Origin of the sequence: Enterobacter asburiae (assembly GCF_008080435.1) — a bacterium.
Taxonomy (GTDB): domain Bacteria; phylum Pseudomonadota; class Gammaproteobacteria; order Enterobacterales; family Enterobacteriaceae; genus Enterobacter; species Enterobacter asburiae_C.
Map to the genome: position 1 here is coordinate 1 of NZ_VRKN01000012.1, position 57,671 is coordinate 57,671.

Below are 57,671 nucleotides of genomic sequence, written 5' to 3' on the forward strand. Positions count from 1 at the left end.
AGCCGTATGTTCCCCCTCACCCCAGCCCTCTCCCTCAAGGGAGAGGGGGTTGTCCGTGCAGGCATTATTTTGTGGGGAACCCTCAGCCCACAGGGAGAGGGAACAAACACCAAAAACGGCAACGTGCGTTGCCGTTTTGTTTTTACTTACTCAAATCCACCTGATAAATCGCGAACCCGATATCATCCATCGCGACCTGTTTCATCGGATACTGCGCCTTGTCCTTAATGAACGCGGCAGCTTTATCGGACGGTGAGGTTTCAAAGCGGATATCCAGTTTCGTATCGCTATGAATCGGCGCGAGACGCCAGTTGTTATCCACTGCCGGATGAATTTCGCCCGCCTTCTTCGATTCCGCACTGATCCACGCCGCCAGCACCGAGCGGTTCTCGTCCGGTGAAGAAAAAGCGATGTGGCTATCGCCCGTCCCGGCAAACTTACCGCCGTAGGCGCGGTAGTTATTGGTCACCACCAGGAAGGTGGCATTCGGGTCGATCGCCTTGCCGTTGAAGGTCAGGTTTTTGATGCGCTCCGCCTGCGGGTTAATCGCCTGACACTCGCCGTCATATTTCGCCGGCTGGGTGACGTCAATCTGGTAGTTCACGCCGTCGATTACGTCGAAGTTATAGGTGCGGAAGCCGTCCCAGTTAATCAGCGACTGCGGCTTACTGCTGTGCGGGTCAATCTGGTTAAACTGTCCGGCAGAGCACTCCAGCCACTCTTTCACCTCCTGGCCCGTCGCTTTTACCACCACCAGCGTGTTCGGGTAGAGGTAGAGATCGGCGGCGTTACGGAAGGTCAACTGGCCCTTTTCGACTTCAACATAGCTTGCCGGATCATTCTTACGCCCGCCTACCTTGAATGGCGCAGCGGCTGACAGGACCGGCAGTTTTGCCAGATCCGGATCGCCCTGCACAAAGTGTTCGGCATAGGCTTTCTGCGCCATGTTGACGACCTGAACTGTCGGGTCGTCCTGAACCAGCGCCAGGAAGCTGTACATGTTGTCGGCGGATTTGCCGATCGGCTTGCTGACGAATTCGCGCGTGGCGTCGTGATCGTGCTTCAGCACGTCGACCAGTTTTTTATCTTCAGCCGCCAGCGATTTTTTAGCCGCAGCGTCGTAAATCGGCCGCGCTTCGGCTTTTGACTGCGTCACCTTCCAGCTGCCGCTGTCGTTATTCAGTACCAGATCCACCACGCCAAGATGGTCGCCCCACATGCCCGGCATCACCGACGGCACGCCGTTGAGCGTTCCTTTCTCAATGTCCGCCCCTTTGATGCTGGCGAAATCTTTGCCCGGGAAGACCGCGTGGGCGTGGCCGAACAGGATCGCGTCGACGCCCGGGACTTCACTCAGATAGTAAACGGAGTTTTCTGCCATGGCCTGGTACGGATCGGCGGAGAGACCCGAGTGGGCAACAACGACCACCAGATCGGCGCCTTTTTCGCGCATTTCCGGCACGTATTTGCGCGCGGTTTCGGTGATGTCGTTAACGGTCACTTTACCGTCGAGGTTGGCTTTATCCCACGTCATGATCTGCGGCGGGACAAAACCGATATAGCCAATTTTCAGCGTCTGTTTTTTTCCGTCCTTGTCGACGACGTTTGTCTCTTTAATCAGGTAAGGGGTAAAGAGCGGCTTTTGGGTCTTAACGTCGATGATATTGGCGTTAACGTACGGGAATTTCGCACCGGCCAGCGCGTCATGCAGGTATTTCAGCCCGTAGTTGAATTCGTGGTTGCCGAGATTGCCGACGGTATAGTCCAGGGTGTTCATCGCCTTATACACCGGATGGATCTCGCCTTTCTTCAGTCCCCTGGTCGCCATGTAATCCCCAAGCGGACTACCCTGAATGAGATCGCCATTGTCGACCAGCACGCTGTTTTTCACTTCGCCACGCGCCGCATTGATCAAACTTGCCGTGCGTACCAGTCCGAATTTTTCCGTAGGGGTATCTTTGTAGTAATCGAAGTCCATCATGTTGCTGTGCAGATCGGTCGTTTCCAGAATACGCAGATCTACCGTCGCCGCCTGCACGCTCGCTGCAATCAGCGTCGCCAGAAGCGTTGCACTAAACTTAATCATCAGAGGAGTCCTTTTTTCGATGCAGACCACAAAAGAGTATGTATCTATAGCGTGTTGCTTACAGAAATGTGAATCCTGACAGAAAAAAGTCACCTGAAACCGGAATTGCTTCACAGATAGCGGAATTGTTCACATTACGATATAACTAAAACAAAGAGTTAACCTCACTGCGTTAACAAAGAGGTGGAAAATGCTAGATAAAATTTGTCAGCTCGCACGGGATGCGGGAGATGCCATCATGCAGGTATATGACGGTAGTAAACCTATGGACGTTGTCAGCAAAGCCGACGACTCTCCGGTCACGGCGGCAGATATTGCGGCGCATAAGGTGATCCTGAAAGGGTTACAGGCCTTAACGCCGGACATCCCTGTTCTGTCAGAAGAAGCACCGCAAAGCTGGGACGAGCGCCAGCACTGGCAGCGCTACTGGCTGGTCGATCCGCTGGACGGGACAAAAGAGTTCATCAAGCGCAACGGTGAATTCACCGTCAATATCGCCCTGATTGAGAAGGGAAAAGCGGTGCTGGGCGTGGTTTACGCGCCGGTAATGAAGGTGATGTACAGCGCCGCGGAAGGGAAGGCGTGGAAGGAAGAGTGTGGCGTGCGCAAGCAGATCCAGGTGCGCGATGCGCGTCCACCGCTGGTGGTGATTAGCCGCTCGCACAGCGATAGTGAACTGCAGGAGTACCTGCAACAGTTGGGTGAACACCAGACCACCTCGATTGGCTCATCGCTGAAATTCTGCCTGGTGGCGGAAGGCCATGCGCAGCTGTACCCTCGCTTTGGGCCAACCAACGTCTGGGATACCGCCGCCGGGCATGCCGTTGCCGCGGCCGCCGGGGCGCATGTTCATGACTGGCAGGGCAAGCCGCTGGACTACACCCCGCGCGAATCCTTCCTCAACCCCGGTTTCCGCGTCACTATTTATTGAGCCAGCAGCTTATGCAGCAGGTCGACAACCTGCTGCACCTCTTCCTGGGTCAACGCGCCGTCTTTCGCCCACTGTACGCGACCCTCTTTATCCAGCACGATAATCGCGGAGCTCTCTTCCTCCAGCTGCCAGGCCTTACGGGTTACGCCGTTGCTGTCGACGATAAACTGCGACCACGGATAGAGCTGTTTATTGCTCTCAAGGCTTGAGCGCACAAACATCCCGGAGCCCGGAATGGCGTCATCGGTATTCACGATTGTGGTGGTCTGGTAGCGGTCGTGAGGGAATTTTGCGGCCTTGATCGCTTCCACCAGGTTGGCATTTTTCTCTTTTGCGGATGTACGACCGGCAATATGTTGTACAACTCTCACTTTGCCCGCGAGCTGCGCGCTATTCCAGGGTTTGTAGCTAAACTTATCATTGTCGAGAATCAATTCTCCCCGGTCAGCAATGCCGACTGGCGGTACACGTTGTCCTTTTTCAATGTTGTGAGCGGAAGCCCACAGGGGCAGCAGCAGGCAGGCTGCTGCAAGGATATTACGTAGGGTCATGGCGTTTCCTTATTGTTTGCAGGTGATCCGACCACTTGGTCTTGCGCTTTTAATCATAAGTGCGATCAATGTGGTTTTCCCGCAATCCCGATGCCAGTTTGCGGGTGAACGCACATATCCATGAAAAAACGACGGCTTATACTGCTCTCAGTCACACTTTGCAAAGATTATTCTGAATAATTGTAATCAAACGGTAAATAAACTTATGCACACTGGGTAACACCGTAGTTCTGGTCTATAGTCATTGGGCATTAAAATTTGCGCTCAGGACAGTCGGGCCGATTGTGGCGCCGCAAGAGCGTATGATTCGCAGGAGATACAAGAATGAAAATTTTCCAACGCTACAACCCGCTTCAGGTGGCGAAGTACGTGAAGATCCTGTTCCGTGGACGGTTGTATATCAAGGATGTTGGCGCTTTTGAGTTTGATAAGGGCAAGATCCTTATCCCAAAAGTGAAGGACAAACAGCACCTGTCTGTGATGTCCGAAGTCAACCGTCAGGTTATGCGTCTGCAAACTGAGATGGCTTAACTAACGTGCTATGCAGTAGTTAAAAAAACGGCTCCCAATGGGAGCCGTTGATGTATGTGGGGCAGGCACTTTACGCTGATACCTTCTCTTCCGCGTCCGGCAGCTTTGGTACCAGTACGGTCGGTTTGTTGTCGATGCGCGTCACCAGCAGCTGGTCGATGCGGTAGTTATCAATATCCACCACCTCAAACTTGTAGCCGGAGAACTTCACCGAGTCGGTACGTTTCGGGATTTTACGCAGCATAAACATCATAAAGCCGCCGATGGTCTCGTAGTTACCGGACTGCGGGAACTCGTCGATATCCAGCACGCGCATCACGTCTTCAATCGGTGTGCCGCCATCAATCAGCCATGAATTATCGTCACGCTGAACAATCTGCTCTTCCAGCCCTTGGCCAACCAGGTCGCCCATCAGCGTGGTCATCACGTCGTTCAGGGTGATAATACCCACAACCAGCGCGTATTCGTTCATGATAACCGCGAAGTCTTCCCCGGCGGTTTTGAAACTTTCCAGCGCTTCTGAGAGCGTCAGGGTGTCCGGCACAATCAGGGTATTGCGGATCTGCACGCCGCTGTTGAGCGCCAGGCTCTGGTTTGCCAGCACGCGGTTCAGCAGGTCTTTGGAGTCGACGTAACCGATGATGTGGTCGATATCTTCATTACAGACCAGGAACTTGGAGTGCGGATGCTGCGCCACTTTGTTCTTCAGGCTCTGCTCTTCTTCATGCAAATCGAACCAGATAATGTTCTCACGGCCCGTCATGGAAGACGGCACGGTACGGGATTCCAGTTCAAATACGTTCTCAATCAGCTCGTGTTCCTGCTTGCGCAGCACCCCAGCCAGCGCGCCGGCTTCCACGACCGCATAAATGTCGTCAGACGTGATGTCGTCTTTACGCACCATAGGCAGCTTAAAGATGCGGAAAATCACGTTCGCCAGGCCGTTGAAGAACCACACCAGCGGACGAAACACGTACAGACAGAAGCGCATCGGGTTGATGATACGCAAAGCCACAGCTTCTGGCGCAATCATACCGATGCGTTTCGGGGTCAGGTCTGCAAAGAGGATGAACAGGCCAGTGACCAGCGAGAAGGAGAGGATAAAGCTCAGCTGTTCGGCCAGCTCAACGGACATGTACTTAACAAAGAGGCTATAAAACGCCGGGGAAAATGCCGCATCACCCACGATACCGCCGAGAATGGCGACCGCGTTGAGGCCAATCTGCACCACGGTGAAGAACATGCCGGGGTTTTCCTGCATTTTCAGGATGCGGGTGGCATTGATGTTGCCTTCATCGGCAAGCAGCTTCAGTTTGATTTTACGGGACGCGGCCAGCGAGATCTCAGATATCGAGAAAAATGCACTGACGGCAATCAGACAAAGTATTACTAAAATACTGTTTAACATAGTTTATCCGGCTTCAGCCAGATCCTCGGAAGGGAAGTTGATACCATTTGTGTGAAAACACATTGAACGTCAGCTCGTAGCGTTGAGCCGATTATTTCAGCGGGTAGTATAGCGTAAAGAGATGTAAATCTGCCAGAGGTCACATTTTGGCATAAAACAGACCGGACAGCGTGGCGCTGTCCGGTATAGGGCGCTATTCCGCGGCGGATAAACGGGCGTTCCCCTCCGCGCGTCGTGAGGCGCTTCCTCCCCACACCTGGTCATACTCATAACCCGTTAACTGCTTAATCACCACGCGGGTCCTGGCGTCGCAGTCGCGGTAATCACCGCCCAGCTTACGGCGTGCAATTTCCTTCAGGAGCAGCCTGTGCGTCTCGCGGGTGAGCTTGAACCTGTAGGTGGTAAAGAAGCTGACCGCCAGCAGGGCTGCGGTCGCGAAGATCATCAGGCCGATAATCGCCCCCAGCGCGCTTTCAGGCTGCGCGCCGCTGCCCTTCACAAAACCGGACTCCTGCAGCACCAGGCCAATAATCATGATGGCAATCGCCACGGTGCTCTTACGGGTCAGGACCATCACACCGGCAAAAATGCCTTCGCGGCGCTGCTGCGTCACCATCTCATCGATATCCGGAATGAAGCTGTAAATGTTCCACGGAATATAATAGAGGCCGGCGCGGGCAGCACCCAACAGGACAAAGACCGCCGAGAACAGCAGCGTCGGCACCTGCGTTTTGGTCAGGTAGACCGTAAACAGGAACGCCAGCACCAGGATGATACAGCCGTACGCGAGTCGCAGGGCGGCAGACGGCGTCATGTTCAGACGGTTCAATAGCAGCATAAATCCATAGGTACCCGGTACTGAGGCAAAGGCTGCAATACTCAGCCAGCCGGAAACCGCTGAGGCATCCTGGCTCAGGCAATACACGACATAATAGGTAAAGACCGACCCGAAGACGTCCATCGCCGTGAACGAAAAGATATAAATAATAATATGCAGGCGGAACGCGCGAATGCGGAATGAAGAAAAGAGATCCAGTACCAGATATTTCAGGTGATTGAGTATCCCGCTGCTGCGCTGGTTGTCCACTTTAAAATCGGACTCTTGCTGCACATCTTTTGCTTCCCAGGTGGTGTACCAGGTAATAAATACCGCAATGCAGAACACGCAGGAAAATATCAGCCCGGTGAGGGTATAGGTAAACGGATTATCTTTCCCCGTGAACTGCATAATCACGCCGGGAACGGAAACCGCAAGAAAACCACCCAGTTGAGAGCAGATCATGCGCACGCCGGAGAGGCGGCTGCGCTCTTCATACCGGTTTGTCATTTCCGCCGCCAGGGTTTCCCAGGGCACCAGCACCATTGCCGACAGCAGCTCAATAGAGAGATAGGTTCCCAGGTAATACCAGTATCCCATGTCCGTCAGCCACAGCAGGGCATACAAAAACATGAGCGGCGAACTGAGTAATAAAAAGAAGCGGCGACGGCCAAATTTACGCCCGAGCCAGGTATCCCCGAAATTATCGGTGATATAGCCCATAATCGGGCTTAATAACGCATCAATCACGCGGGCAATGGCGAATATAGAGCCCGCTTCAATAACCGAGAGCCCGCAATAGGTGGTGTAAAAAAAGAGCAGCCAGGTGCCGATAATGGTGAATGCACCTCCGCCAAACAGATCGGTCACGCCGTAGCCAAGCGCCACGCCGTAACCCACTCTACGTTCAGTAGGTTTGACCATAATAATATCCAGTGTAGGGTAATGATTAACCTGTTTTTCAGGTCGTATTTTTATTCAAATCTGGACAACACATTACGTTCTACTTATTGAGTTCTATCCATTGTCTTAACTGAGATGAGCGATAAATAGCCTCCACAAGGGTGAGTGATTTTCCGGCTTCGCGGATGTCGGTGTAACTCGCATTTCCGGGATGAGAAATGGCATGATAAAAACGGCGGATCGCCTGCTCATGCCCCAGCCCCCAGTAACTTTTGACCAGACCGTCAGGGGAGTTATCGCTCGCCAGCCTGAGGCGCTCGCCGGGTGTGATGCGCCAGAGCACGTTGTCACTGAGCAGCAGCGAGCCCCGCTCGCAGTGGATTTCAAGCCAGAGGGGGGAATCCGTGGTATTGCAGTTGCTGGCATAAAACAGGCCGCGCGCGCCGTTGGTAAAATGCAGCGTCGCCATCGCGCTGTCTTCTCCCTCGGTCACGTCCGCCAGCTCACCGCGGTCAACCACGCCTTTCACCCGCGTCACGCCGCCGGCGAACCACTGCATCAGGTCGAGGGTATGAATGGCCTGGTTGATCAGCAGGCTGCCGCCTTCCGTTGCCAGCCGCCCGCGCCACGGGCTTTCGGTGTAGTACGCGCCCGAGCGTGACCACGTCAGCACCGCTTTGATGCTGAGCATTTTCCCCAGCTCGCCATCGTCCAGCGCCTGGAGAATGCCCAGGCTGGTGGGGTTGAGCCGGTTCTGATAGCACACGCCGAGCAGCCCCGGCGCCTGCTCAGCGGCGCGGGTGATTTCAACGAGCTCGCTGCTGTTCATCCCCACCGGTTTTTCGCAGAAAACATGCTTCCCGGCGGCCAGCGCCGCCAGGATCATGGTTTTATGCTCGAAATGCGGGGTGCAGATATGGACCACGTCGATGGCCTCATCCAGCAGCATTTCCCGGTAATCCTGATAAAAGCGACACTGATAGCCCATCGCCAGCTTCAGTCCTTTGCCACTGTCGATGTCTACCAGCGCGCGCAGCGCGACGTTGGGCATCTGGCGCAACGCGTTCACGTGGCAGCCGTGAATTGCGCCGGCACCGATAACCGCTGTGTTCAGGATCGTCATTGTCGCCTCCCGTTATTCCGTCGCGTTGGCCAGCATCTGTGCCTTCACGCAGAGCTCCGCCGCCTTGAAGGCGTGCGCCTGCGTCATGGCGTTTTCGGTACGATGCAGACAGTCGAGGATCAGTTCGCCAAAGAACGGGAACCCGACCTTTCCGGCGACCGGATAACGGAATTCCCCCTCTTTATTAACGAGATACACCACGTCCTGCTCGCCGCGGGTGAGATCGACATATTTGCGGATCTCGATATAGCCTTCGGTGCCGAGCAGCGTCAGGCGGCCATCGCCCCAGGTTGAGAGTCCGTCCGGGGTGAACCAGTCGCAGCGAAAATAGCCGCTGGCGCCGTTTTCGCCCCTGATTGTCGCGTCGCCGAAATCTTCAAATGCCGGATGCTGCGGATGGTTGAAATTGCGTGCCTGGCTGGCGACCACGGCGGCGTTACTGTTGCCCGTGTAAAACAGAAATTGCTCAATCTGGTGGCTGCCGATATCACACAGAATGCCGCCGAAGTAGCGACGATCGTAGAACCAGTCCGGGCGGCCCGTTCCTTCCCGGTGCGGGCCGGTTCCCAGGGTTTGCACCACGCGACCAATCGCCCCCTGCTGCACCAGCTGTCCGGCAAAAACCGCGCTCTCTACGTGGAGGCGTTCGCTGTAATACACCGCGTATTTCCGGCCGGTTTTTTCCACCATCGCTTTGGCATCGGCCAGCTGTTCAAGGGTGGTGAGCGGTGCTTTATCTGTGAAGTAGTCCTTGCCTGCGGCCATGGCTTTCAGCCCCAGCGCGCAGCGCTCGGACGGGATGGCCGCACCCGCAACCAGACGCACTTCGTCGTCGTTGAGTATCACCTCCAGCGACTCCGCCACTTTTGCCTGCGGGTACTGCTGGATAAACTTATCCACTTTGGCCGGATCGGGGTCGTACACCCATTTCAGCGTGGCCCCGGCTTCAATCAGACCGTTACTCATGCCGTAGATATGGCCGTGGTCGAGTGCGGCGGCAGCAAAGACAAATTCACCCTCCCGAACAACCGGCTGCGGTTTACCCACCGGGGCGTAGTTCATTCCATCATGCTTGTTCATGGTGTCACTCCTTAATCCAGATCTTTGCCAAGGGGAATCGCGCCCACTTCGCTGAAGTTGGCGACGCTTGCGGATTTTTCATAAAAACGGGGCGCGAGGGCGTTCGTCCCGCCGGTACGGTAAAACGGGTCATCGCGCTGAATCGGCAGCGAGACCACGCTGCGGGTAATGGCGGATTTATAGATCGCGGTGATCAGCTCCAGCGAGCGTTTGCCCTGCAGGCCATCCACTAACGGCGCCGTGCCGTGCTCGATGGCATAAAGCAGATCGTTAATCTGCCCGGTGTGCAGCGTCCATTCAAGCTTCGGCGTCTCCTGAAAAACGGCGTTGAGCTGCGCTTCTCGCTCCCGGTCGTTGGTTTCCTGCGGGAAGCCGTTATCGGCGCTGACGCTGGCAAAGGCCTGCCACGGCGCGGAGATGCGCGCTTTATCGCCCTGAATGATAATTTTCTGATCTTCGCCGTGGTGCACGACCGAGGCGGTAAGCTGCGTGAGCGCGCCGCTGGGGTATTTGAAGATCGCGGCGCTGAGGTCTTCGACTTCAGCGTTGTCGTGCGCCACGTTGGTCATCATCGCCACCACCTCGGACGGGAAGCCGAGCATCCACTGAATGGCGTCGATGTGGTGAACCGCGTGGTTGAGGGTGCAGCCGCCTCCCTCTTTTTCCCAGGTGCCGCGCCACCACAGGTCGTAGTAGCAGTGTCCGCGCCACCAGAACGAATCCACCTGCGCGTGACAGATCTTGCCCGCGAGCCCCGAGTCCAGCGTCGCTTTTAAACGCCAGAAGGCATCGGTAAAGCGGTTCTGCGCAATGATGGCGAGCGTTTTGCCGCTGGCCTTTTGCGCGGCGATCATCGCGTCGCACTCTTCCAGCGAGGCGGCCATCGGTTTTTCGCACAGTACGTGGCACCCCGCATTCAGGGCATCAATGCTGATCTCTGCGTGGACGTAGGGCGGCGTGCAGACGTCGACGATGTCGATATCCGGCTCTGACGCCAGCATCTGCTGGTGGCTGTCATACACGCGGGCGTCCGTCAGACCGTAGCGCGTTTTTTTCTCGTGGGCTTTTTCCGGGTAGATATCCACCAGCGCGACGATCCGGCAGCGTTGGCCGAACTGCAAATAGCCCTGAATATGGTTATGCGAGATATTCCCTGTTCCCACAATAGCGACATTTAACATCAATTCTTCTCCGGAGTTACCAGGTGCCGGAGGCATCCAGCGTGACGCTGGCTGTCTCTTTAGCCACTGAGGTGCTGATGCGCTGTTGAAGCAGGCGCAGATACTGTTTCTCGTTGATCGGGAGTTCGACCCAGTCGTCGGTCCAGGTGGAGAGGTGCATGGCGTTGGAGAGCGTCAACCCGTGGATCCCTTCCAGACCCGGCGCAATGAGCGGCTCACCGCGCAGGATGGCGGCACAGAAGTTGGCGGTAATGACGTGGTGTTCGCTGCATTCCGGGGCGACCGGAAGCGTGACCTCCCAGCATTCGGGTTCCCCAAAACCGTTTTGCCAGCGGGCGTTGAAGGCGGTTTCAGATTCACGCAGCCGCCAGTAGCGTAGCTTGCCCTCTTCGACGACCACCTTGCCGCGATCGCCGACGATTTCCAGCCGGTTGGTGCCCGGCGTTTCCGCCACGGTGGTGATAAACACGCCCGTCGCGCCGTTGGCATACTCGGCGTAGGCGGTGACCTCGTCTTCCACTTCGATTTCGCGATGTTTACCGAACTGGCAGAACGCGCGCAGGCGGACCGGCATGCCCACCAGCCACTGCCAGAGATCGAGCTGATGCGGGTCCTGGTTGAGCAATACGCCGCCGCCTTCTCCTTTCCAGGTGGCGCGCCAGCCGCCGGAGTTGTAGTAGCTTTGCGAGCGATACCAGTTGGTGATGATCCAGTTGGAGCGGCGGATCTCACCCAGCTCGCCGCTGTCGATAAGATCTTTCACCTTCTGGTAGAGCGGATTCGGGCGCTGGTTGTACATGATGCCGAACACCACATCGCACGCCTGGGCGCAGGCGTTCATCTCCTGCACCTGCGCCGTATACACGCCCGCCGGTTTTTCACACAGGGTATGGATGCCGTTGCGCATCGCCAGCATCGACAGGCGCGGATGCTCGTAGTGCGGCGTGGCGACAATCACCGCGTCGATAAGCCCACTCTGGAGCATCTCCTGCGCGTCGCTGAATAAGGGGAGGGTGCCGACCAGCTGGCGGATAGCGGGGTGCTTTTCCGGTGCATTATCGCAAACCGCCGCCAGGCAGGCGTCACTGACCGTACCCGCCAGTAAATAACGCGCATGGACCGTACCGATATTCCCTATTCCAATAATGCCAAAACGTACCTTCTCCATGTCACACCTTAATTTCAGTTGAAATGAGTGATGACCGGAAAATAGGAAAGGGGAGGCGCAGCGACAATGTGTTTTTGTGAGAATACTCGCAAGGTGATTAAGTAATCTCCAGGCTTTCTGAAATTTGGTTTTAAAATCAACGGACTGTTTCTGCAAATATTTGCAAAAACTGAATGAGAGCGAGGTCACACTATGCCCGGCAGGTTGAAAATGGAGGAAATTGCGGCCCTGACGGGCTATTCCGTCAGCACGGTTTCGCGGGTATTAAGCGGCAAGTCTTACACCAGCGATAAAGCCAGGGAGGCGATCGTTCGCACCGCGCGTGAATTAGGTGTGCTGGAGTCAATGGCGAGCGGAAGACTATTAATTAACGGTATCGCTGTTTTTGCACCGGAAAGAACCTTTCAGGGGCGCGGAGATATTTTTTATCTGGAAGTGACGAAAGGGATCGCTGAAGCCTGCTCGCGGCACAACGTGTGGGTCAGCTGCTGTGGTTTAGAAGAACAGCACGCCGATGTGAAAGTCTTTATGGAGAAGGCCAGTCATAAGAATATCAACGCGATAATTATTATTGGGACCGATGATTCCACCATATTTAAGCTGGCGAGCACGCTGAATAAGCCCTGCGTTTTGATTAATTCCGTTGATCGGGATCGGGTGCTGGATGCGGTATCACCCGATCACCGGGCGATTGGTTTCACCGCCATGCAGTACCTTTTTGAGCAGGGGCATCGCCGTGTGCTCACGCTCACCTGCCTGCGGCGGGATACGCTGTATGCACGTCTGGACGGCATCAAAGAGGCGTATCGCCATTTTCACGTGGCCTTTGATCCCCAGCACGATTTGCTCGTGACGGAGTGGTTTACCGCTGAAGAGGCCGAGCAGGCGCTGGATGCGTGGCTGTTGAGTCATGACCGATCGCAGTGGCCGGAGGTGATTTTCCCGAACAGTACCCGCATGACGGAAGGCGTGGTCAGGGCGTTAACGCGCCACGGGCTGCGCATTCCGGAAGACATTTCGTTGATTACGACCGATTTTGCATGGAATTTAGCGCACCGTCTGGAAAAACCGGTCACGGGCGTCACGGTGCCCTGCCGCGAGCTGGGGATTGAGGCCGTTCATCTGCTGCAAACGCGGCTCAACCGACCGCAGGCACCGGTCTTTAATCTGCTGTTGCAGGGCAAAGTGATGGATTACGGTTCGGTCAGCAATGCCACGCGCCACGCGGCTCGCGTGGCGCTGGATCGGTAATCAGGCCAGCTGTGGCGGCAGGCAGACGCCGATGCCCCCGATACCGCAATAGCCGTACGGGTTTTTATGCAGATACTGCTGGTGATCGTCCTCGGCATAGTAGAACGGTTTCGCCGTCGCGATTTCCGTGGTCACCTCGCGCGTATCGCCCGCTTCACGCATGGCCTGCTGGAAACGCTCAAGGCTGGCGCGCGCGGCGGCATCCTGCTCAGGCGTGAGCGGATAAATGGCCGAGCGGTACTGGGTGCCATGGTCGTTGCCCTGACGCATGCCCTGCGCCGGGTCGTGGTTTTCCCAGAAGACCTGCAGAAGCTGCTCGTAGCTAATCACTTCAGGGTCATAGACCACGCGTACCGCTTCCGCATGCCCGGTTTCGCCGGAGCAGACTTCGCGATAGGTAGGATTTGGCGTGTAACCTCCCGTGTAGCCAGCCGCCGTGCTGTAAACGCCGGGCAGCTGCCAGAAGAGGCGCTCAACGCCCCAGAAACAGCCCATGGCGAACAGGGCGATTTCCATTCCCTCCGGCACGTTGGTCATGGAATGGTTATTGACGGCGTGTAAGGTCGCCACAGGCATAGGGGTGTTGCGTCCCGGTAATGCATCGGTTTGTGAAACCAGATGCTTTTTGTCGAATAAACTCACGATGGGGCCTCCCGGGGTGCGATGTTTCAGTTAAGGTTGTCACGAAGCGTTTAATTGAACACAATAAATGCGCTGAATGAGTCTAGATTTAATCATAAGAAATATTTGGGTGTTACACCCATTTTCAACCCGCGATTTGGGTTTTTGGCCAACAGGCCGTGTTTTGCCGCGGAGCGGCACTTCATTTGCTTCCAGGGTGGAAACAGGGATATTCAGGAGAAAACGTGACAAAAATCCGCCAGTTATGTTTGGTCAGTGTGTTGCTGACAAGCGGGATTGCCAGCGCGGCGAATGTCCGTTTGCAGGTTGAGGGGTTATCCGGGGCGCTGGAAAAAAACGTGCGTGCGCAGCTGTCGACCATCCAGAGTGATGAGGTGACGCCGGACCGGCGTTTTCGCGCGCGCGTCGATGACGCCATCCGTGAAGGGCTGAAAGCGCTGGGGTATTACGAACCCACCATTGATTTCGATCTCCGCCCGCCGCCAAAGAAGGGGCGCCAGGTCCTTATTGCCCGCGTTTCGCCGGGTGAGCCGGTACTGATTGGCGGCACGAACGTCATCCTGCGCGGCGGAGCGCGTACCGACCGGGATTACCTGGACCTGCTCAGCACGCGGCCGAAAATCGGTACCGTGCTTAACCACGGTGACTACGACCATTTCAAAAAAGAGCTGACGAGCGTTTCCCTGCGTAAGGGCTACTTCGACAGCCAGTTCAATAAAAGCCAGCTGGGCATTGCGCTGGATCGACGTCAGGCCTTCTGGGATATCGACTACGACAGCGGGGAACGCTATCGCTTTGGCGATGTGACGTTTGAAGGTTCACAAATTCGTGAAGAGTACCTGCAAAACCTCGTGCCGTTCAAAAAAGGGGATTACTACCAGTCGAGGGACCTGGCGGAACTGAACCGTCGCCTCTCCGCCACCGGCTGGTTTAACTCCGTGGTTGTCGCACCGGAATTTGATAAGTCTCGCAAAACCAAGGTGTTGCCGCTGCATGGCGTTGTCTCGCCGCGCACCGAGAACACCATTGAGACCGGTGTTGGCTACTCGACGGATGTCGGACCACGCGTGAAAACCTCGTGGAAAAAACCGTGGATGAACTCGTACGGTCACAGCCTGACCACCAGCCTGAGCCTCTCTGCACCCGAGCAGCAGCTGGATTTCAGCTACAAAATGCCGCTGCTGAAAAATCCGCTTGAGCAATATTACCTTCTGCAGGGCGGTTTTAAGCGCACCGATTTGAACGACACCAGGCAGGACTCTACGACGCTTGCGGTCTCCCGCTTTTGGGATCTCTCCAGCGGATGGCAGCGCGCCATTAACCTGCGCTGGAGCCTGGACCACTTTACCCAGGCCAACGTCACCAATACCACCATGCTGCTTTATCCGGGCGTGATGATCAGCCGTACCCGCTCGCGTGGAGGCCTGATGCCGACCTGGGGCGACTCACAGCGCTACTCCATCGATTATTCCAACTCCGCCTGGGGCTCCGACGTGGACTTCTCCGTCATGCAGGCGCAAAACGTCTGGATCCGCACGCTGTATGACAAACACCGCTTTGTGATGCGCGGCAATCTCGGCTGGATTGAAACGGGAGACTTCGAGCGCGTTCCGCCGGATCTGCGCTTCTTCGCCGGGGGCGACCGCAGCATTCGTGGGTATAAGTACAAATCGATCTCACCTGAGAACGAAAAGGGCCAGCTAACCGGTGCGTCAAAACTGGCGACGGGATCGCTGGAGTATCAGTACAACGTCAGCGGAAAGTGGTGGGGCGCCATGTTTGTTGACGGCGGTGAAGCGGTGAACGATATCCGCCATAGCGACTTTAAAACCGGCGCGGGCGTGGGCGTACGCTGGCAGTCACCCGTCGGGCCCATCAAGCTCGATTTCGCCGTGCCTGTCGGCGACAAAGAAGAACACGGATTACAGTTTTACATCGGTCTGGGGCCTGAATTATGAGTTTATGGAAGAAAATAAGCCTCGGGGTGCTGATTTTTATCGTGCTGCTGCTCGGTACGGTGGCGTTTCTGGTGGGAACGACGACCGGGCTGCATCTACTGTTTAACGCTGCGAACCGCTGGGTGCCCGGGCTGGAGATTGGCCAGGTAACGGGCGGCTGGCGCGATCTGCGTCTGAAAAACATCCGCTACGAGCAGCCGGGCGTGGCGGTGAACGCCGGGGAGTTCCATCTGGCGGTGAAGCTGGGCTGTCTGCGTGACAGCAAGCTCTGCGTCAACGATCTGTCGCTTAAAGACGTCAACGTGGCGATAGATTCGAAAAAAATGCCGAAGTCTGCACCGGTCGAGGAGGAAGACAGCGGCCCGCTGAATCTCTCCACGCCGTACCCGATCGCGCTCTATCGGGTGGCGCTGGATAACGTCAATATCAAAATCGACGACACCACCGTGTCCGTGATGGATTTCACCTCCGGCCTGCGCTGGCAGGAGAAAAACCTCACCCTGACGCCGACGTCCCTGCAGGGCTTACTGATCGCGCTGCCGAAAGTGGCCGACGTGGCGCAGGAAGAGATCGTCGAGCCGAAGATCCAGAACCCGCAGCCGGAAGAAAAGCCGCTGGGCGAAACGCTGAAAGATCTCTTCTCGAAGCCTGTCCTGCCGGAAATGACCGACGTTCATCTGCCGCTGAATCTCAACATTGAGGAGTTTAAAGGCGAGCAGCTGCGCCTGACCGGCGATACCGATCTGACGGTCTACACCATGCTGCTGAAAGTCAGCAGCATTGACGGCAACATGAAGCTCGACGCGCTGGATATCGACACCAACCAGGGCTCGGTGAATGCGTCGGGGAATGCGCTGCTGCGCGACAACTGGCCGGTGGATATTACGCTGAACAGTGCCCTCAACATCGATCCGCTCAAGGGCGAAAAGGTGAAGGTCAAAGTGGGCGGCGCGCTGCGCGATAAGCTGGATGTCGGGGTGAATCTCTCCGGTCCGGTGGACTTGGTTCTGCGCGCGCAAACCCAGCTGGCAGAAGCCGGTTTACCGCTTAACCTCGAAATTGTCAGCAAGCAGCTTTACTGGCCATTCACCGGCGAAAAGCAGTTCCAGGCCGATGACATGAAGCTGAAGCTGAGCGGCAAGATGACCGATTACACGCTGTCGTTCCGCACCGCGGTGAAGGGGCAGGGCGTGCCGCCCGCGAACATCACGCTGGATGCGAAGGGCAACGAACAGCAGGTTAACCTCGACAAGCTGACCGTCGCGGCGCTGGAAGGCAAAACCGAGCTGACCGCACTGCTCGACTGGCAGCAGGCGATCAGCTGGCGCGGCGAGCTGAAGCTCACGGGTATTAACACCGCTAAAGAGGTGCCGGACTGGCCGTCGAAACTGGATGGTCTGATTAAAACGCGCGGCAGTTTGTACGGCGGTACGTGGCAGATGGACGTGCCGGAAATTAAGCTCACCGGGAACGTGAAGCAGAACAAGGTTAACGTTGAAGGCTCGGTGAAAGGTAACAGCTATCTGCAGTGGATTATCCCGGGGCTGCACGTGGCGCTGGGCCGCAACACGGCGGATATCAAAGGCGAGCTGGGGGTGAAAGATCTCAACCTTGACGCCACCATCGACGCGCCGAATCTGGATAACGCCCTGCCGGGTCTGGGCGGCACCGCGAAAGGTCTCGTGAAAGTGCGCGGCACCGTGGATGCGCCGCAGCTGCTGGCGGACATTACCGCCAATAACCTGCGCTGGCAGGAGCTGAGCGTTGCCCGCGTCCGCGTGGAAGGGGATGTGAAATCCACCGATCAGATCGGGGGTAATCTGAACCTGCGCGTGGAGCGCATTTCTCAGCCGGATGTGAACATTAACCTGGTCACCCTGGACGCCAAAGGGAACGAAAAGCAGCACGATCTCCAGCTGCGCGTGCAGGGCGAGCCGGTCTCCGGCCAGCTGCACCTGACCGGCAGCTTTGACCGCAAAGAAGCGCGCTGGAAAGGGACGCTGGATAACACGCGTTTCAACACCCCGGTCGGGCCGCTGGTGCTGTCGCGTTCCATCGCGCTGGACTACCGCAACGCCGAGCAGAAGATCAGCATTGGGCCACACTGCTGGACCAACCCGAATGCGGAACTGTGCGTGCCGCAGACCATTGATGCGGGCGCGGAAGGACGCGCGCAGATCAACCTCAACCGCTTTGATCTGGCGATGCTGAAGCCGTTTATGCCGGACACGACCCAGGCCAGCGGCGTCTTCAGCGGGAAAGCCGATGTGGCCTGGGACACCACCAAAGAGGGGCTGCCTCAGGGCAGCGTCACGCTGTCCGGGCGTAACGTGAAGGTGACGCAGGAGGTCAACGACGCGCCGCTTCCGGTGGCGTTTGATACCCTGAACCTGAGTGCCGATCTGCATAACAATCGCGCACAGCTGGGGTGGACAATCCGCCTGACCAACAACGGCCAGCTGGACGGGCAGGTCCAGATTACCGATCCGCAGGGACAGCGTAATCTGGGCGGCAACGTCAACATCCGTAACTTCAACCTGGCGATGGTGAACCCGATTTTCGCACGCGGGGAAAAAGCCGAGGGTATGCTGAACGCTAACCTGCGCCTGGCCGGCAACGCGCAAAGTCCGCAGCTGTTCGGTCAGTTGCGGCTCAGCGGCGTGGATATCGACGGAAACTTCATGCCGTTTGACATGCAGCCCAGCCAGATCGCAATGAATTTCAACGGCATGAGCTCGACGCTGAGCGGCTCGGTATTAACGCAGCAAGGGCAAATCAACCTGAGCGGCGACGCGGACTGGAGCCAGCTCGACAACTGGCGCGCCCGTATTGCCGCGAAGGGCAGTAAGGTACGCATCACCGTACCGCCGATGGTGCGCCTGGACGTCTCGCCTGATGTGGTCTTTGAAGCCACGCCAAGCCTCTTCACGCTTGACGGACGCGTCGACGTACCGTGGGCGCGCATCGTGGTTCACGACGTGCCGGAAAGTGCGGTCGGCGTCTCAAGTGATGAAGTTATGCTCAATGAAAATCTGAAACCTGTCGAACAGAAGAGCGCTGGCATACCGATTAATAGTAACCTTATCGTGCACGTGGGGAATAACGTGCGGTTGGATGCGTTTGGGCTGAAGGCGAGGCTCACGGGTGACCTGAAAGTGGCGCAGGATAAACAAGGGCTTGGCCTGAACGGGCAGATCAATATTCCTGAAGGGCGTTTCCACGCCTATGGTCAGGATCTGATTGTCCGCAAAGGCGAGCTGCTGTTCTCCGGTCCACCGGATCAGCCCCTGTTGAACATCGAAGCGATTCGTAACCCGGAAGCGACGGAAAACGACGTCATTGCTGGCGTTCGCGTCACCGGTTCTGCTGACGAACCGAAGGCGGAGATCTTCTCTGACCCGGCAATGTCGCAGCAGGAAGCCCTCTCTTATCTGCTGCGTGGACAAGGTCTGGACAGCGGACAAAGCGACAGTGCGGCGATGACCTCGATGTTAGTGGGTCTGGGGGTTGCACAAAGTGGGCAGGTTGTGGGTAAAATCGGCGAGACGTTCGGCGTAAGCAATCTGGCGCTGGACACCCAGGGCGTGGGTGACTCCTCGCAGGTGGTGGTCAGCGGCTATGTACTGCCGGGTCTGCAGGTAAAATATGGTGTGGGGATCTTTGACTCACTGGCAACACTCACGCTACGCTATCGCCTGATGCCTAAGCTATATCTGGAAGCAGTGTCCGGCGTAGACCAGGCACTTGATCTGCTCTATCAGTTTGAGTTTTAGCAATGCGAATATTTGTCTACGGCAGTTTAAGAACCAGGCAAGGCAACAGTCACTGGATGACCAATGCCCTGCTGCTGGGGAATTACAATATCGAGAACTACCAGTTGTACAGCCTGGGCCACTATCCAGGCGCGGTTCCGGGCGAAGGAACAGTACAGGGTGAAGTGTATCGTATTGATAACGCAACGCTTGCCGAACTTGATGCCTTGCGCACCAGGGGCGGTGAGTACGCGCGCCAGTTGATCCAGACGCCGTACGGAAGTGCGTGGATGTATGTCTACCAGCGTCCGGTCGAAGGGTTAACGCGAATTGTAAGCGGTAACTGGTTAGACAGAGACCAGTACTGAAAAACGACAACGCCACCGTGAGGTGGCGTTGTTTTTTTATGGGCTAAATGGTTTCCTGACGCAGCTTGAATATCTGCACCGATTCCAGAAGCTGTTCTGCCTGGCGATGCATGGCTTGCGCTGCTGCGGAAGACTCCTGTGACAAGGTCGCGTTTTGCTGTGTTGCTGTATCCATGTGTGTCACGGCCACATTGACCTGGTCGATACCCGTGCTTTGTTCATTGCTGGCATGTGAAATCGCCTCAATCAATTCAGTCACCTTACTCACGCTGTGCAGAATATCCGCCATCGCTGCGCCGGCTTGCTGCACCTGCCCGTTCCCTTCATCAATTCGGTTAACAGAGCGGTCGATCAGAACGCGGATATCTTTGGCGGCGGCGGCTGAACGTTGCGCTAGGGCGCGCACTTCTGCTGCAACGACGGCAAAACCGCGGCCTTCAGTTCCCGCGCGCGCCGCTTCAACTGCAGCGTTAAGCGCCAGGATATTGGTCTGGAAGGCAATACTGTCGATCATGCTAATGATAGAGTTGATCTCGCTGGAGAAATTATGAATTTCACTCATGGTGTGCATCGCACGTTCAACGGCCTCTTCGCCCTGGCGGGCTACCTGACGGGCATTACGGGCAAGATCGCTGGCAGTGCGTGAATGTTCTGCATTGCTTTTCACGACCGACGTAAGCTCCTCCATGGATGCTGCGGTTTGTTCCAGTGCACTTGCCTGTGCTTCGTTGCGAGAAGAAAGCTCATGACTACCGCTGGCAATCTGCGCTGACGCGGTGGCGATGGTTTCAGTACCCTTACGTACCCCAGATACAATGCGCGTGAGGTTTTCATTCATCTCCTGCAGAGCGCGCATTAGCTCAGCCGTTTCATCTCTCCCGGCCACGGCAAAGCGGGACTGCAAATCACCGGCGGCTACGGTACGCGCTATTGTGACGGCTTGTGCCAGCGGAAGAGTAATGCTGCGAATCAGCCACCAGGTAACAAGCATTCCGGCCGCCAGCGTGAGCGCCATTGCCAGCACCAGCATCCATTTCGTCTTCTGGTACTGTTCCTGGTTGCGGGCGATGGTCTGCTCATGGATCGCCTGGGCATGTTGCAGCGTGCGAGCCACGACGTTGTCGATCATTTTTGTCGGCTCGCGGTCAATCCCTGTGACCTGCTTATCCACACGCTGGGCGCTGGTTGTATCTCCAACCTGGTAAGTTGCCAGTGCCGCCAGGTACTTCTGTTCGAGGCCGGCGTGAATGTCGCGTGTGGCCAGCACCTGCTGATTATCCATGCCAATTTTGGGCAGGAGCTCACTTAGACGGGTCAGCAGTGCCTGCGTGTTCTGACTTTCAGCGATAAATGCCTTTTTGTATTTATCGAACGCTTCTTGTCCCTGAGCGCCACGAATCAGGGTGTTCTTCCACTCCTGGACCTGGATTTTAAATTGTACCTGGGCATTGCGTGCGGTATCGATGCTACTGGTGATGGTCTGTTCCATGGCCATAATCTGTTCATTCTGCGCCTGACTGTCGCTATTGATCAGCAGGCCACGCAGGCCAATAAAAAGCGTTGCAAGCAACAGAAGCGACGCCAGAAGGCCCAGTCGCTGTCCAATGGTGAGTGTGTTGAGTTTCATGATTTCCTGTTATGTGAAAAAGCGATTGCGCTCATATCACGGGAGGTATCGACCTGCGGCAGACAGACTTTAAGGGGGAAAGAGGGGATAAGGCAGGTAAAAAGCGATATCTAATTAATATTGTGAGACAAAATCTCTTTATGACGTTTTTGTGACGATGCTGGGACAAAAAAAGCCCCGACTCGCGGGGCCTTCATAACAGCAGTAAGAATTACTTCTTAGCAGCGCGTTCGAAAGAAGCGATGATTTCTGCTTTCGCCGCTTCTGCGTTGTCCCAGCCGTCAACTTTAACCCACTTGCCTTTTTCGAGGTCTTTGTAGTGCTCGAAGAAGTGAGTGATCTGCGCTTTCAGCAGCTCTGGCAGGTCGTTCACATCTTTGATGTGATCGTATTCTTTGCTCAGCTTGGTGTGCGGTACCGCAACCAGCTTCGCATCTTCACCGGATTCGTCGGTCATTTTCAGCACGCCAACTGGACGGCAGCGAATGACGGAGCCTGGCTCCAGTGGGTATGGCGTTGGAACCAGCACGTCAACCGGGTCACCGTCCAGAGACAGGGTGTGGTTGATGTAACCGTAGTTGCACGGATAGAACATCGCGGTAGACATAAAACGGTCTACGAACAGGGCGCCGCTCTCTTTGTCCACTTCGTATTTGATCGGATCTGCGTTAGCCGGGATTTCGATAACTACGTAGATGTCTTCTGGCAGTTCTTTACCCGCTGGGACGTTGAGTAAGCTCATGTCGGTGTCCTTTAAAATGGATGGTAAACAAGTGGCAGGTATTATAGCCAACTCGCGCTGAATGTCTCCGCCTGTTTTCGCTTTCTCTCCCCGCTTTCACCACTTTTCAGACCGATTCCATGACAGGAAAATCCATAAACTCAGCCGCATTTTTCATGGCGAAATGAAAGCGATTACAAACTTGTGATTAACGTTTTATTCACTTTTCTGAAGTGTGATGTAACGCAATTCGTTACATATTTCATGGGCTATAGTCATTCCGCAGAACATCTTTTAACCAACAATAACTCACCCTACGAGGACGTTCATATGTGGAAGCGCTTACTCCTGGTCACAGCAGTTTCGGCAGCCATGTCGTCTATGGCGATGGCCGCTCCCTTAACCGTAGGTTTTTCGCAAGTCGGCTCTGAATCTGGCTGGCGAGCGGCAGAAACCAACGTGGCGAAAAGCGAGGCTCAGAAACGCGGTATTACCCTGAAAATCGCCGATGGTCAGCAAAAACAAGAGAATCAGATCAAAGCCGTGCGCTCGTTTATCGCCCAGGGCGTGGATGCCATCTTTATTGCACCCGTTGTGGCGACCGGCTGGGAACCCGTCCTGAAGGAAGCGAAAGACGCTGAGATCCCGGTCTTCCTGCTCGACCGTTCCATCGACGTCAAAGACAAATCCCTCTATATGACCACCGTGACCGCCAACAACGTGCTTGAAGGGCAATTGATTGGCGACTGGCTGGTGAAACAGGTCGACGGCAAGCCGTGTAACGTCGTTGAGCTGCAGGGCACCGTCGGTGCGAGCGTGGCCATCGACCGTAAAAAAGGCTTTGCTGAAGCCATCGCTAAAGCGCCAAACATCAAGATTATCCGCTCTCAGTCCGGCGACTTTACGCGTAGTAAAGGTAAAGAGGTTATGGAGAGCTTCATTAAGGCTGAAAACAACGGCAAGAACATCTGCATGGTTTACGCCCACAACGATGACATGGTGATCGGTGCAATTCAGGCGATTAAAGAAGCGGGTCTGAAGCCGGGCAAAGATATCCTCACCGGCTCTATCGACGGCGTGCCGGACATCTACAAAGCGATGATCGACGGCGAAGCCAACGCCAGCGTAGAGCTGACGCCAAACATGGCGGGTCCGGCCTTCGACGCGCTGGAGAAATTCAAGAAAGACGGCACGATGCCTGAGAAGGTGACGGTCACCAGGTCCACGCTTTACCTGCCTGACACGGCGAAAGAAGAGTTAGAGAAGAAGAAAAATATGGGCTACTGATCCAGTGAACTTGCCGGGTGGCGCTGCGCTTACCCGGCCTACGGGAACGTGCCGGGGACGTAAATATGAACACTGAACAACACCAGGAAATCCTCCGCACAGAGGGCTTGAGTAAATTCTTCCCCGGCGTAAAGGCGCTGGATAGCGTTGATTTCAGCCTGCGGCGCGGTGAGATTATGGCACTGCTGGGCGAGAACGGCGCGGGAAAATCGACGCTGATTAAATCCCTGACCGGTGTTTATCACGCCGATCGCGGCACCATCTGGCTGGAAGGCAACGCCATTTCGCCAAAAAATACCGCCCATGCCCAACAGCTGGGGATCGGGACGGTGTACCAGGAAGTGAACCTGCTGCCGAATATGTCGGTCGCGGATAACCTGTTTATTGGCCGTGAACCACGCCGTTTTGGTCTGCTGCGCCGCAAAGAGATGGAAGCGCGGGCGACAAGGCTGATGGAATCTTACGGCTTCTCCCTCGACGTCCGCGAGCCGCTGAACCGCTTTTCCGTGGCGATGCAGCAGATCGTCGCCATTTGTCGCGCGATCGATCTCTCGGCGAAAGTCTTGATCCTCGACGAACCCACCGCCAGCCTCGATACCCAGGAAGTCGAGATGCTTTTTACCCTGATGCGCCAGTTGCGCGATCAGGGCGTCAGCCTGATCTTCGTCACGCACTTCCTCGATCAGGTGTATGAGGTGAGCGATCGCATTACGGTGCTGCGCAACGGCAGCTTTGTCGGCTGCCGCGAAACCCGCGAGCTGCCGCAGATCGAGCTGGTGAAAATGATGCTGGGCCGCGAGCTGGAAACCAACGCCCTTCAGCGTGCAGGGCGCACGCTGCTGAGCGAGAAGCCGGTCGCCGCCTTCAGCGATTACGGCAAAAAAGGGGTGATCTCGCCGTTTAACCTGGAAGTCCGCCCGGGCGAAATTGTTGGGCTGGCGGGCCTGTTAGGCTCCGGCCGGACCGAAACCGCCGAGGTGATCTTCGGGATCAAGCCTGCGGACAGCGGCAGTGCGCTGATCAAGGGCAAACCGCAAACCCTGCGATCGCCGCATCAGGCCTCCTGTCTGGGCGTCGGCTTCTGCCCGGAAGACCGGAAAACGGACGGTATTATCGCCGCGGCCTCGGTGCGGGAAAATATCATTCTGGCGCTGCAGGCGCAGCGCGGCTGGTTAAGGCCTATTCCACGAAAAGAGCAAAACGCCATAGCCGAGCGCTTTATCCGCCAGCTCGGCATCCGCACGCCGAGCGCGGAACAGCCTATTGAGTTTCTTTCCGGTGGTAACCAGCAGAAAGTGCTGCTGTCACGCTGGCTGCTGACCAAACCCCAGTTCCTGATCCTCGACGAACCGACCCGCGGCATTGATGTAGGTGCGCACGCTGAAATTATTCGTCTGATCGAAACGCTGTGCGCGGACGGTCTGGCGCTGCTGGTTATTTCGTCTGAGCTGGAAGAGCTGGTGGGCTATGCCGATCGCGTCATCATCATGCGCGATCGCAAACAGGTGGCTGAGATCCCGCTGGATAAGCTGTCCGTTCCGGCGATCATGAATGCCATCGCGGCATAAGGAGTGAATCGTGATGCCCCGTTCGCTTTCGCAAACCGGTGAGTCAAAGCGCCGCTTCAGCTGGCCAACCGGCACGCCGCAAATCGCGGCGCTGCTGGTGGTGCTGGTGGTGGATAGCCTGGTCGCGCCGCATTTCTTCCAGATTATCGTGCAGGATGGCCGCCTGTTTGGCAGCCCGATTGATATTTTAAACCGTGCCGCGCCCGTGGCGCTGCTGGCCATCGGGATGACGCTGGTCATTGCCACCGGCGGGATTGACCTCTCCGTCGGCGCGGTGATGGCTATCGCCGGGGCCACGGCCGCCTCCATGACCGTGGCCGGACACAGCCTGCCGGTGGTACTGCTGGCGGCCTTAGGCACCGGCGTGCTGGCTGGATTATGGAACGGCATTCTGGTGGCGGTGCTGAAAATTCAGCCCTTTGTCGCCACCCTTATCTTAATGGTGGCCGGGCGCGGGGTGGCGCAGCTGATTACCTCCGGCCAGATTGTCACCTTTAACTCCCCGAGCCTGGCGTGGCTCGGTAGCGGCAACCTTCTGTTCTTCCCGACGCCGGTGATTATTGCCCTGGTCACGCTCGTTGTCTTCTGGCTCTTCACCCGCAAAACGGCGCTGGGCATGTTCATTGAGGCCGTCGGGATCAACATCCGCGCCGCGCGCAACGCCGGGGTCAACACCCGGTTGATGGTGATGCTGACCTACGTGCTTAGCGGCGTGTGCGCCGCCATCGCCGGGGTGATCGTCGCGGCCGATATTCGCGGGGCCGATGCCAACAACGCGGGACTCTGGCTGGAGCTGGATGCGATCCTCGCGGTGGTGATCGGCGGCGGGTCGCTGATGGGCGGGCGCTTTAACCTCCTGCTCTCGGTGATAGGCGCCCTGATTATTCAGGGAATGAACACCGGGATCCTGCTCTCCGGTTTTCAGCCGGAACTCAACCAGGTGGTGAAAGCGGTGGTCGTGCTCTGCGTGCTGATCGTCCAGTCGCCGCGCTTTGTCAGCATCATTAAGGGGATCCGTGGCCATGATAAAACGTAATTTACCGTTGATGATCACGCTGGGCGTGTTTGTGTTGGGTTATCTCTACTGTCTGACGCAGTTCCCCGGTTTTGCCTCGACGCGCGTGATCTGCAATATCCTGACCGATAACGCCTTTTTAGGCATCATTGCCGTCGGAATGACCTTTGTGATCCTCTCCGGCGGGATCGATCTCTCCGTCGGCTCGGTGATCGCGTTTACGGGCGTGTTCCTCGCGAAGGCGATCGGCTTCTGGGGGATCTCTCCGCTGGTGGCGTTTCCGCTGGTGCTGGCGATGGGCTGTGCGTTTGGTGCCTTTATGGGGCTACTGATCGATGCGTTAAAAATCCCCGCCTTTATCATCACCCTCGCCGGAATGTTCTTCCTGCGCGGCGTGAGCTATCTGGTGTCGGAAGAGTCGATTCCGATTAACCATCCGGTGTACGACACGCTCTCCAGCCTGGCGTGGAAAATTCCCGGCGGCGGCCGTCTGAGCGCGATGGGGTTGCTGATGCTGGGCGTGGTAGTGATTGGCATCTTCCTTGCCCACCGTACCCGGTTTGGCAATCAGGTTTACGCCATTGGCGGTAACGCCACGTCGGCAAACCTGATGGGGATCTCAACCCGCAGCACCACCATCCGCATCTACATGCTCTCGACCGGCCTGGCGACGCTGGCGGGTATCGTCTTCTCGGTGTATACCCAGGCGGGTTATGCCCTTGCAGGCGTGGGCGTTGAGCTGGATGCGATTGCTTCTGTGGTTATCGGTGGCACGCTGCTCAGCGGCGGGGTGGGTACGGTGCTGGGGACGCTGTTCGGCGTGGCGATTCAGGGGTTGATACAAACCTATATCAACTTTGACGGTACGCTCAGCTCCTGGTGGACGAAGATCGCCATCGGCATTCTGCTGTTTATTTTTATTGCCCTGCAGCGCGGTCTGACGGTGCTCTGGGAGAACCGTCAAAGCTCGCCTGTTACCCGCGTAAACACATCGGTAACAGAGCGATAACACGCTGAATTTGCTTAAAGTCTAAACATTTTCCGGTAGCGGCCGATACTCTTTTTTTATGCCCAGAAATATCTCGCTACCGGAAATAATATCATGCTTAAAACGCTATCGATTCGTACCGGCTTGCTCTCTTTACTGGCCGTTATGACCCTTCTGCTGCTGATTGTCAGCGGCATTGGCATTTATGCCCTCACACAGAGTTCTTCTTCACTGCAGCGTATTAATCACCTTCAGGGTAAGCAGATGGTGCAGCTTAATTCAGGCTATACGCTAATTCTGCGCGCGCGCAATGAGGCGGGCCAGGCCGTCCGCATGATGGAAATCGGCATGCTGGACGATGCGGCCAACGCGGTAAAAAACATCAATCAGGAAATTGCCCTGGCCCAGAAAACGCTGAAAGGCGTGATCGACGGCGGCGTGGCTGACGAGCAGGGGCAACAGCTGCTTGATAAAGTGGCGTCCAGCCTGGCGACGTATAGCCAGCAGGGGATCAACCCGATGCTGAAAACCCTGAATGACCAGAGCGCGGACGGCTATTACGATCTGCTGGAGAAAACGCTGATCCCGGTGGCGAAGCAGTTTGATAACGATATGCAGGCGTTTCAGAAATGGAGTGAAGCGCGTGGTCAGGCGGAAGTGAGTGCCGTGCAGGCGAGTAAAACCCACGTACTGATCCTGATTATCGTCGCAGCGCTGCTGACGGCGGGCATTATCGTACTCGCCTGGCTGGTGCTGCGTCATATGCTGCTCAAGCCGCTCTCGGCATCCATTGCTCAACTGGAGAATGTGGCGGCGGGGGATTTAACCCATACGCTGAATGCGTCCGCGAGCCAGGAGTTTAACCGCCTCAACGCGGTGATAGAGGAGATGCGACAGTCGCTGATGAACTCGGTTCTGCGGGTACGCGATGCCAGCTCGCAAATTGACACCGGTAGCCGTGAGCTGACGCTGGGGAACCGGGATCTCGCCGAGCGTACAGAATCCACCGCCACGTCGCTGGAGCAGACGGCGGCCAGCATGGAACAGATCACCGCGACGGTGAAGCTCAACGCCGATAACGCCGAGCAGGCGCACCAGCTGGCGAAGTCGGTGTCCGACACGGCCGATCACGGCAGCGAAATGGTCTGCTACGTGATTGAAAAAATGCGCGATATCTCCGGCAGCTCGACGCGCATCGCTGACATCCTGAGCGTGATCGACGGCATTGCCTTCCAGACCAATATTCTGGCGCTTAACGCCTCCGTGGAAGCGGCGCGCGCGGGCGAGCAGGGGCGCGGGTTTGCCGTCGTCGCGGGTGAAGTACGAAACCTTGCCAGCCGCAGCGCCGACGCGGCGAAAGAGATCCGAACCCTTATCAGTGATTCGCAGACCCACGTTAACGAGGGCAGCGAGCTGGCCCAGCAGGCTGGCGAAACGATGGACGAGATCGCAACAGAAGTGCTGCGCATGACCAAACTGATGCGAGAGATTGCGACCGCGTCTCAGGAGCAGAGCCGCGGCATTGAGCAGGTGAATATTGCGGTGAATCAGATGGACGAAACCGCGCAGCAGAATGCGGCGCTGGTGCAGCAATCCTCCGCCGCGACCCGCTCCCTTGAGGAGCAGTCGCGTCAGCTGATGGAAGCCATGTCATCATTCAAAGTGACGACTCAGACTGCTGCATAATATTCCCCAGCCCCGGTACGTTCTGTGTCGGGGTTTTATTTCTCTCGGAATTAACTGCCCCAATATTATCGTGAATTTCGCCCATTAATATTTCCAGCGAATGGGTTAAGGCTAACGCTTTTTCCGTCGGTTCAAGATATAAACCTTTGCGGAAAAATAACGGCTCATCAAAGAGTTGATTAAAACGCTTTAAGGCCAGGCTCACCGCGGGGCGGGACATCTCCAGACGCAAAGAGGCCTTCGCCATGCTGCCGCAGCGGACGATTTCAATAAATACAGGGATAAGATTTAAATCAATGCCGGTATTAGCACGGGAATAATTTTTCATTGCGATTCTGCTCCACGAAATATCTGTCAAACTGTTATGGAAATAATGCAGGAGCAGTGGTGAATATTAAAGCATGTTTTTTATAAACACTTATACGGTAAAATATATAAATGACCAGGGGAGCCGGACGGGCTCCCCTGAAGAGAGGTATTACGCGTCCGGATACTCACGGATAAAACGTTCAACGTCTTCAACCATGTGGTTGTTGCCGACGAAGAATGAACGGCGCTGGTGAAGGCTTTCCGGCACGATATCCAGAATACGCTCTTTACCGTCGCTCGCCTTGCCGCCTGCCTGTTCGGCGAGGAACGCCATCGGGTTGCACTCGTACAGCAGACGCAGTTTCCCGTCCGGGTGGCTGGCGGTGCTTGGGTAGAGGTAGATACCGCCTTTCAGCAGGTTACGGTGGAAATCCGCGACCAGAGAGCCAATATAGCGGGACGTGTACGGGCGCTGGGTCGCTTTATCTTCTTCCTGACAGAATTTGATGTACTTCTTCACGCCGTTCGGGAATCGGATGTAGTTGCCTTCGTTGATAGAGTAGGTGCTGCCCTTCTCCGGGAAGCGCATACGTTCCTGGCTCAGACAGAAAACACCCAGGGAAGGATCGTACGTAAAGGCGTGAACCCCGCACCCGGTGGTATACACCAGCATGGTGGAGGAGCCATAAACGACGTAACCGGCAGCAACCTGATTAATGCCCGGCTGCAGGAAATCTTCTTCGGTCACCGGCGTGCCAACAGGCGTGACGCGGCGGTAGATGGAGAAAATGGTACCGACAGAAACGTTAACGTCGATGTTTGAGGAACCGTCGAGCGGATCCATCAGAACAACGTATTTAGCGTGTTCACACCCTTCGAAAACAACAATTTCATCTTCTTCTTCAGAGGCGATACCCGCAACGATGTCGCGCGCGCGCAGTGCAGCTTTCAATTTTTCATTTGCGAACAGATCGAGTTTCTGTTGAACCTCGCCCTGAACGTTCTCGGCACCGCTGGCACCCAGGATATCGACCAGACCGGCCTTGTTGATATCACGGTGGATGATCTTAGCGCCCAGCTTTATTGCCGACAGCAAAGCAGTGAGTTCACCGGTAGCATGAGAGAACTCGTGCTGCTTTTCGACAATAAATTCACCTAACGTTTTCATAACACTTTCCCTGCATCTTTGTGAGTAGAGCGATTGTATGTTCACTAAAACGACTAAAGCCCAACAATCTTAACAAACATTCAAATATTAGCGCAGAGGTGAATCGCGCCAGCAACATACGGATTTACCTGAAATGCGTTTCACAGCCGCTAACATGTGAGTAAAATGTGCGCCACATTGAAGAAGGATAGTGACGTATGCGCATTCATATATTGGGGATTTGTGGCACTTTCATGGGCGGACTGGCAATGCTGGCGCGCTCGCTGGGCCATGAAGTGACAGGTTCGGACGCCAATGTGTATCCGCCAATGAGCACACTTCTGGAGAAACAGGGCATCGCTTTAATTCAGGGCTACGATGCCAGCCAGCTGGATCCCGAGCCGGACCTGGTGATCATTGGCAACGCCATGACCCGCGGCAATCCGTGCGTCGAGGCGGTACTGGAACGCAATATTCCGTTCATGTCCGGCCCGCAGTGGCTGCATGACTTCGTCCTGCGTGACCGCTGGGTGGTTGCCGTTGCCGGTACCCATGGCAAAACCACGACCGCGGGCATGGCAACCTGGATCCTCGAAGCCTGCGGCTACAAGCCGGGCTTCGTGATTGGCGGCGTACCGGGTAATTTCGACGTTTCTGCGCGTCTGGGTGATAGCCCGTTCTTTGTGATCGAAGCCGACGAATACGACTGCGCGTTCTTCGACAAGCGTTCTAAGTTCGTGCATTACTGCCCGCGCACGCTGATCCTCAACAACCTTGAGTTTGACCACGCGGATATTTTTGACGATCTGAAAGCCATTCAGAAACAGTTCCACCACCTGGTGCGCATTGTTCCGGGCCAGGGGCGCATCATCCTGCCGGAGAACGACATCAACCTGAAGCAGACTCTGGCGATGGGCTGCTGGAGCGAGCAGGAGCTGGTGGGCGAGCAGGGCCACTGGCAGGCGAAGAAACTCAACGCCGATGCCTCCGAGTGGGAAGTGCTGCTCGACGGTGAAAAAGTGGGTGAAGTGAAGTGGGGCCTGGTGGGCGAGCACAACATGCACAACGGCCTGATGGCCATTGCTGCGGCACGTCACGTGGGCGTTCTGCCTGTGGATGCGGCCAATGCCCTGGGTTCGTTTATCAATGCCCGTCGCCGTCTGGAACTGCGCGGTGAAGCCCACGGCGTTACCGTGTATGACGATTTCGCGCACCACCCAACGGCCATTCTGGCGACGCTTGCGGCCCTGCGCGGCAAAGTCGGCGGCACAGCCCGCATTCTGGCGGTGCTGGAACCGCGCTCGAACACCATGAAGATGGGCATCTGCAAAGATGACCTCGCACCGTCGTTAGGACGTGCCGATGAAGTCTTCCTGCTGCAGCCGCAGCATATTCCATGGCAGGTGGCTGAAGTCGCCGATGCCTGCATTCAGCCTGCGCACTGGAGTGCGGATGTGGATGCGCTCGCGGATATGGTGGTGAAAGCCGCTCAACCGGGTGACCATATTCTGGTGATGAGCAACGGCGGTTTTGGTGGGATCCATCAGAAGCTGCTGGACGGTCTGGCGAAGAAAGCGGAAGCGGCAGAGTAAAAAAAAGCCCGGTGGCGCTAGCGCTTACCGGGCCTACATTTTGCACGACCTTGTAGGCCGGATAAGGCGTTTACGCCGCCATCCGGCGCAAAACCGCACGGATTACTCTTCGTTCTCAGACAGCTCGCGCAGATACTGGAAAATCAGGCGCGCAGACTTCGGCGGCTTATTCCCTTCTTTCTCTTTCTGCGCATTGCGGATCAGCGATCGCAACTGCTGGCGGTCGGCATCCGGCCACAGGTTCAGCACTTCCGGCACGGCATCATCGCCTTGTTCAATCAGACGATCGCGGATCTGCTCAAGCTTATGGAAAAACGCAACCTGCTGGTTGTGGCGGTTTTTCAGCTTGTCCAGCGCCTGGCGGATCGGATCGACGTCGCGCTGACGCAGCATTTTCCCGATAAGCTGAAGCTGGCGACGACGGCCTTCTTTTTTAATTTTCTGTGCCAGTTCAATGGCATCACGCAGATCCTGGTCGAGCGGGATCTTGTCCAGCGCGTTTTTACCCAGTTCTACCATTTCTGCGCCAAGCTGTTTTAACTCTTCGGCGTCACGTTTAATTTCACTTTTACTGACCCAGATGATCTCATCATCTTCGTCTTCGATGTCATCACCGGGAACGTCGTCGAGCCAGTCTTCGGGCTGCTTAGTCATGTCAGGCTCCTTAAAAAAGAGGCTAATGTTACCAGTTAAGACGCGCACTGAAAAACGGTTCTCTGTTAGACTTCAGATAACTCTCTCTTACAGTATGGCATTTGCGATGAAAGTAACCTCACAAGTTGAAGCGCAGCGTAAGATTCTTGAAGAAGCCGTCTCCACCGCGCTGATGCTTGCTTCAGAAAAATCAGATGGCGCCGAAGTGGCGGTCAGCAAAACCACCGGCATCAGCGTGAGTACCCGCTATGGTGAAGTGGAGAATGTAGAATTCAACAGCGATGGCGCGCTTGGGATCACGGTGTATCACCAGAATCGCAAAGGCAGCGCGTCATCCACCGATCTCAGCCCGGATGCCATTGCCCGTACGGTGCAGGCGGCGCTGGATATCGCCCGTTATACCTCTCCGGATCCTTACGCAGGCGTGGCGGATAAAGACCTGCTGGCGTTTGACGCACCGGATCTCGATCTTTTCCACCCGGCGGAAGTGACCCCGGACGACGCGATCGAGCTGGCCGCGCGCGCCGAGCAGGCTTCCCTGCAGGCTGATAAGCGCATCACCAATACCGAAGGCGGCAGCTTCAACAGCCACTACGGCATCAAAGTCTTCGGCAACAGCCACGGCATGCTGCAGGGCTACTGCTCCACCCGTCATTCGCTCTCCAGCTGCGTCATCGCCGAAGAGAACGGTGACATGGAGCGTGACTACGCCTACACCATTGGCCGCGCGCTGGGGGATTTGCAGTCTCCTGAGTGGGTGGGTAAAGAGTGTGCCGAACGCACGCTGTCTCGCCTGTCACCGCGCAAACTCTCCACCATGAAGGCCCCGGTCATTTTTGCTAATGAAGTGGCAACCGGTCTGTTTGGCCATCTGGTGGGCGCTATCGCAGGCGGCTCGGTTTACCGCAAATCGACCTTCCTGCTCGACTCGCTGGGCAAGCAAATTCTGCCGGAATGGCTGACCATTGAAGAGCATCCGCACCTGCTGAAAGGGCTGGCCTCCACGCCGTTCGACAGCGAAGGCGTGCGCACCGAACGTCGCGATATCATCAAAGACGGCGTTTTGACCCAGTGGCTGCTGACCAACTACTCCGCGCGCAAGCTGGGGCTGAAAAGCACCGGACACGCTGGCGGCATCCACAACTGGCGCATTGCCGGGCAGGGTCTGAACTTTGAGCAGATGCTGAAAGAGATGGGCACCGGCCTGGTCGTAACGGAACTGATGGGTCAGGGCGTCAGCGGCATCACCGGCGACTACTCTCGCGGCGCGGCGGGCTTCTGGGTGGAAAACGGCGAAATCCAGTATCCGGTAAGCGAGATTACGATTGCCGGTAATCTGAAGGACATGTGGCGCAATATCGTTACGGTCGGTAACGATATTGAAACACGTAGCAATATACAGTGTGGTTCTGTACTTCTGCCGGAAATGAAAATCGCCGGCCAGTAATACCCGTAAAGGCGTTTTAATAATAAAAAAGGAAGTGAGCAATGCGTAAACACCTGTTAGCGATCGTCGCGGCTTCAACGCTGGTTCTTGGCTCTTCTGCGTTTGCTGCCGATCTTGAAGACGACATGGGCATCCTCGGTCAAAACCTGAAGGTGGTGCAGAAAACGGACAATGCGGCTGAAATGAAAGACGCACTGACCAAAATGCGTGAAGCGGCGCTGGACGCACAAAAAGCGACGCCTCCGAAGCTGGAAAGCAAAGCGGCAGAGAGTGCAGAGATGAAAGACTATCGCCACGGCTTTGACGTGCTGGTAGGACAAATTGACGGTGCGCTGAAGCTGGCTAACGAAGGCAAAGTGAAAGAGGCCCAGGCGGCGGCCGAGCAGTTTGTGACTACGCGCAACACGTATCACAAAAAGTATCGTTAATTGCATGCCCGAGCGGGGTCGCGTTAAGCGCCTCCGCTCACACTCTTTCTCATCCCCATAAGAAAACCTTATCCACATCACATTTCTACGAGTCCGCTCGGAATCTTTTCCGCTTCGCTTACCCCTTATTTGCCGCGCGATAGCGTGATATTCATCACGCAAATACCATGATTAATTCAGATTCACCGTATTTATGTGGCACAGATCACTGCTGCGGCTCGCCTTTACACTTCGAAGTGGAAAACAACTCGCTACAAACAATTCCCCCCCAACGTTAGTTTTATTCCAGAGCCATTAACGGGGTAAGACCAGTGATTAACGGAGCGGTAATGAACGACGTTGGGGAACAGGCGGTGCAAACAGAACAGCTCGCGAACACCATGCTGCAGCAGGTCTATGCCCTGCTGGCCCGGCACAACATCATCCCCAATGCAGTACAGGAGCAGATGCTCACCTCCCACGTGCGTGCAATGGCGCACCGGTCCGTGACCGGCGAGCCGCTGCCGGAGGTTGAAGCGGAGCTGTTCGACGAAATTTCACCCGATTCAATGCAACTCGCCCGTGAGGTGGTCGCGCAGTTTGGCAATCTTCCTGATGAAGAAGCCTGGCTGCTCTCCGTTCACTTCGAAGTCGCGAAAGATAACCTTTAAGGAGCAACACATGGAACAGATTACAGTCGTGATTGGCGATCGCCTGGGTAAAGGTCAGAAAGTGGCTGCCGGTGTGGAAAAAGCAGGTGGACGCGCGGTGGTTGTGCCGGGCATGGCAGCGGATATGAAGCTGGGCGACGTGATGAAAGCGGAAAACGCCACCTTCGGTATCTCCTTCTGCGGCAGCGGCGGCGCGGGTGCCATCACTGCCCAAACTAAGTATGGCTACAAAGCTAAATACGGTATGCGTTCCGTGGAAGAGGGCGTGACCGCCATCAACGAAGGCTGCAACGTGCTGGGCTTTGGCTTTATGGATAAAGAAGAGCTGGGCGAGCGTCTGGTACAGGCGTGGCAGAAGAAATACGGCGCATAAGCATGAAAGAACAGTTCACAACCACGGTGAGAGTGAAGGGGAAAGGCGACGCCAAAGCGCGCGCCTTTGCCGACGCGCTCAACCACGTTCAGGCCGCGGTGATGAAAGCCTCACCGCATATCTTACTGCGTATTGAGCCACAGGATGTGCAGGTCGTTCAGGCGCAAGAAGCGGTGCGTAAAGAAGCGTTTCTGTTCTTCTTTCTGCGCCGGGAAAGACGCACCTACAGCGTGGAGCTGGATGTGACCGTCAACGTGACCGCCATCAATCTCGACCAGGTGGATTTCGTCACGCAACGCTGATTATTCATAAAAGGGCAGACTGATGTTCTTAATTATATTAATAAAATCGCTCATCATTGGCGGCCTGGTTGGCGTCGGTGTCGGAGCCGGGGCTGCACGCATGTTTCATGCGCCTACCACTCAGGGTATGGGCGCGTTTCGTACGTTGGGGGAACTGAACTCCTGTGAAGGGGATCCGGCGTCCCACTTCTCCTTTGGGTTAGGTTTCTTCTTTAACGCCTGGGCCTCTTCCGTGGCTGCAGGGGCTTTCACACAGGACGTTGACCACCGCATCATCCCGAACTGGGGTGCTGCTGCACTGATGATCAAAAACCGTAACGTCGGCGAAACGCTGCACGACCCGCGCAAAATGGCGATTGCCTGCGGCGTGATTGGCATGCTCGTCGTCACCTTCCTGAACCTGACCGCCTCCTCCGTTCCGGCTGCGCTTCAGGTCACCGCCGTCAAGGTGCTGGTACCGGCGGCTAACCTGCTGGTGAACACCGTCATGCCGGTGATCTTCTGGCTGGCGGCCATCGACGCGGGTAAAAAATCTGGCTTCTGGGCCACCATCTTTGGCGGCGCGGCGCAGCTGATCATGGGTAACGCCGTACCGGGCCTGGTGCTGGGGATCCTGATCGGTAAAGGTGTTGAAGAGAGCGGCTGGAACCACGTCACCAAAGTGATGATGGCGGCGATCGTCCTGCTCTTCGTGCTGAGCGGTTTCTTCCGCGGCTTCGACATGAAGATGATCGAATCCTTCCATCTGACCGTGCCGAACTGGCTCGACATGATCCACAACTCGCTCAGCGGTAAATAACAGGAGCCTCTAAATGGAACAGAATAAAGGTTTTTGGTATGCCGACTGGTCGTTCCCGATCTTCGTTGGCCTGCTCTCCTCCGGCGTCTTCGCCGGGACGCACATGTACTACCTCTACGGCATCGGCGCGTTTAACGAAGTGGCCTTCGTGGCGATGCTGAAAGCGGGGATAGATACCGGCGTCTACGGTGCGGTGGCGGCGTTTGGCGCAAGCTTCCTGTTCGCCCGTATTATCGAAGGCTCGCTGGTCGGTATTCTCGACATCGGCGGCGCGATCCAGACCGGCGTGGGCCTCGGCGTTCCGGCGCTGCTGCTGGGCGCGGGCATCATGTTCCCGGTGACCAACTTCATTGCCGCGCTGATTACCGGCCTGGTGATTGGTCTGGCGATTGGCTACGTCATCATCCTGGCCCGTAAGTTCACCATCAACCAGAGCAACTCCACCTACGGTGCAGACGTGATGATGGGCGCGGGTAACGCCTCCGGCCGCTTCCTCGGGCCGTTGATTATCCTCAGCGCCATGACCGCCTCCATTCCTATCGGCGTCGGTTCCCTGCTGGGTGCGCTGGTGTTCTACATCTGGCAGAAGCCGATTACCGGTGGCGCCATTCTCGGTGCAATGCTGTTGGGCTGGCTGTTCCCGGTCGCCCTTTAATACCCGCGGGCGCTCAGGCGCCCGCCTTATCAGGAGATCCTCATGTTTGATTTACTCCTGCGCCGTGCGCGCCTTGCCGACGATACCCTGACCGATATCGCCATTCAGGACGGGAAAATCGCGGCGCTGGGCGAGATTGTCGCCCCCGCGCATAAAACGGTCGAGCTGAATGGCGACGTGTTCGTCAGCGCAGGCTGGATTGACTCCCACGTCCACTGCTACCCGAACTCCCCGATTTACCACGACGAGCCGGACAGCGTGGGCATTGCCACCGGCGTGACCTCCGTGGTGGACGCGGGCAGTACCGGTGCCGACGACGTGGACGATTTCTACAACATCACCCGTAAAGCGACAACCGAAGTCTTTGCCCTGCTGAACATCTCCCGCGTGGGGCTGATTGCCCAGAACGAACTGGCCAACATGGCGAATATTGACGCCGACGCGGTGAAGCAGGCGGTGAAGCGCCACCCTGATTTTATCGTCGGCCTGAAAGCGCGCATGAGCAGCAGCGTGGTCGGTGAAAATGGCATTACGCCGCTGGAACGGGCTAAAGCGATTCAGAAAGAGAACGGCGATCTGCCGCTGATGGTCCACATCGGTAACAACCCGCCGAACCTTGACGAAATTGCCGAGCTGCTGAGTTCCGGCGACATCATTACCCACTGCTACAACGGCAAACCGAACCGCATTCTGACGCCCTCCGGCGAACTGCGCGCCTCCATTACGTCCGCCCTGAAGCGCGGCGTGCGTCTGGACGTCGGTCACGGTACGGCGAGCTTCAGCTTTGAAGTGGCGAAACGCGCCATCGCGATGGGCATCCTGCCGCACACCATCAGCTCGGATATCTACTGCCGCAACCGAATCAACGGCCCGGTAGGCTCGCTGGCAAGCGTGATGTCGAAGTTTCTCGCTATCGGCATGTCATTACCGCAGGTCATTGACTGCGTGACCGCCAACGCCGCCGACGGCCTGCGTCTGACGCGCAAAGGCCGCATTCAGCCGGGTCTCGATGCCGACCTGACGCTGTTCACGATTAAACACCAGCCGACGGTGCTGACGGATGCCGAAAACGACAGCCTGCAGGCTGAACACATTCTGGTGCCGCTTGCCGCGATCCGCGCGGGCAAGGGCTACATGACCGAACAAGGGAGCACGGAACATGCCTTCGATTTATGAGAAGTACAACTTAAAGCAGGTGATCAACACCTCTGGCCGCATGACGGCGCTGGGCGTCTCCACGCCGCGCCCGGAAGTGGTGCAGGCGGCAATGGACGGTATGAATGAGTACTTCGAGATGAAGGATCTGGTTAATAAAACCGGTGAATACATCGCGAAGCTGCTGGATGTGGAAGGGGCAACGGTGGTCTCCTGCGCGTCGGCGGGCATTGCCCAGTCCGTGGCGGCGGTGCTGGTGAAAGACAGCGACTGGCTGCTGGAAAACCTGCACGTGACCCCGATTGAGAACAACGAAATCGTCCTGCCGAAAGGTCACAACGTGAACTTTGGCGCGCCGGTGGGCACCATGGTGGCGCTGGGCGGCGGTAAGCTGGTGGAAGCGGGTTACGCCAACGAATGTTCTGCCGATCAGCTGGCGGCGGCGATCACACCGCGCACGGCGGCGATCCTCTACATCAAATCTCACCACTGCGTGCAGAAAAGCATGCTCAGCGTCGAGCAGGCGGCAGTCGTGGCGCGTAAACACGATCTTCCGCTGATCGTTGACGCGGCGGCGGAAGAGGATCTGCATACCTATTACCGTTCCGGTGCCGATCTGGTGATCTACAGCGGCGCGAAGGCGATTGAAGGGCCAACCAGCGGTCTGGTGATCGGCAAAACCCAGTACGTTGAGTGGGTGAAGCGCCAGACGGCGGGCATTGGCCGCGCGATGAAGGTTGGTAAAGAGGGGATCCTCGGCCTGACCTGCGCCATCGAACACTACCTGACGGCAACCAAAGAGAGCGGTGCCGAGATGGTGGCGAAGATGACGCCGTTTATCGACGCGCTCAATACCCTGAACGGCGTGACCGCGCGCGTGGTCTGGGACAGCGCCGGACGCGACATCGCCCGCACCGAGATTAAGTTTGACGAAGCCGTGACTGGCATCGGCACGGGGGATCTGGTGGCGAAGCTGAAGCAGGGTGAATACGCCATTTACTTCCGTGGCTACAAGGCTAACGAAGGGATTATCGAGGCGGACGTGCGCAGCGTGAATGCTGACCAGTTGAACATCGTGTACCGCCGTATTAGCGAAGTATTAGGACAGGAGAAAAACGCATGAAACTGACCCCCAACTTTTACCGTGACCGCGTCTGCCTGAACGTGCTGGCAGGCTCGAAAGCCAACGCCAGCGCCATTTACGAGGCGGCGGAAGGTCATGTGCTGGTGGGCGTGCTCTCCAAAAATTACCCGGACGTGGACAGCGCCGTCGCCGATATGCGTGAATACGCCGCGCTGATTGATAACGCGCTCTCCGTCGGCCTGGGCGCGGGGGATCCGAACCAGTCGGCGATGGTGAGTGAAATTTCCCGCCAGGTGCAGCCGCAGCACGTCAACCAGGTGTTCACCGGCGTGGCCACCAGCCGTGCGCTGCTGGGGCAGAATGAGTCCGTGGTCAACGGCCTGGTCTCTCCGACCGGCACCGTCGGAATGGTCAAGATCTCCACCGGCCCGCTGAGCAGCACGGCCCCGGACGGTATCGTACCGGTAGAAACCGCGATTGCCCTGCTGAAAGATTTCGGCGGCAGCTCCATCAAATACTTCCCGATGGGCGGCCTGAAGTGCCGTGACGAGTACAAAGCGGTGGCGGAAGCCTGCGCCCGCCACGACTTCTGGCTGGAGCCAACCGGAGGTATCGATCTGGAAAACTATGAGGAGATCCTGCAGATCGCCCTCGACGCTGGCGTGAGCAAAATCATTCCGCATATCTACAGCTCGATTATCGACAAAGCCAGCGGTGATACGCGTCCGGAAGACGTGCGTACGCTGCTTGCGATGACGAAGAAGCTGGTGAAGTAATAAAAACAACACCCCTCACCCCAGCCCTCTCCCCAAAGGGGAGAGGGTGTAATCGTCCCCTCTCCCCTTTGGGGAGAGGGTTAGGGTGAGGGGGGGGCAAACTCCGCACACACCCGAAGGAGCCACCATGCACACCCGTACCCTGCTTGTTGCTTCACTCTCAATGTTCGCCACCACCGCTATCGGCCAGACGCAATACGCCTGGGTGGGCACCTACAACCCCAACGGCGAAGGGCTGTACCGCTTTACCGTTGACCCGCAAAGCGGCGCGCTGGCGAATAAAACGCTGGTGAGCAAGCTGCCGAACGCCGCGCAGCTGGCCGTCTCACGCGACGGCAAAACGCTGTACCTGGCAAGCGAAGTGGAGCAGGGCGTGGTGCAGGCTCTGCGGGTGGGGGATAACGGTGCGCTGAGCGAGCTGAATCAGGTGGCCTCCGGCGGTGCGGGGCCGGTGTATCTTTCCCTGACGCCGAACGGTCGCCATCTTCTGGTGGCGAACTACGTCAGCGGATCGATTGCCGTTTTGCCTGTCAACGCAGACGGCAGGTTGGGTGAGGCCACGGACACCCATCAGGATCAAGGTGAACCGGGCGCGGCGAAGCCGGAAGCGGCTGCGGAGGGCAGCTTTGCCATCAGCGATCATAACGGCCCCCACGCGCACATGATCGCCGCCGATCCGAGCGGGAAATACGTATTTTCCACCGATCTGGGGCTGGATCGCCTCTACCAGTACCGTTTTGACGATCAAACAGGGAAGCTGACGCCGAACGATCCGCCGTTTATCAGCGCCTCCTCAAAAGGCGCCGGGCCGCGCCACTTTGTCTTTACGCCAAAAGGCGATGCCCTGTGGCTGATTAACGAAGAGGCGTCTACGCTCACCCATTATACCGTGAACGCCAACGGCACCTTAAAAGAGGGCAAAACGCTTTCAGCCCTGCCGGAAGGTTACAAAGGTACCAGCTTTGCTGCCGGGCTCGCATTAAGCGCCGATGGTAAACAGCTGTATGTGGCTAACCGTTTGCATAACAGCATCGGGCACTTTACCGTAACAGCGGAGGGCACGCTGACGCATCAGGACGACGTGTGGACGCGGGGTGATTATCCGCGCACCCTGACGCTCGATAAACAGGGACGCTGGCTGTACGTCATGAACCAGCGCAGCGATAACATTACCCGTTTCCGCGTGGCTAAGGACGGGAAATTGAGCTTCGAGCCAGACTATACCCCGGTCGGCAGCCCATCCCAGATGGTCATTTCACCTTAAGCTGTAAGAGGACAACCCCGTGCGATTTCCGAACCAACGTTTAGCGCAACTTTTTGATCTGTTGCAAAACGAGACGCTGCCGCAGGACGAGCTGGCGCAGCGGCTGTCGGTCTCCACGCGAACCGTCCGTGCCGATATCACCGCCCTGAACGCGCTGCTGGCAAGCCACGGCGCGCAGTTTATATTGAGCCGGGGCAACGGCTATCAGCTCAAAATTAATGATGTGGTGCGCTACCAGCAGCTACAGGCATCCCACCCGCGCGCGCTGCGTATTCCCCGGACCGGGCCGGAGCGCGTGCATTATCTGGTGGTGCGTTTTCTGACCTCGGCATTTTCTCTTAAGCTCGAGGATCTGGCGGACGAGTGGTTTGTCAGCCGCGCCACGCTGCAAAGCGACATGGCGGAAGTCCGCGAGTGGTTCCACCGCTATCACCTGACGCTGGAAACGCGTCCGCGCCACGGCATGAAGCTGTTTGGCAGCGAGATGTCGACCCGCGCATGTCTGACCGATCTGCTCTGGGAGCTGGCGCAGCAGGACAGCCTGAACCCGCTGGTGACCGACGTGGCGCTGAATGCGGGCGTGGCGGAGCAGATGGTGCCCGTGCTGCACGAGGCGCTGACGCGTCATCACATTCGTCTGACCGATGAAGGCGAGCTGTTCCTGCGCCTGTACTGTGCGGTGTCAGTGCGGCGCATCAGCGAGGGCTATCCGCTGCCGGAATTCCACGCCGAAGACGTGGAAGATAACGTGCGCGAGGCGGCGAAGGATATCGCCATCACTATCCAGCAGCTGGCGGGCAAAGCGCTTTCACCTTCGGAGGAGAGCTGGCTGTGCGTGCACATTGCGGCGCGGCAGATTCAGGAGATTGCCCCGAGCGCCATTAACGCGGATGACGACGAAGCGCTGGTCAACTACATCCTGCGCTATATCAACACCCACTATAACTACAACCTGCTTAGCGACGCGCAGCTGCACGCGGACCTGCTTACGCACATCAAAACCATGATCACCCGCGTGCGGTATCAAATCATGATCCCCAACCCGCTGCTGGATAACATCAAGCAGCACTACCCGATGGCGTGGGATATGACCCTGGCGGCAGTATCGAGCTGGGGCAAATACACGCCGTATGTGATCAGCGAAAACGAGATTGGCTTCCTGGTGCTGCATATTGGCGTCGGGCTGGAGCGTCACTACAACATCGGCTACCAGCGCCAGCCGCGCGTGATGCTGGTATGCGACGCCGGTAATGCCATGGTCCGCATGATTGAAGCGGTGCTGCAGCGTAAATACCCACAAATTGAGGTCACGCGCACGCTCACCCTGCGCGAGTATGAGCTGGCGGAAACGATTAGCGAAGACTTTGTGATCGCCACCGCCCGCGTGAGTGAAAAGTCGAAACCGGTGGTGACGATCGCCCCGTTCCCGACCGACTATCAGTTAGAGCAGATCGGCAAGCTGGTGCTGGTGGACCGTACCCGGCCGTGGATGCTGGATAAATATTTCGACGCGGCCCATTTCCGCATTATCGACAAGCCCATTGACCAGCAAACGCTGTTCCGTGAACTGTGCGAGCAGCTTGAAGGCGAGGGCTTTGTCGGCGCGGAGTTCCTGGATTCGGTTATCGAGCGTGAAGCCATCGTCAGCACCATGCTCGGCGACGGCATCGCGCTGCCGCACTCCCTCGGCCTCTTAGCGCAGAAAACCGTGGTCTACACCGTGCTCGCCCCGCACGGCGTCCAGTGGGGCGACGAAACCGCGCACGTCATCTTCCTGCTCGCCATCAGCAAAAGCGAATACGAAGAGGCGATGGCGATTTACGATATCTTCGTCACCTTCCTGCGTGAACGGGCGATGTCGCGGCTCTGTAGCTGCGGAGATTTTGCCGAGTTTAAGGCAGTGGCAATGGAGAGTTTGAGCCGGTTTTGAGAGGCGTTATCCAGAATTCGATGTAATGCGAATGTAATGCTAAACTGCATTACACATTCGATTTTACTGGAGGCATAATGGCCACGCTGAACGTCCGTCTGGATGACAAACTCAAAAACGAGGCTTATGCCGTGCTGGAAAAACTTAATATCACCCCAACGGAAGCCGTGCGATTACTGTTTCAGTACGTCGCGGAGACGGGACGCATGCCCGTGAAAACGGTCACCATTAGCGACAGTGAAGATGAATTGATACAGGCAGTCCGGGAGCGGCTGGCTCATCCGCAAAAGGGAATTAAGGTTAGTCTGGATGACTTATGAACTGGCATTTGACCCGAGGGCGTTAAAGGAGTGGAGCAAGCTGGGGGAGACTGTAAAAGACCAGTTTAAGAAGAAACTAGCGGACGTGTTGGTGAACCCCAGGGTCGAATCGGCCCGCCTGCATGGTCTACCGGATTGCTACAAAATAAAACTCAGATCGCAGGGTTATCGTTTGGTCTATCAGGTTCAGGACAACGTTGTAACGGTATTTGTTATCGCTATCGGTAAGAGAGAGAAAGCAGCCGTTTATCATGATGCAAACAAACGGCTCTAATGCTCACCGTAGATGATGCACAACCTGGTTGCTGCTGCCGCGCCAAATCAGCGCCGGGTCTTTTAAATCCTGCACAAACTTGCCGTCGACCAGGACGTTAATCAGATCCACCACTTCCATCTGCTGCGCGTTCAGCTCTTCCAGCCTGTAGCCTGTCCAGACCCAGATATCTTTTCCCGTACACTCTGCCCGAATGCGCTTCACCAGCTTCAGGATATCCGGCACGTTTTGCGGGTGCAGGGGGTCGCCGCCGGAGAGCGAGATCCCCTGACGCTGAATGCGCGTGTCGTTCAGGTCGTTGACGATCTTGTCTTCCATCTCAGCGGTAAACGGCATGCCGGAGTTCACGCGCCAGGTGCTTTTGTTGTAGCAGCCGGGGCATTCGTGCACGCAGCCTGAGACGAACAGGGTGCAGCGGGTGCCGGGGCCGTTGACGATGTCGACGGGGTAGTATTGATGGTATCGCATAGAAAATGTCCAGAGAATTTGTGCGCGCTGATGCCCTCACCCCGGCCCTCTCCCACAGGGAGAGGGGTAGGGTGAGGGGGAGAACCCTGCGCAGAACTTACCCGATCTGCCCATTCCCCAGATGCTTCACGCGGCGCTTCACCTCTTCCTGCTTGCCGGCGTTAAACGGACGCGCGTCCGGGCTGCCGAGATAGCCGCACACGCGACGGGTCACGGAGACGCGAGCCGCGTCGTGGTTGCCGCATTTCGGGCAGGTAAAGCCTTTGCTCGTACATTCGAACTCACCGGTAAAGCCGCACTCGTAGCACTCGTCGATTGGCGTGTTGGTTCCGTAATACGGCACGTGCTGATAGCTGTAATCCCACACGTCTTCCAGCGCCTTCAGGTTGTGCTGAATGTTCGGATACTCGCCGTAGCAGATGAAGCCGCCGCTGGCGATCGGCGGATAGGCCGCTTCAAAGTCGATCTTGTCGTACGGGTTCACCTTTTTCTCCACGTCGAGGTGGAAGCTGTTGGTGTAATACCCTTTGTCGGTCACGCCTTCTACAATCCCGAACTCGGCGGTGTCCAGGCGGCAGAAGCGGTCGCACAGGTTCTCGCTCGGCGTGCTGTAGAGGCTAAACCCGTAGCCGGTTTCCGCTTTCCACTGGTCTACCGCGTCGCGCAGGCGCTGAACGATGGCGATACCTTTTTCGCGCAGGGCGTCGCTGTCGTACATATGCGTGTCGCCAGCCAATGCGTTGATGGTCTCGTGAATACCGATGTAGCCCAGCGAAATCGACGCGCGACCGTTTTTGAAAATCTCAGACACGTCATCATCTGCTTTCAGACGCACGCCGCAGGCCCCTTCCATATAGAGGATGGGCGCCACGCGGGCTTTGACCCCTTCAAGGCGCGCAATACGGGTCATCAGCGCCTTACGCGCCAGCTGCAGACGTTCATCCAGCAGTGTCCAGAATTCAGCTTCATTGCCTTTCGCTTCCAGCGCGATGCGCGGCAGGTTGAGGCTAATGACGCCCAGGTTGTTGCGTCCGTCGTGGATCTGCTCGCCGTTTTCATCTTCGTACACGCCGAGGAAGCTGCGGCAGCCCATAGGCGTTTTAAACGAACCGGTCACTTTGACGACCTGATCGTAGTTCAGGATGTCCGGGTACATGCGCTTGCTCGCGCACTCCAGCGCCAGCTGTTTGATGTCGTAGTTTGGATCGCCAAACTTGTGGTTCAGGCCGTCGCGAATAGCGAACACCAGTTTCGGGAACACCGCAGTTTTACGGTTTTTACCGAGGCCGGAAATACGGTTGCGCAGGATAGACTGCTGGATCAGACGCGATTCCCAGCTTGTGCCGAGACCAAAACCGAAGGTCACAAACGGCGTCTGGCCGTTGGCGGTGTGCAGCGTGTTCACCTCATATTCCAGCGACTGGAAGGCGTCGTAGCACTCTTTCTCGGTACGGGAGTGCGCGTAGCCGTCCGCGTCCGGGATCTGCCACTCTTCGGCCGTTTTACGGTGCTTGTTGAAGCTTGCCGTCACGAACGGGGCCAGCACTTCATCAATGCGGTTAATCGTGGTGCCGCCATAAATGTGGCTAGCCACCTGCGCGATAATCTGTGCGGTCACTGCGGTGGCCGTGGAGATCGACTTAGGCGGTTCAATCTCGGCGTTACCCATTTTAAAACCGTGGGTCAGCATGCCTTTCAGGTCGATCAGCATGCAGTTGAACATCGGGAAGAACGGCGAATAGTCGAGGTCGTGATAGTGAATTTCACCGCGCTCGTGCGCAGACACCACGTCGCGAGGCAGCAGATGCTGACGGGCATAGTGTTTGGCGACGATACCGGCCAGCAGGTCACGCTGGGTCGGGATCACTTTACTGTCTTTGTTGGCGTTTTCATTGAGCAGGGCAGAGTTGGTCTGCTCCACCAGACCACGGATCTCCTGGTTCAGACGACCGCGCTTCTCACGCTGAACGTCGCGATCGTGGCGATACTCAATGTAGGCGCGCGCCAGTTGCTTGTAGGGGCCTGCCATCAGCTGGTTCTCAACCGCGGTCTGGATCTCATTGATATCGACCTGGCTGCGTTCATTCATCTGGCTGCTAACGATTTCTGCGACGGTGGCGCAGTAATCTGCGTCATCGACTCCCGCTGCTTTAGCTGCACGCAGAATGGCTTCCTGGATGCGCTCTGATTTAAACGGCACTTTACAGCCATCACGTTTCATCACATGCGGTGTCATGATCACTCCATTTTTTGAAAACAGGTTATCCACAGAGGTGGAGAAGTATTCACCGGGCGTATTCCCCGCCAGGCCAAAGACTTCCCGCGTTCCCAGCTCGTGTTATCCACAATTCCGGCCAGCGTAAGCGCCGTCTTGTTGTTGGAATAGTAGACGATAAATACAATATGTTGGGTCGGCATGCATTTTAAGTGCTACATATAGTGATTTGCATCAAACATGTTTGCGATTTATTTGATGCAGAACAAAGTAAAAAGACGAGAGTACAAACGACGGGCGCTTCAGCGATTGTAAAGGCGTGAGAGAAAAATCTGATTAATTATTCAACAAAAACAAGCGCTCAGCATAGCCTGTGCTGAGCGCTGCTCGTTTAACTCACGCTGCAGACCCAGCTCAATCCTGCCTGCAAAAAGGCTGCGGTAGCGATACTGCCCAGTACCAACGGGATGAGAAGGGAGCGTTCAGGGGCATCGTCCTGTTTTTGAGGTTCTTCATCACTCAGGGCGGACATCGCCTCTTCCCGGGTGCGCGCCGCCAGTAGCTGCTCACGCACCCGATCTTCAGTCAGTTTGCTGGTCAGCGTCGTCAGCAGCTGCATATGCGTACTGCCTGCTTCCGCAGGCGGGATGGCGAGCAGGAAAACCATTCTCACTTCTTCATCACCTTCCAGCCCCGGCCAGCTTATCGGGTCGTCAAAGAGCGCCAGACAAAATGCCGCCTGCTGCACCGCCTCGGTTTTACCGTGCGGGACGGCGAGTGCTTCACCCAGCGCGGTAGGACCTTCACTTTCACGCTGTAAAACGCTCTGGATAAATGCCTCTCGATCGTTGATGACTTTTCGCCTGGCGAGCGGCTCGGTGAGCCAGCGGATCACCGCTTCAGGCGTACGGTGTGGCGGGTTGATAAACACCAGATCGGGGTGCGTCAATGCAAGCAAGTTCATATTAAGTCTCCATCAAAAAATCGCAGGTCGCGAATGGGGGGAGCACCGTTACCGGTTGCACCGGCTCTTCCAGATAGTTGATTTGACGAAGCCGCGACAGACTTTCCGGGACGGGAACCGGCTGCGTCCCGGCGTTAAATACGCGTACGACGGTGCCATGCAACTGCTGAGCATGGGGCAGGGCGGAAAGGATGAGTGGCTCCGCCAGGGCCAATAGCGAGAATTCTGCCGGCAGCCTACGGTCGGGGAGACGCAATGAAAAGCGCTCAAGACGGAGATCGAGCGTATGCAGCGTCTGCCGTTGATAGGTGAAGGGCTGTCCGGCCACCTGATTTTCCAGCTGGCGAAGCGTGAGATGGTCGGCGTTGTCGGCCAGCGCGACGGTGAATGAAAAGCACAGCGGTTTCAGCAACTGGGCATCAGGGGTCTCTACCACCGTATTATTGATGCCGGACGCCCGGCCCGGTCGCCAATCGAGATCGCTGCGCCCGAGCACGCCCGTCGCTTTAAACATCGTCAGGGCAATAGCCGCCGGTTCGCTGCCGATGATCTGAAATTCCTTCATGCCGCGGCTATTCACCACCAGCGCTTTGCCCGCTTCCGCGACAGCAATAATTCCCTCGCTGGTTTCGATATCCACGGGCATCTCGCGATAGCGCTCCTGCCAGTTTTCACCGTCATATCCCGTTTCGCGTTGGATTATTGCGAAGGGCTGTGAGGCGATAGCGTGACGGGTGTGAATATCGCTGCCGATCAGTAAACGTAGCCGGTGATCGCAGTGGCTGTTTTCCAGAGAACTCTCAACATACAGGTTCGGATCGTCATAGCGCAATTCGCACACCAGACGAATGGATAAGGGTTTTCGGGCATTTTCCTGACGGCTGACGAGATCCTGCGGAAGAAGCAAAGTGGCCTCAACGACCAGCTTTTCGACAAGCGGCGTTTTCAGGCAGTCGATGAGTGTGAAATGGGAACAGCGCGTCGGCGCGTCGCCTGCAAGCGGTGAGAAATCGTAGCTGTCGCCCGCGTCCGCGCAGTCTTCGAGGGTAAAGAAATAGGGGATACGTCTGCCGCTGCGTTTGTCCTGCAGGGTTAGCGTTCCGGCATCCAGCGTCAGTTGATAATGCGTATTCTCTATCTCACCGCCCTTAATCTGTTCAGGCTGCCGGAACGGCGCAGGGTTAGCTTCAACACTGACGGTAAGATAGCCGACTGACGGCAAAACCGGGGTTTGCAAAGCGACCTGCCAGCGGAAATAAGGGGGAAGGGGCGTTTCACATTCACCTTCGGCGGTAAGGGTGATCGCCGTTCCGCCAGGCAATATGTCCCTTTTCAGGACGTCGAAGGGGATTGGCCGTCCCTGATACGTCAGCGCGATATTTTCAGCGCGGCTATACAGGGTGGTGTTAACCACGCGTCGCGTTGGGGTGGCCAGCGGGTTGAAAATCAGCAGGTCGCCTTCCTGAACGCAGGCGGCGGCCAGGGTTTTCACCACCAGATTCCACAGGCTGTGGCACAGATGTTCGGTTTGTTCCAGCCGATGCAGAATGTCGCGGTTGGTGGCATCACTGTTACAGCCGCCGATGGAGTCGTGGGCATGGTTTCGCAACAGCTTTTTCCAGAGGGTATCGACTACAGAGAGGTTGACCGGAAACCCCTGATGACGCGCCATTGCGATTGTCGGCTCCAGCTGTCGCAGGATGAACTGCTCAATCTCATCATTTTTCTTTTTGATGTCGTAGCGCACGGAGCCGATCGTTTTATGAATGCGGGTGTAGCGCGGCGATTTCAGCTCCCCTTCCCAGAGTTCAAACTGTTCACGCTGTGCGCGCAGAATGTCGACGTAGTGCTCCAGCGAACTGATGAGGTAACGGTCCTGATCCGGGGACTGTGCGCTGGCGAGCTGCAGGATTTTTGGCAGCGTCGGGTCGATGCTGACCTGATCGCCGCCGCAGGGCAGGAGCAGATCGTTGATACCGGCCCGTGAACGCAAGAGATTGACCATCGGGTAGATTTTACCCTGCAGATGGCACGCTTCCGAACGCATGTTTTTAGCCGCGCCATAACCGAGCGCCATCGCACAGGCGATGACGGTCGCCCCTGACGGCGCGCGCCAGAGGAACTGACTGCTTTTGGCGTGCCTGTCGTGATCGATACCGCGCCAGAAGACGATATTGTCGATATTGCAGCCCTGCAAAATCGTGGGCATCTGGGCATTGTGGCCGAAGGTATCCGGAAGATACCCGACCTGCATGGCATGCCCCAGCCTCCGGGCGGCGAAGATGCCGTATTTAAGGTTGCGGATAATCGATTCGCCATGCACGTTGTAGGTGTCCGTCTGCGTATACCACGGCCCCACAAATACCCTTTTCTCTCTGACCAGCGTTTCCAGCCTGGCGCGATAATCGGGATTGATGGCGAGAAAGTCCTCCACAACCGCCATCTGCCCGTCAAGGTGATAGCAACGATAAGCCGGGTCCTGCTCCAGCGTGTCGATGACGTCTGCAAAGTTATATGACGCCAGCACCATGCTGTCCTGACGGGTGAAATACCACTCCTGGTCCCAGTGCGTATGGGCAATGACGTGGATCTGATTCATGACGCTTCCCTCACCTGGCGCTCTTTGGGCTGACATACAGCACGCCCAGGGCGCAAATCAGCGCGCCAATAAAGACGCTCGCCAGGTAGCCCGCCACATTGGTTGCCAGCGGCCATCCCCAGATGGCCGGCAGAGGCAGCGTCTGCTTCACGCCAAGGGCAATGGCGACCAGCGCGCCGGCGACGGCACCGGTCATGAACACCGGGATCAGGCGTGGGTTTTTCAGGATGAACGGGATCGCGCCTTCCGAGATCCCGATAACGCCCAGTAATAACGAGGTGCTGCCAACGGTTTTCTCTTCCTGGCTGAAGACGTCCGGTAGCCCAAAGCGGCCGTTGAGGAACGCGGCAAAGCCGACGCCAATGGAGGGGATCACGATGGAGAGTTCACGCGCGGTTAAATCAAACGTCTCGCTCATGCCATTCAGACCTAGCGCAACCGAGCCCGCTGCCTTGTTGACCGGACCGCCCAGGTCGAACGCGGTGCCCGCGGCGATCATCGCGGAATAGAACCCGCGCCCGGTGTCACCTGCCGAGGTAAAAAAGACCACCATCAGCTGGTTAAGCGAGCCAAAAATCGGGTTAATCAGGTATTCCATGACCATCACCAGCGTAATGCCGGTGATCAGCGGGACGACCAGCATGGTTTTAATGGTGGTGAGCTGCTGACGGACGTGAATCGAATCATTCAGCCAGCGCACCAGATAGCCCACAAAAAAGCCAATGCCAATGGCACCGAAAAAGCCGGAGGGCATAAAGCCTTCGATATCAAAGAAGCGCTTATAGACGTCGTCTGACATGATGCCGCCGATAAGCCCGGGGATCAGCGCCGGTTTACCGGCAATGGAAAACGCCAGATACATGGCGAAGACCGGATACATGAACTTGATGGTCATAAAGCCCACTTTATCCAGTACGCTGAACGGCGAATGTTCGATGTTAATAAACTGACCGGTAATTTTGGCTGTTGCCATCATCAGCCCGCCCATCACCACCACCGGCAGCATATAGCTGATGGCCGCCATGATATGGCCGATAAAGACCTGGTAAGCCGAACGCTGGAGATCATCTTCATATGCGACAGGGGCGACGTTTTTTTCCATGGCCAGCGCCTGACGCAGATAGCGATCGGTATGTTTGATCAGCTCTTGCGTACGGGTCTGAAGGTGGGGAATGTTTTCAAAACGCTCGGCATCCTGAATGGGAACGTCGGTTGCCAGAATAATGGCCGTGGCGGAAGCGATATCCTGTTTCGTTAAGCGGTTTTTAACGCCGTCGCTGCCCTGCGTTTCGACCTTTACTTCGATATTGTGCTCTTTAGCCCATGCAATAATTTTATTTGCCGCCATAAAGGTGTGTGCGATGCCTGTCGGGCAGGCCGTTACCGCGACAACTTTTTGTTTCGTCATTGTCATAATTCCCTGGATGTGAAAACAGGAGAAGTATAAAGAGAACCTAAAACAGTTTTTAATGTTTGCTAATACTAATTACGTATCGTAATACGCGTAAATGTAATGTGTGAAGCGCCTTCCAGAGACTATTTTTCTGTTGTGTTAATATCATGCCGGGATTAAACAGGGCGTAATAGATGAATTCATTCCAGGGAAGTGAACGTTTGATATTTGAATACATTCAGCATCATGCGTGTAATATTTCTAATATATCGGCAAAAGAGATTGCCCGTGATACCTTTACAACGACAACATCCGTTAATCGTGTGTGTAAAAAAATGGGCTATAAAAGCTATACCGAGCTTCGGTATCGTTTTTTGCGCGATCATTTTTCACCTGCGCCTGCCGCCCCCGACGCTGGGCCGCAGGCGGACGATATTGTGGCGGAAGTGTCCAGGCTGCTCATCCATTCCAGCCATGTTTTCCTCTACGCACGAGGGGCTTCGCTCACCAGCCTCAATTACCTGTCGCGCTTTTTATCGCTGGCGAGCCTGCCGCACCTTATTCTGAATGATATGCATCAGCTGACACGGGTATCGAAGGGGACGCTGGTGTTGATCAGTAAATCCGGGGAGACGCAGTCGCTGATTGATATGGCGCGTAACGCGCTGCGAAAAGGGTTGAAGATTATTGCGATTACCCGCCAGGGGTCGACGCTGGCGTCGATCTCAACGCTAAGCTGGCCGCTATTGATCGACATTAACGCGGTATCGCTGTATCAGCGGGAAGGACAACTAGAACTGTTAAGCGCCGTGGACCGTATCGGCTGCAGGCTGCTGCAGCACGATACGGTGTAGTCAGACCGTCAGAGTTGCTTCACTATCCCCAGACGTACGGCATAATCATTTTCATGATTGCCATCAGCTGTAATGTACGTTTTATCCAGTGAAACCAGCTCGACGTATGGTGTCCAGCCGTCGTCGAGCTTGTAGTTGAACGCCACGGTATGCTCCCAGTAGGTGTCATCCCCGGTTCCCTGATCGACATTATCCTGCCAGCGGAAGCGTGGGTTGTAGGACATACCGAATTTGCCAATGTTATACGCGAACCAAATGTCGAACTGGTGTGACTGACGGCGGGTGTAGCCGCTGCCGTCTAGTTTTCTGTCGCTGTGCGCATCGTTTACGGTGTTATAACGATAGCGGGCAGAGAGGTTCAGCCCATTATCGAACGCTTTCCAGCCCTGAATGAAAGGGCGGTAATGCGTGTTGCTGGGAGTGAAAACAGTCACCATACCCGGCGCAACGGCGAAGCCATTTCCCAGATCGAAGCGCCAGCGTGTTTCGATCTCCTGTGCTGCCTCTGTTACCCCTTTGTCGTCGGGATTATATCTGTCGGTATCACCAAAAAAGGTGTCGTTGTGGTTTTGTGCGGCTTCAACGGAGAAGTAAAAACCATTATTCACCTGATGCATGACTTTAATACGTGAATCATTTACGTCTGAACGCGTATTATGACCAAAGCGAAGGTCGACGGACGTATTTCCGCACCATCCCTGCGTGCTCAATAATAGTGCGCTAATACATGTTGCTTTAATAATTGTCTTTTTCATAATATCCTGCCGAGGTTATTTAATTGGCAGGCTATTTTTATTTTTGGCAGGTCACGATGTAAAAGTTATCGTCGTACATTTAGCGTATCGCTAAACATAAAAAAAAGAGATACAGCATGCTGTATCTCCTGATGTTTATTCCTGCACCCACCAGATAGCTTCAAACGGGCGCAATAGCAGCGTATCGGGGCGGGAGGAAACGTCCTCATAGTTACTGAGTGCGACCCGCCATGCTCCCTGTACCGGGTCCGGCTGCCACTGCTGGCGCTCGTGGCTCAGGTTCGCCACCACCATCAGCGTCTGCCCCTGCCACTGGCGACGGTAACACCAAAGAGAAGGATGTTCCGGCAGGAGATCTTCATAATCGCCCCACGTCAGCACTGGCAGGGTTTTGCGCAGGCTGATAAGCGACTGGTAGGTGTAAAACACCGAATCCGGGTCGTTCAGCGCCGCGCGGGCGTTCACCGTCTCGTAGTTGTCGCAGACGCCAATCCACGGCTCGCCCTCAGTAAAGCCCGCATTGTGCGACGCATCCCACTGCATTGGGGTCCGTCCGTTATCTCGTGACTTACTCGCCAGAATCGCCAGTAATTCATCCGGCTCGCGGCCGTTGGCGCGCAGTTCGGCGAACATGTTCAGGCTTTCCACGTCGCGGTAATCGGTGATGCGTGTGAAATGCGGGTTGGTCATCCCCAGCTCTTCGCCCTGATAGATATACGGCGTGCCCTGCATGCCGTGCAGCACCATGCCGAGCATCTTCGCGGCATGAACGCGGTGTTCCCCTTCGTCACCAAAGCGCGACACAATGCGCGGTTGGTCGTGATTACACCAGAACAGCGCGTTCCACGCTTTGTTGTGCATGCCCTGCTGCCAGTGGCGGAAGAGGGTTTTCAGCGCCACGAAGTCCGGCTTGGCCTTCGTCCACTTTTCGCCGCCGGGATAGTCTACCTTCAGGTGGTGGAAGTTAAAGGTCATCGACAGTTCGCTTCCGTCGAGCGACGCATACTGCTGGCAATTCTCCAGCGAGGTCGAAGACATCTCGCCCACCGTCATCAGGTTGCGCGGGGTGAAGACGTCGCGGCTCATCTCCTGCAGATATTCGTGGATGCGCGGCCCGTCTGTGTAGAAGCGGCGACCGTCACCCGTGTTGTCGTCCGGGAAATCCTGATCTTTTGAAATCAGGTTAATCACGTCCAGACGCAAGCCGTCCACGCCGCGATCGGCCCAGAACTCGCATACCTTTTTCAGCTCGGCGCGCACGGCCGGGTTTTCCCAGTTGAGATCCGCCTGCTCGGGCGCGAAGAGGTGCAGGTAATACTGCTCGCTCTCGGCGTGCCAGCGCCAGGCGTTGCCGCCAAACTTGGAGCGCCAGTTGTTGGGGAGCTGCTCCGGCGTGCCGTCGCACCAGATATAAAACTGACGATACGGGCTCTCTTTGTTCAGCGACTCGCGGAACCAGGCGTGCTGCGTCGAGGTGTGGTTAAACACCATGTCCAGAACAATGCGGATGCCGCGCGCGTGCGCCCTGGCAACCAGCTCGTCGAAATCATCCAGCGTGCCGTAGGCCGGGTCGATGGCGGTGTAATTCGCCACGTCGTAACCGTTATCCACCTGCGGGGAGATATAAAACGGCGTCAGCCAGATGGCGTCAATGCCGAGGGTTTTCAGGTAGTCCAGACGCTGCGTCACGCCGCGCAGATCGCCGGTGCCGCTGCCGGTAGTGTCCTGGAAACTCTTTGGGTAAATCTGATAGATGACGCCATTCTGCCACCAGTGAGGAAGGGTATTCATAGTGCGTTCCTGCAAATGCGAAGGGGCGCAACTGCGCCCCGAAAGAAGAAGTTAAACAATCTGTAACGAGCCCTGACGGAACTTGCGCTGGTACACCACGGTGGTGAGCGCCATTGGGACGATAATCGCAATGGCCATCGCCAGGGCAAACACCTGCCAGTAAGCCGGCTGGATGGAGAGGATGCCCGGCAGGCCACCGACGCCAATCCCGTTTGCCATCACGCCGTTCAGACCACACACCAGGCCTGCCAGACCGGAACCGATCATCGCGCAGAGCATCGGGAAGCGGTATTTCAGGTTGATACCGTACATCGCCGGTTCGGTGACGCCGAGGTAGGCAGAGATGGCTGCCGGAACGGAGATCTCACGCTCGTTATGTTTACGGCTGACGATGATGATGCCGGTCACCGCCGACGCCTGCGCAATGTTAGACAGGGCGATAATCGGCCAGACAGGCGTGCCGCCGAGGCTTTGAATCATCTGCATGTCGATAGCCAGCGTGGTCTGGTGAACGCCGGTGATCACCAGCGGGGCGTACAGGAAGCCAAACAGCGCGGCACCAATCGGCGCGAAGCTGCCGGTCATCAGGTGACGTACCGCGAAGGCCACGCCGTCGCCAATCATGCGGCCAAACGGACCGATAAAAGCGTGTGCCAGGAACACGGCAATAATCAGCGAACAGACCGGCACCACCACCAGATAGAGGTAATCCGGCACGATGCGTTTTAAACGCGTTTCAATAAAGCCCAGCGCCAGACCCGCCAGCAGGGCCGGAATAACCTGCGCCTGGTAACCGACTTTGGCGATGGTAAACAGGCCGAAGTTCCACACCTCAGGCACCTGCTGACCAAGTAAGTAAGCGTTCATTAACTGTGGAGAGACCAGCGTGACGCCCAGCACGATACCGAGAATCGGCGTGCCGCCCATTTTGCGCACCGCGGACCAGCAAATCCCAACCGGCAGATAGAAGAAGATCGCTTCACCAATCAGCCACAGGAAATCGTAGATGCTTTGCAGCGCCGGGTACATCTGCGCCAGGGTTTTGCCGTCACTCATCGGCACATCACCGATGACGTTACGGAAACCTAAAATTAAGCCCCCGCTGATCAGCGCCGGCAGCAGCGGGAAGAAAATTTCCGCGAAGTGGGAAATCAGCTGCTCGTGCCACTTCATGTTCTGGCGCGCGGCCTTCTTTGCCTGCTCTTTATCGGCAGAAGAGTGCCCGGTTGTCGCCAGCAGAGCCTGATAGTAATCGCCCACTTCGGTACCAATAACGACCTGGAACTGCCCGGCGTTGGTGAAGCAGCCTTTAACCATGGAAAGTTCTTCAATGGCCTTCGGGTTGGCTTTGGCCGGATCGTTCAGCACGAAGCGCAGGCGGGTAATGCAATGGCTGACGGTGGCGATGTTCTCGCGACCGCCGACCAGGACGATCAGCCGATCGATATCTGCTTGTTTGACTTTACTCATCATGAAACCTCATGACAGATGGTGAGGGGGGTGTAATGACCTGAGCGCAAGCCTACTCCTTCAGCGGGACGGCGAAAATGGGAACGTTCCCGAAATCGGGCGAAGATCACAATAATCTGTTTTATGGGGATTACGAAAGGTGAGCGGGAATGACGATCCGACGCGGCTCTGAACGCCCGTTGATCTGCTCGATCAACTGTGTGGCGGCCTGTCTGCCGGACTCGGCGTAGCCTGGATCGACGGTGATGATCTCCGGGTGCAGGAATTTCATCAGCGGCGTACTGCCCACGCTCGCCACCTGCAGGTTATCGATGTGCTGCTCCTGCAGATATTTGCTGGCACCCAGCGCAAGGGTATCCGTGGCGCACACCAGCGCGGTGGTCTGCGGCGTCAGGACGCTGGCAACCTGCTCGTAACCCTGCTTCATGCCCAGCCCCGGCAGAGAGGCCACGGCGGAGAGATTGTGGTTTTTGCAAAAGGCCAGGTAGGCCTCATGACGACGCTTACCGGTGGTGACATCCGCGTGCGGTACGCCCAGATAGCTGATGTGGCGATGGCCTTCTTCGTACAGGCGCTGCATCAGAGTGATAATCGCGCCCTCGTCGTCATAACAGACGGAGGCAAACCCGCTGGCATCGCGAGCCAGCAGCACCAGCGAAGGCTGCCAGGGTTTCAGCATCTCGTCTTTAATGCCGGTAAAACCAAACAGCACCACGCCGTCAATGTTGCGCCGCTGGAGCATACCCAGATGCTCTTCAACCAGTTGCACAGAGAACTGACTCTCCATCATGATCGGGTCATAGCCCTGCTCATAGAAGGCGGGCAGCATGGTCTGCACGGCGAGGTTTTCAGACAGAGAGTCCAGACGCGAGACAATGATGGCGACGACTTTGTCACTCTGCCCGCGCATGGCGCGCGCGGAGCGGGAAGGGGAAAACCCGTGCTGATTCATGACCGCCTCAACGCGCTCGCGGGTGCGTTCGCTGACACCACTTTCGTTGTTCAGCACGCGTGAGACAGTCGATTTCCCCACGCCGCTTAAACGCGCGATGTCTTTAATCGTAAGGCGGTTCTGCATGCTGTATTCCCTGTAACAACGACGATTTAGTGAATTGAGCCTAATGCTATAGCGCGATTTCGCTATGGGCAAAGTCTGGTTTACGTTCGGTTTATTTGCAGGGGGGTATAATACCGCCCGAATCGTCACAAGGGGTACGCTTAAATCCTTATACTGCGCGGCGACACCCTACTTTTTACTTACCGGAGGCTTCATGGATCCCGATCCCACACCTCTCCTGAACGGGAGAATGCGTTCTTTCCGGTAAGCCAGTCTGTTGCTGACTCACCGGAGATGTGAGGCA

Annotated in this window: 50 protein-coding genes; 27 read left to right on the top strand and 23 right to left on the bottom strand. The window is 56.5% G+C overall.

Going from position 1 to position 57,671, the window contains the following annotated elements; all coding sequences use genetic code 11:
- Positions 1-142: 142 nt before the first annotated feature.
- Entirely contained in the window at positions 143-2,086 is a 1,944-nt protein-coding gene (locus FU672_RS18715; protein WP_148244366.1) for a bifunctional 2',3'-cyclic-nucleotide 2'-phosphodiesterase/3'-nucleotidase, read from the bottom strand.
- Between the two features lie 190 nt (positions 2,087-2,276).
- On the opposite strand from FU672_RS18715, the gene cysQ reads away from it, so the two are divergent.
- On the top strand, positions 2,277-3,017 hold the full coding sequence (gene cysQ, locus FU672_RS18720; protein WP_148244367.1) for a 3'(2'),5'-bisphosphate nucleotidase CysQ: 741 nt from the start codon (positions 2,277-2,279) through the stop codon (positions 3,015-3,017).
- Here cysQ and FU672_RS18725 read toward each other — a convergent pair.
- Positions 3,011-3,568, bottom strand: a complete 558-nt coding sequence (locus FU672_RS18725; RefSeq protein ID WP_148244368.1) for a YtfJ family protein — start codon at positions 3,566-3,568, stop codon at positions 3,011-3,013. The genes cysQ and FU672_RS18725 overlap by 7 nt on opposite strands.
- A 324-nt stretch (positions 3,569-3,892) precedes the next feature.
- On the opposite strand from FU672_RS18725, the gene FU672_RS18730 reads away from it, so the two are divergent.
- A complete protein-coding gene (locus tag FU672_RS18730; RefSeq protein ID WP_003856054.1) occupies positions 3,893-4,099 on the top strand; it encodes a DUF1107 domain-containing protein in 207 nt (68 codons plus the stop codon).
- A gap of 70 nt (positions 4,100-4,169) precedes the next feature.
- Here FU672_RS18730 and paeA read toward each other — a convergent pair whose 3' ends face one another.
- The 6 genes from paeA to FU672_RS18760 form a co-directional block, all read right to left on the bottom strand.
- Positions 4,170-5,507, bottom strand: a complete 1,338-nt coding sequence (gene paeA, locus FU672_RS18735; protein ID WP_148244369.1) for a polyamine export protein PaeA — start codon at positions 5,505-5,507, stop codon at positions 4,170-4,172.
- 193 nt (positions 5,508-5,700) lie between these two features.
- Entirely contained in the window at positions 5,701-7,248 is a 1,548-nt protein-coding gene (locus FU672_RS18740; RefSeq protein ID WP_148244370.1) for an MFS transporter, read from the bottom strand.
- 79 nt (positions 7,249-7,327) lie between these two features.
- Complete coding sequence (locus FU672_RS18745; protein ID WP_148244371.1) at positions 7,328-8,350, bottom strand: Gfo/Idh/MocA family protein; 1,023 nt, start codon at positions 8,348-8,350, stop codon at positions 7,328-7,330.
- Between the two features lie 12 nt (positions 8,351-8,362).
- Positions 8,363-9,430 (bottom strand): Gfo/Idh/MocA family protein, encoded by a 1,068-nt coding sequence (locus FU672_RS18750; RefSeq protein WP_148244372.1) that lies wholly within the window; start codon positions 9,428-9,430, stop codon positions 8,363-8,365.
- Positions 9,431-9,441: 11 nt separating this feature from the next.
- A complete protein-coding gene (locus tag FU672_RS18755; protein WP_148244373.1) occupies positions 9,442-10,611 on the bottom strand; it encodes a Gfo/Idh/MocA family protein in 1,170 nt (389 codons plus the stop codon).
- Positions 10,612-10,627: 16 nt separating this feature from the next.
- Positions 10,628-11,779, bottom strand: coding sequence for a Gfo/Idh/MocA family protein (locus FU672_RS18760; RefSeq protein WP_148244374.1), 1,152 nt, complete (start codon positions 11,777-11,779; stop codon positions 10,628-10,630).
- Between the two features lie 192 nt (positions 11,780-11,971).
- Between FU672_RS18760 and FU672_RS18765 the strand changes: the two genes are divergently transcribed.
- Positions 11,972-13,030 (top strand): LacI family DNA-binding transcriptional regulator, encoded by a 1,059-nt coding sequence (locus tag FU672_RS18765; protein WP_148244375.1) that lies wholly within the window; start codon positions 11,972-11,974, stop codon positions 13,028-13,030.
- Here FU672_RS18765 and msrA read toward each other — a convergent pair whose 3' ends face one another.
- Positions 13,031-13,672: a peptide-methionine (S)-S-oxide reductase MsrA gene (gene msrA / locus FU672_RS18770; RefSeq protein ID WP_148244376.1), complete on the bottom strand. Its 642-nt coding sequence runs from the start codon at positions 13,670-13,672 to the stop codon at positions 13,031-13,033. It abuts the gene before it with no gap.
- 224 nt (positions 13,673-13,896) lie between these two features.
- Here msrA and tamA point away from each other — a divergent pair, with 224 nt between their 5' ends.
- The 3 genes from tamA to FU672_RS18785 are packed head-to-tail and all read left to right on the top strand — an operon-like array spanning position 13,897 to position 19,750.
- A complete protein-coding gene (tamA, locus tag FU672_RS18775; protein ID WP_148244377.1) occupies positions 13,897-15,630 on the top strand; it encodes an autotransporter assembly complex protein TamA in 1,734 nt (577 codons plus the stop codon).
- Positions 15,627-19,403, top strand: coding sequence for an autotransporter assembly complex protein TamB (gene tamB / locus FU672_RS18780; RefSeq protein ID WP_148244378.1), 3,777 nt, complete (start codon positions 15,627-15,629; stop codon positions 19,401-19,403). Before tamA ends, tamB begins: the two co-directional genes overlap by 4 nt.
- Positions 19,404-19,405: 2 nt before the next feature.
- Positions 19,406-19,750, top strand: coding sequence for a gamma-glutamylcyclotransferase family protein (locus FU672_RS18785; protein ID WP_024907288.1), 345 nt, complete (start codon positions 19,406-19,408; stop codon positions 19,748-19,750).
- 43 nt (positions 19,751-19,793) lie between these two features.
- Here FU672_RS18785 and FU672_RS18790 read toward each other — a convergent pair whose 3' ends face one another.
- A complete protein-coding gene (locus FU672_RS18790) occupies positions 19,794-21,377 on the bottom strand; it encodes a methyl-accepting chemotaxis protein (protein ID WP_148244379.1) in 1,584 nt (527 codons plus the stop codon).
- 211 nt (positions 21,378-21,588) lie between these two features.
- Positions 21,589-22,119 carry an inorganic diphosphatase gene (ppa, locus tag FU672_RS18795; RefSeq protein WP_010427397.1) on the bottom strand — a complete coding sequence of 177 codons (531 nt, stop codon included), beginning with the start codon at positions 22,117-22,119 and terminating at the stop codon, positions 21,589-21,591.
- 309 nt (positions 22,120-22,428) lie between these two features.
- Between ppa and ytfQ the strand changes: the two genes are divergently transcribed.
- From ytfQ to FU672_RS18820, 5 genes are all read left to right on the top strand, one after another.
- Complete coding sequence (gene ytfQ, locus FU672_RS18800) at positions 22,429-23,385, top strand: galactofuranose ABC transporter substrate-binding protein YtfQ (protein ID WP_148244380.1); 957 nt, start codon at positions 22,429-22,431, stop codon at positions 23,383-23,385.
- A gap of 65 nt (positions 23,386-23,450) precedes the next feature.
- Positions 23,451-24,953, top strand: coding sequence for a galactofuranose ABC transporter, ATP-binding protein YtfR (gene ytfR, locus FU672_RS18805; RefSeq protein ID WP_148244381.1), 1,503 nt, complete (start codon positions 23,451-23,453; stop codon positions 24,951-24,953).
- A gap of 10 nt (positions 24,954-24,963) precedes the next feature.
- The gene (gene ytfT, locus FU672_RS18810) at positions 24,964-25,989 is read left to right on the top strand and encodes a galactofuranose ABC transporter, ATP-binding protein YtfT (RefSeq protein ID WP_187360830.1); all 1,026 of its coding nucleotides are present in this window, start codon (positions 24,964-24,966) and stop codon (positions 25,987-25,989) included.
- The gene (gene yjfF, locus FU672_RS18815) at positions 25,976-26,977 is read left to right on the top strand and encodes a galactofuranose ABC transporter, permease protein YjfF (RefSeq protein WP_023293434.1); all 1,002 of its coding nucleotides are present in this window, start codon (positions 25,976-25,978) and stop codon (positions 26,975-26,977) included. The genes ytfT and yjfF overlap by 14 nt, the downstream gene beginning before the upstream one ends.
- A gap of 93 nt (positions 26,978-27,070) precedes the next feature.
- Positions 27,071-28,642 (top strand): methyl-accepting chemotaxis protein, encoded by a 1,572-nt coding sequence (locus FU672_RS18820; RefSeq protein WP_148244382.1) that lies wholly within the window; start codon positions 27,071-27,073, stop codon positions 28,640-28,642.
- Here the strand turns inward: FU672_RS18820 and FU672_RS18825 are convergent.
- Positions 28,614-28,970 (bottom strand): helix-turn-helix domain-containing protein, encoded by a 357-nt coding sequence (locus FU672_RS18825; RefSeq protein ID WP_148244383.1) that lies wholly within the window; start codon positions 28,968-28,970, stop codon positions 28,614-28,616. The genes FU672_RS18820 and FU672_RS18825 overlap by 29 nt on opposite strands.
- 150 nt (positions 28,971-29,120) lie before the next feature.
- On the bottom strand, positions 29,121-30,119 hold the full coding sequence (gene fbp, locus FU672_RS18830; RefSeq protein WP_148244384.1) for a class 1 fructose-bisphosphatase: 999 nt from the start codon (positions 30,117-30,119) through the stop codon (positions 29,121-29,123).
- 197 nt (positions 30,120-30,316) lie between these two features.
- On the opposite strand from fbp, the gene mpl reads away from it, so the two are divergent.
- On the top strand, positions 30,317-31,690 hold the full coding sequence (gene mpl, locus FU672_RS18835; RefSeq protein ID WP_148244385.1) for a UDP-N-acetylmuramate:L-alanyl-gamma-D-glutamyl-meso-diaminopimelate ligase: 1,374 nt from the start codon (positions 30,317-30,319) through the stop codon (positions 31,688-31,690).
- 102 nt (positions 31,691-31,792) lie between these two features.
- Here mpl and yjgA read toward each other — a convergent pair whose 3' ends face one another.
- Positions 31,793-32,344: a ribosome biogenesis factor YjgA gene (gene yjgA, locus FU672_RS18840; protein WP_029739257.1), complete on the bottom strand. Its 552-nt coding sequence runs from the start codon at positions 32,342-32,344 to the stop codon at positions 31,793-31,795.
- 94 nt (positions 32,345-32,438) lie between these two features.
- On the opposite strand from yjgA, the gene pmbA reads away from it, so the two are divergent.
- The 14 genes from pmbA to FU672_RS18910 all read left to right on the top strand — a co-directional run bounded on the left by pmbA (position 32,439) and on the right by FU672_RS18910 (position 43,801).
- Positions 32,439-33,791, top strand: coding sequence for a metalloprotease PmbA (pmbA, locus tag FU672_RS18845; protein WP_148244386.1), 1,353 nt, complete (start codon positions 32,439-32,441; stop codon positions 33,789-33,791).
- Between the two features lie 41 nt (positions 33,792-33,832).
- Positions 33,833-34,219, top strand: a complete 387-nt coding sequence (gene cybC, locus FU672_RS18850) for a cytochrome b562 (RefSeq protein ID WP_148244387.1) — start codon at positions 33,833-33,835, stop codon at positions 34,217-34,219.
- 311 nt (positions 34,220-34,530) lie between these two features.
- Complete coding sequence (locus FU672_RS18855) at positions 34,531-34,869, top strand: PRD domain-containing protein (protein ID WP_026080657.1); 339 nt, start codon at positions 34,531-34,533, stop codon at positions 34,867-34,869.
- Positions 34,870-34,879: 10 nt separating this feature from the next.
- The gene (locus FU672_RS18860) at positions 34,880-35,242 is read left to right on the top strand and encodes an SFCGS family glycine-rich protein (RefSeq protein ID WP_023293430.1); all 363 of its coding nucleotides are present in this window, start codon (positions 34,880-34,882) and stop codon (positions 35,240-35,242) included.
- A gap of 2 nt (positions 35,243-35,244) precedes the next feature.
- Positions 35,245-35,544, top strand: a complete 300-nt coding sequence (locus tag FU672_RS18865) for a DUF4312 family protein (protein ID WP_006810338.1) — start codon at positions 35,245-35,247, stop codon at positions 35,542-35,544.
- A 22-nt stretch (positions 35,545-35,566) separates the two neighbouring features.
- The gene (locus FU672_RS18870; RefSeq protein WP_023310182.1) at positions 35,567-36,343 is read left to right on the top strand and encodes a DUF4311 domain-containing protein; all 777 of its coding nucleotides are present in this window, start codon (positions 35,567-35,569) and stop codon (positions 36,341-36,343) included.
- Between the two features lie 13 nt (positions 36,344-36,356).
- Positions 36,357-36,998, top strand: a complete 642-nt coding sequence (locus tag FU672_RS18875) for a DUF4310 family protein (RefSeq protein WP_023310183.1) — start codon at positions 36,357-36,359, stop codon at positions 36,996-36,998.
- A 42-nt stretch (positions 36,999-37,040) separates the two neighbouring features.
- Positions 37,041-38,174: an amidohydrolase/deacetylase family metallohydrolase gene (locus FU672_RS18880; RefSeq protein WP_148244388.1), complete on the top strand. Its 1,134-nt coding sequence runs from the start codon at positions 37,041-37,043 to the stop codon at positions 38,172-38,174.
- Positions 38,158-39,276, top strand: a complete 1,119-nt coding sequence (locus tag FU672_RS18885; RefSeq protein WP_148244389.1) for a DgaE family pyridoxal phosphate-dependent ammonia lyase — start codon at positions 38,158-38,160, stop codon at positions 39,274-39,276. Before FU672_RS18880 ends, FU672_RS18885 begins: the two co-directional genes overlap by 17 nt.
- Positions 39,273-40,013 carry a 2-dehydro-3-deoxy-phosphogluconate aldolase gene (gene dagF, locus FU672_RS18890; protein ID WP_148244390.1) on the top strand — a complete coding sequence of 247 codons (741 nt, stop codon included), beginning with the start codon at positions 39,273-39,275 and terminating at the stop codon, positions 40,011-40,013. Before FU672_RS18885 ends, dagF begins: the two co-directional genes overlap by 4 nt.
- 127 nt (positions 40,014-40,140) lie before the next feature.
- Entirely contained in the window at positions 40,141-41,277 is a 1,137-nt protein-coding gene (locus FU672_RS18895) for a lactonase family protein (protein WP_148244391.1), read from the top strand.
- 19 nt (positions 41,278-41,296) lie between these two features.
- Positions 41,297-43,207, top strand: a complete 1,911-nt coding sequence (locus tag FU672_RS18900) for a BglG family transcription antiterminator (protein WP_148244392.1) — start codon at positions 41,297-41,299, stop codon at positions 43,205-43,207.
- A 77-nt stretch (positions 43,208-43,284) separates the two neighbouring features.
- Positions 43,285-43,527, top strand: coding sequence for a type II toxin-antitoxin system RelB/DinJ family antitoxin (locus FU672_RS18905; RefSeq protein WP_148244393.1), 243 nt, complete (start codon positions 43,285-43,287; stop codon positions 43,525-43,527).
- Positions 43,517-43,801 carry a type II toxin-antitoxin system RelE family toxin gene (locus tag FU672_RS18910; protein ID WP_120159597.1) on the top strand — a complete coding sequence of 95 codons (285 nt, stop codon included), beginning with the start codon at positions 43,517-43,519 and terminating at the stop codon, positions 43,799-43,801. Before FU672_RS18905 ends, FU672_RS18910 begins: the two co-directional genes overlap by 11 nt.
- Positions 43,802-43,804: 3 nt before the next feature.
- Here FU672_RS18910 and nrdG read toward each other — a convergent pair whose 3' ends face one another.
- From nrdG to FU672_RS18935, 5 genes are all read right to left on the bottom strand, one after another.
- A complete protein-coding gene (nrdG, locus tag FU672_RS18915; RefSeq protein WP_148244394.1) occupies positions 43,805-44,269 on the bottom strand; it encodes an anaerobic ribonucleoside-triphosphate reductase-activating protein in 465 nt (154 codons plus the stop codon).
- A gap of 97 nt (positions 44,270-44,366) precedes the next feature.
- Complete coding sequence (gene nrdD, locus FU672_RS18920) at positions 44,367-46,505, bottom strand: anaerobic ribonucleoside-triphosphate reductase (protein ID WP_148244395.1); 2,139 nt, start codon at positions 46,503-46,505, stop codon at positions 44,367-44,369.
- Positions 46,506-46,875: 370 nt separating this feature from the next.
- A complete protein-coding gene (locus tag FU672_RS18925) occupies positions 46,876-47,448 on the bottom strand; it encodes a fructose PTS transporter subunit IIA (RefSeq protein WP_148244396.1) in 573 nt (190 codons plus the stop codon).
- Position 47,449: 1 nt separating this feature from the next.
- A complete protein-coding gene (locus FU672_RS18930; RefSeq protein WP_148244397.1) occupies positions 47,450-50,047 on the bottom strand; it encodes a glycoside hydrolase family 38 N-terminal domain-containing protein in 2,598 nt (865 codons plus the stop codon).
- Between the two features lie 10 nt (positions 50,048-50,057).
- The gene (locus FU672_RS18935) at positions 50,058-51,455 is read right to left on the bottom strand and encodes a PTS fructose transporter subunit IIC (RefSeq protein WP_148244398.1); all 1,398 of its coding nucleotides are present in this window, start codon (positions 51,453-51,455) and stop codon (positions 50,058-50,060) included.
- A gap of 179 nt (positions 51,456-51,634) precedes the next feature.
- On the opposite strand from FU672_RS18935, the gene FU672_RS18940 reads away from it, so the two are divergent.
- On the top strand, positions 51,635-52,294 hold the full coding sequence (locus tag FU672_RS18940) for a MurR/RpiR family transcriptional regulator (RefSeq protein ID WP_148244399.1): 660 nt from the start codon (positions 51,635-51,637) through the stop codon (positions 52,292-52,294).
- An 8-nt stretch (positions 52,295-52,302) separates the two neighbouring features.
- Here the strand turns inward: FU672_RS18940 and FU672_RS18945 are convergent, their stop codons facing one another.
- The 4 genes from FU672_RS18945 to treR form a co-directional block, all read right to left on the bottom strand.
- Positions 52,303-53,049, bottom strand: coding sequence for an oligogalacturonate-specific porin KdgM family protein (locus tag FU672_RS18945; protein WP_148244400.1), 747 nt, complete (start codon positions 53,047-53,049; stop codon positions 52,303-52,305).
- A 135-nt stretch (positions 53,050-53,184) separates the two neighbouring features.
- A complete protein-coding gene (treC, locus tag FU672_RS18950; protein WP_148244401.1) occupies positions 53,185-54,840 on the bottom strand; it encodes an alpha,alpha-phosphotrehalase in 1,656 nt (551 codons plus the stop codon).
- A gap of 51 nt (positions 54,841-54,891) precedes the next feature.
- A complete protein-coding gene (gene treB / locus FU672_RS18955; RefSeq protein WP_187360832.1) occupies positions 54,892-56,310 on the bottom strand; it encodes a PTS trehalose transporter subunit IIBC in 1,419 nt (472 codons plus the stop codon).
- 130 nt (positions 56,311-56,440) lie between these two features.
- Complete coding sequence (gene treR, locus FU672_RS18960) at positions 56,441-57,388, bottom strand: trehalose operon repressor TreR (protein WP_148244403.1); 948 nt, start codon at positions 57,386-57,388, stop codon at positions 56,441-56,443.
- Between the last annotated feature and the right edge of the window lie 283 nt (positions 57,389-57,671).

Excerpts from the sequence above, each read along its gene's own strand:
- FU672_RS18715 (WP_148244366.1), bottom strand. The coding sequence starts at position 2,086 with ATGATTAAGTTTAGTGCAACGCTTCTGGCGACGCTGATTGCAGCGAGC.
- cysQ (WP_148244367.1), top strand. The coding sequence starts at position 2,277 with ATGCTAGATAAAATTTGTCAGCTCGCACGGGATGCGGGAGATGCCATC.
- FU672_RS18725 (WP_148244368.1), bottom strand. The coding sequence starts at position 3,568 with ATGACCCTACGTAATATCCTTGCAGCAGCCTGCCTGCTGCTGCCCCTG.
- FU672_RS18730 (WP_003856054.1), top strand. The coding sequence starts at position 3,893 with ATGAAAATTTTCCAACGCTACAACCCGCTTCAGGTGGCGAAGTACGTG.
- paeA (WP_148244369.1), bottom strand. The coding sequence starts at position 5,507 with ATGTTAAACAGTATTTTAGTAATACTTTGTCTGATTGCCGTCAGTGCA.
- FU672_RS18740 (WP_148244370.1), bottom strand. The coding sequence starts at position 7,248 with ATGGTCAAACCTACTGAACGTAGAGTGGGTTACGGCGTGGCGCTTGGC.
- FU672_RS18745 (WP_148244371.1), bottom strand. The coding sequence starts at position 8,350 with ATGACGATCCTGAACACAGCGGTTATCGGTGCCGGCGCAATTCACGGC.
- FU672_RS18750 (WP_148244372.1), bottom strand. The coding sequence starts at position 9,430 with ATGAACAAGCATGATGGAATGAACTACGCCCCGGTGGGTAAACCGCAG.
- FU672_RS18755 (WP_148244373.1), bottom strand. The coding sequence starts at position 10,611 with ATGTTAAATGTCGCTATTGTGGGAACAGGGAATATCTCGCATAACCAT.
- FU672_RS18760 (WP_148244374.1), bottom strand. The coding sequence starts at position 11,779 with ATGGAGAAGGTACGTTTTGGCATTATTGGAATAGGGAATATCGGTACG.
- FU672_RS18765 (WP_148244375.1), top strand. The coding sequence starts at position 11,972 with ATGCCCGGCAGGTTGAAAATGGAGGAAATTGCGGCCCTGACGGGCTAT.
- tamB (WP_148244378.1), top strand. The coding sequence starts at position 15,627 with ATGAGTTTATGGAAGAAAATAAGCCTCGGGGTGCTGATTTTTATCGTG.
- FU672_RS18785 (WP_024907288.1), top strand. The coding sequence starts at position 19,406 with ATGCGAATATTTGTCTACGGCAGTTTAAGAACCAGGCAAGGCAACAGT.
- FU672_RS18790 (WP_148244379.1), bottom strand. The coding sequence starts at position 21,377 with ATGAAACTCAACACACTCACCATTGGACAGCGACTGGGCCTTCTGGCG.
- ppa (WP_010427397.1), bottom strand. The coding sequence starts at position 22,119 with ATGAGCTTACTCAACGTCCCAGCGGGTAAAGAACTGCCAGAAGACATC.
- ytfQ (WP_148244380.1), top strand. The coding sequence starts at position 22,429 with ATGTGGAAGCGCTTACTCCTGGTCACAGCAGTTTCGGCAGCCATGTCG.
- ytfR (WP_148244381.1), top strand. The coding sequence starts at position 23,451 with ATGAACACTGAACAACACCAGGAAATCCTCCGCACAGAGGGCTTGAGT.
- yjfF (WP_023293434.1), top strand. The coding sequence starts at position 25,976 with ATGATAAAACGTAATTTACCGTTGATGATCACGCTGGGCGTGTTTGTG.
- FU672_RS18820 (WP_148244382.1), top strand. The coding sequence starts at position 27,071 with ATGCTTAAAACGCTATCGATTCGTACCGGCTTGCTCTCTTTACTGGCC.
- FU672_RS18825 (WP_148244383.1), bottom strand. The coding sequence starts at position 28,970 with ATGAAAAATTATTCCCGTGCTAATACCGGCATTGATTTAAATCTTATC.
- fbp (WP_148244384.1), bottom strand. The coding sequence starts at position 30,119 with ATGAAAACGTTAGGTGAATTTATTGTCGAAAAGCAGCACGAGTTCTCT.
- mpl (WP_148244385.1), top strand. The coding sequence starts at position 30,317 with ATGCGCATTCATATATTGGGGATTTGTGGCACTTTCATGGGCGGACTG.
- yjgA (WP_029739257.1), bottom strand. The coding sequence starts at position 32,344 with ATGACTAAGCAGCCCGAAGACTGGCTCGACGACGTTCCCGGTGATGAC.
- pmbA (WP_148244386.1), top strand. The coding sequence starts at position 32,439 with ATGGCATTTGCGATGAAAGTAACCTCACAAGTTGAAGCGCAGCGTAAG.
- cybC (WP_148244387.1), top strand. The coding sequence starts at position 33,833 with ATGCGTAAACACCTGTTAGCGATCGTCGCGGCTTCAACGCTGGTTCTT.
- FU672_RS18860 (WP_023293430.1), top strand. The coding sequence starts at position 34,880 with ATGGAACAGATTACAGTCGTGATTGGCGATCGCCTGGGTAAAGGTCAG.
- FU672_RS18865 (WP_006810338.1), top strand. The coding sequence starts at position 35,245 with ATGAAAGAACAGTTCACAACCACGGTGAGAGTGAAGGGGAAAGGCGAC.
- FU672_RS18870 (WP_023310182.1), top strand. The coding sequence starts at position 35,567 with ATGTTCTTAATTATATTAATAAAATCGCTCATCATTGGCGGCCTGGTT.
- FU672_RS18875 (WP_023310183.1), top strand. The coding sequence starts at position 36,357 with ATGGAACAGAATAAAGGTTTTTGGTATGCCGACTGGTCGTTCCCGATC.
- FU672_RS18880 (WP_148244388.1), top strand. The coding sequence starts at position 37,041 with ATGTTTGATTTACTCCTGCGCCGTGCGCGCCTTGCCGACGATACCCTG.
- FU672_RS18885 (WP_148244389.1), top strand. The coding sequence starts at position 38,158 with ATGCCTTCGATTTATGAGAAGTACAACTTAAAGCAGGTGATCAACACC.
- dagF (WP_148244390.1), top strand. The coding sequence starts at position 39,273 with ATGAAACTGACCCCCAACTTTTACCGTGACCGCGTCTGCCTGAACGTG.
- FU672_RS18895 (WP_148244391.1), top strand. The coding sequence starts at position 40,141 with ATGCACACCCGTACCCTGCTTGTTGCTTCACTCTCAATGTTCGCCACC.
- FU672_RS18905 (WP_148244393.1), top strand. The coding sequence starts at position 43,285 with ATGGCCACGCTGAACGTCCGTCTGGATGACAAACTCAAAAACGAGGCT.
- FU672_RS18910 (WP_120159597.1), top strand. The coding sequence starts at position 43,517 with ATGACTTATGAACTGGCATTTGACCCGAGGGCGTTAAAGGAGTGGAGC.
- nrdG (WP_148244394.1), bottom strand. The coding sequence starts at position 44,269 with ATGCGATACCATCAATACTACCCCGTCGACATCGTCAACGGCCCCGGC.
- nrdD (WP_148244395.1), bottom strand. The coding sequence starts at position 46,505 with ATGACACCGCATGTGATGAAACGTGATGGCTGTAAAGTGCCGTTTAAA.
- FU672_RS18925 (WP_148244396.1), bottom strand. The coding sequence starts at position 47,448 with ATGAACTTGCTTGCATTGACGCACCCCGATCTGGTGTTTATCAACCCG.
- FU672_RS18930 (WP_148244397.1), bottom strand. The coding sequence starts at position 50,047 with ATGAATCAGATCCACGTCATTGCCCATACGCACTGGGACCAGGAGTGG.
- FU672_RS18935 (WP_148244398.1), bottom strand. The coding sequence starts at position 51,455 with ATGACGAAACAAAAAGTTGTCGCGGTAACGGCCTGCCCGACAGGCATC.
- FU672_RS18940 (WP_148244399.1), top strand. The coding sequence starts at position 51,635 with ATGAATTCATTCCAGGGAAGTGAACGTTTGATATTTGAATACATTCAG.
- FU672_RS18945 (WP_148244400.1), bottom strand. The coding sequence starts at position 53,049 with ATGAAAAAGACAATTATTAAAGCAACATGTATTAGCGCACTATTATTG.
- treC (WP_148244401.1), bottom strand. The coding sequence starts at position 54,840 with ATGAATACCCTTCCTCACTGGTGGCAGAATGGCGTCATCTATCAGATT.
- treB (WP_187360832.1), bottom strand. The coding sequence starts at position 56,310 with ATGAGTAAAGTCAAACAAGCAGATATCGATCGGCTGATCGTCCTGGTC.
- treR (WP_148244403.1), bottom strand. The coding sequence starts at position 57,388 with ATGCAGAACCGCCTTACGATTAAAGACATCGCGCGTTTAAGCGGCGTG.